Raw genomic sequence first — 56,033 nt, forward strand, 5'->3', positions numbered from 1 at the left:
ATCAGCCGCAAGGAGATCGGTCGGCCAGACGATGACACCCAGTGGCTGGTTACTGGCTTTAACCGCCAGCCTAAGCAACCCGTAAAGGAACCCGACGCGCCAGTTATCGTCGCGGAATCTGCTGACGAGTTGTTGGCGCTGTTAACATCAGTACGTCAGGGAATGACGGCAGGAGAAGTGGCTGCCCACTTTGGCTGGCCGCTGGAAAAAGCCAGAAATGCGCTCGAACAGCTCTTTTCTGCCGGGACGTTACGTAAACGCAGTAGTCGTTACCGTCTCAAGCCCCATTAACCTGTCGGAGGTGCCGGGTGTCCTACAACACCCGGCATTAACATCATGAAAAAGACCCGTACAGCCAATTTGCACCATCTTTATCATGAACCCTTACCCGAAAACCTGAAGCTCACGCCGAAGGTCGAAGTGGATAATGTTCATCAACGACAGACAACGGACGTCTATGAACATGCTTTGACAATTACCGCCTGGCAGCAGATTTACGATCAGCTGCATCCGGGCAAGTTTCATGGTGAATTTACGGAAATTCTACTCGATGATATTCAGGTTTTTCGTGAATACACTGGTCTGGCGCTGCGTCAGTCGTGCCTGGTCTGGCCGAACTCGTTCTGGTTTGGCATTCCGGCGACGCGCGGTGAGCTGGGATTTATCGGTTCGCAATGTCTGGGAAGCGCAGAAATTGCGACGCGCCCGGGTGGAACCGAGTTTGAATTAAGTACGCCGGACGATTACACGATCCTTGGCGTAGTGCTTTCTGAAGATGTCATCACTCGTCAGGCTAACTTTTTGCATAATCCGGATCGGGTATTACATATGCTGCGTAGCCAGTCGGCGCTGGAAGTGAAAGAGCAGCATAAAGCCGCTCTGTGGGGCTTTGTCCAACAGGCGCTGGCGACGTTTTGCGAGAACCCGGAAAATCTCCATCAGCCTGCAGTGCGAAAAGTGCTGGGGGATAATTTGCTCATGGCGATGGGGGCGATGCTGGAAGAAGCGCAGCCGATGATGACGGCGGAAAGCATCAGCCATCAGAGTTACCGCCGATTGCTTTCCCGCGCCCGTGAATATGTGCTGGAAAACATGTCCGAACCGGTGACGGTGCTGGACTTGTGTAATCAACTGCATGTCAGCCGCCGCACGCTACAAAACGCATTTCACGCCATTTTGGGCATTGGTCCGAACGCGTGGCTGAAACGTATTCGCCTGAACGCCGTGCGCCGCGAACTCATAAGTCCGTGGTCACAAAGCACAACGGTAAAAGACGCCGCCATGCAGTGGGGATTCTGGCATCTTGGGCAATTTGCCACGGATTATCAGCAACTGTTTGCCGAGAAGCCGTCACTGACGCTGCATCAGCGGATGCGAGAGTGGGGGTGAGGGAGTTACACCCAATCTCTGACCTTAATAAACTCACTTAAAGCCGCTTCCGGGCTGCCGTCTTTTGGCTGATAATCATACTCCCAGCGTACCAGTGGCGGCATTGACATCAGGATCGACTCGGTGCGCCCGCCAGTTTGCAGGCCAAACAGCGTGCCGCGATCCCAGACCAGATTGAACTCGACATAACGACCGCGACGGTAGAGCTGAAAATTGCGCTCGCGCTCGCCGTAGGCCATCGCTTTCCGTCGCTCTACAATTGGTAAATAAGCGTCGGTGTAGCCTTTGCCTACCGCCTGCATAAAGGCAAAACAGTGGTCGAAATCTGGCGTGTTCAGATCATCAAAGAACAGCCCGCCAATGCCGCGCTGTTCGTTGCGATGTTTGAGGTAGAAGTATTCGTCGCACCATTTTTTGTAACGCGGATAAACGTCTTCGCCAAATGGCAGGCACAGGTCACGGGCGGTGCGGTGCCAGTGAATGGCGTCTTCTTCAAAACCATAGAAAGGGGTTAAATCGAAGCCGCCGCCAAACCACCAGACGGGCTCTGCACCCGGTTTTTCGGCAATAAAAAAGCGCACATTCGCGTGGCTGGTGGGAACATACGGATTATGCGGATGCACTACCAGTGAAACGCCCATCGCCTCGAAACTGCGCCCGGCAAGTTCCGGACGATGAGCGGTGGCGGAAGCAGGCATCGCCTCACCGTGAACATGTGAAAAGTTGACGCCCGCTTGTTCGAAAACACCACCATTACGCAACACCCGACTACGCCCACCGCCGCCAGCTTCACGTTGCCAGCTATCTTCGACAAACTCTGCGCCATCGACGGCGGTCAGTTGTTGACAAATTGTATCCTGAAGGTTGAGCAAGAACTGTTTAACCAGGTGTGCGTCGGGTTTCATCACTTACCGCTTTCTCGAGTGTGCTTTCTGGTTGTCAAACCAGTGGAAATAACTGATCACGCCTTCGGCAATCGCTGTGGCGATTTTCTGGCGAAACGCCGCCGTGCCTAACAGCCGCTCTTCTTCCGGGTTGGTGATAAACGAGGTTTCCACCAGCACCGACGGAACCGACGGCGATTTCAACACCACAAACGCGGCTTGTTCGGTGTTGCGGCTGTGCAGTTTATGCACCGGCTTAATCTTTTTCAGAATATGCGAGCCGAGCGTCAGGCTGTTTTTAATAGTATCGGTTTGCACCAGATCAAACAGCACTTGCTGCAATAGGTGATCCTTGTCAGTCGCTTTTTTACCGGCAACTTCATCGGCGCGGTTTTCGCGTTCAGACAGGTATTTTGCCATTGCGCTACTTGCCCCGCGGTTAGAGAGGGCAAATACCGAAGCACCGGCAGCTTTCGGGTTGGTAAAGCCGTCGGCATGAATTGACATAAACAGATCTGCGCCATGTTTATGGGCGATTTCAACGCGATCGTACAGTGGGATAAACGTATCGCCAGAACGCGTTAAACGCGCATCAATGCCATGATTACGCAATATGGAACGGACATTCTTGGCAATTGCCAGCACCACATGTTTTTCTTTCGAACCGTTGCGTCCGATCGCTCCGGTATCAATCCCGCCGTGGCCTGGATCGAGAACAACGACACGTCTGCCGCCGCTTTTTTTTGCTTTCGGCTTGCTGTGTCCGTTACTGGTTTTTAACGGTTCTTCTTTGGCGATGGCTTGCGACATTCCTGACAACGTCAGGGCAGCCAAACCGGCTTTCAGCACCTGGCGGCGCGAAGTGAGTGTTTTTAGTGGTTTAAAAGTGCTCATACGGCCTGAGTTGTAATAATAAAGTTCCAGATGTTATATCGTATCGCGTAATCCGTTACGACGGTTTGCTGTTGAGAATTGTTTTACTTTTCATTTCAATAGTTGACAACTCCCCATTATGCCACTTTTTCAACCGATTTTCGTCAGATATTGGCTAATTCGACCGTTCACGCCATAATCAGCCTTTTAACCCGCAAAAAGGTAACGAATACCATGGAGATACGCGTATTTCGCCAGGAAGATTTCGAAGAGGTCATCACCCTTTGGGAGCGTTGCGACTTGCTGAGTCCGTGGAACGATCCGGAAATGGACATCGAGCGTAAGATGAACCATGACGTCAGTTTGTTTCTGGTCGCTGAGGTGAACGGTGAAGTGGTCGGAACGGTGATGGGCGGTTATGACGGGCATCGCGGGTCTGCTTATTATCTTGGCGTGCATCCCGAGTTTCGTGGGCGTGGGATTGCTAATGCGTTGCTTAATCGGCTGGAGAAAAAGCTGATTGCTCGCGGCTGTCCGAAAATTCAGATCAACGTGCCGGAAGATAACGACATGGTGCTCGGAATGTATGAACGCCTGGGATATGAACACGCCGACGTGCTGAGTCTGGGTAAGCGTTTGATTGAAGATGAAGAGTACTGAGTTTCATCCTGTCCATTATGATGCGCACGGTCGCCTGCGTTTACCCTTGCTCTTCTGGCTTGTGCTATTGCTTCAGGCGCGAACCTGGGTGCTGTTTGTCATTGCCGGAGCGTCGCGCGAGCAGGGTACTGCGCTGCTAAATCTGTTTTATCCCGATCACGATAATTTCTGGCTGGGGTTGATTCCCGGTATTCCGGCGGTGCTGGCATTTTTGCTGAGTGGTCGGCGGGCTTCATTTCCCCGTATCTGGCATGTGCTCTATTTTCTGTTGCTGTTGGCGCAAGTGGTTTTACTTTGTTGGCAACCGTGGCTGTGGCTGAACGGTGAATCCGTTAGCGGTATCGGTCTGGCGCTGGTAGTGGCGGATATCGTGGCGTTAATCTGGCTGCTGACCAATCGACGTTTACGCGCTTGTTTTAATGAAGAAAAAGAATAACGGCACTTTTTGGTGAATTTGCACTCCAAGCAACGTTATTGAATAACCAAAGGAAGTGACATGAAATCGCTGCGTTTAATGTTATGCGCTATGCCGTTGATGCTGACCGGCTGTTCCACGATGTCGTCAGTTAACTGGTCGGCCGCTAACCCGTGGAACTGGTTTGGATCATCCACCAAAGTGAGCGAGCAGGGCGTGGGTGAATTAACGGCGTCCACACCACTGCAAGAACAAGCCATTGCTGATGCGCTTGATGGCGATTATCGCCTGCGCAGCGGAATGAAAACCGCGAACGGCAACGTGGTGCGCTTTTTTGAAGTGATGAAAGGCAACAACGTGGCGATGGTGATTAACGGCGATCAAGGCACGATCAGCCGCATTGATGTGCTGGATAGCGATATTCCTGCTGACACCGGTGTTAAAATCGGTACACCGTTTAGTGACCTTTACAGCAAAGCATTTGGCAATTGCCAAAAGGCCGACAGTGATGATAATCGTGCCGTCGAATGTAAAGCCGAAGGCAGTCAACATATTAGCTACCAGTTCAGCGGGGAATGGAGTGGTCCTGAAGGGTTAATGCCTTCGGACGATACCCTGAAAAACTGGAAAGTCAGTAAAATTATCTGGCGGCGTTAATTTGCGTCTGAACAAACCGCCGCCGCGAAAAAACACGTAAAATAGCGCCCAACAATGCCACGGATTGCGTGGCATTATTATTTTCAGGAGGAACAATGTCTCAGGTTCAGAGTGGCATTTTGCCAGAACATTGCCGCGCGGCGATTTGGATCGAAGCCAACGTGAAAGGGGAAGTTGACGCCCTGCGTGCGGCCAGTAAAACATTTGCCGACAAACTGGCAACTTTTGAAGCGAAATTCCCGGACGCGCATCTTGGTGCGGTGGTTGCCTTTGGTAACAATACCTGGCGCGCTCTGAGCGGCGGCGTTGGGGCCGAAGAGCTGAAAGATTTTCCGGGCTACGGTAAAGGTCTTGCACCGACGACCCAGTTCGATGTGTTGATCCACATTCTTTCTCTGCGTCACGACGTGAACTTCTCTGTCGCTCAGGCGGCGATGGAAGCCTTTGGTGACTGCATTGAAGTGAAAGAAGAGATCCATGGCTTCCGTTGGGTTGAAGAGCGTGACCTGAGCGGCTTTGTTGACGGTACAGAAAACCCGGCGGGTGAAGAGACGCGCCGCGAAGTGGCTGTTATCAAAGACGGCGTGGATGCGGGCGGCAGCTATGTGTTTGTGCAGCGTTGGGAGCACAACCTGAAGCAGCTCAATCGGATGAGCGTTCACGATCAAGAGATGATGATTGGGCGCACCAAAGAGGCCAACGAAGAGATTGACGGCGACGAACGTCCGGAAACCTCTCACCTGACCCGCGTTGATCTGAAAGAAGATGGCAAAGGGCTGAAGATTGTTCGTCAGAGCCTGCCGTACGGCACCGCCAGTGGCACTCACGGTCTGTACTTCTGCGCCTACTGCGCGCGTCTGCATAACATTGAGCAGCAACTGCTGAGCATGTTTGGCGATACCGATGGTAAGCGTGATGCGATGTTGCGTTTCACCAAACCGGTCACTGGCGGCTATTACTTCGCACCGTCGCTGGACAAGCTGATGGCGCTGTAAGCGTTTCTGATTCATTGATTAAAGGCCAGCCAGTAACACAACTGACTGGCCTTTTTATTACTGCTTTGACGCCGCATACACTTGATCAACTACTTTCTGCCAAAACAGGGTATTTTGCGGCGCTGACGCTACAGCTAATAGCCAGCAGAGAAAGATAGAGCATTGTCCGTTTCATAATCAGTCCAGATTGACGTTACGGCAGCCAAAGAGTGTGGTGAAAATAAACCCACTAACCCATGCCACCAGAATACCGCCAGCGTAAACCGCCATTGCCGGAAGGATGCCTTGTGCGGAAGTCATCAGCGGCAGCGCCACCAGACCAGACGGCCCGAAGGCGCTGTTTAAGCCCATCGGCAGACCCCACCAGGCTATCAGGCCGATAAACAAACCGCCCGCCGCGCCGCCTAAACAGGCGGTAACAAACGGTTTCATGCGGGGCAGGGTGACACCGTAAATCAGCGGTTCGCCAACGCCAAGCAGACCGGGAATAATCGCCCCGCGGACCTGACTGCGTAATGCACTGTGCGGTTGCGCCCGCCAGTAGAGCGCCAGCGCCGCGCCCACCTGGCCTGCGCCTGCCATTGAAAGGATGGGAAATAAGCTGTTGAATCCCTGGCTGTCCATTAACGCCAGATAAACAGGAATAAAGCCCTGATGCACGCCAAATACCACGGCGATCAGGAACAGCCCGGCTAAAACCGCACAACCGAGCGGATTACTGTTCAGGTGCATAAACAGCCATGACATACCTTCAAACAGCCAGCCGCCCAGCGGCATAATGATCAGGTACGCAAGCGTAGCGGTGATCAGCAGGGTGATTAATGAGGTCAACAGCATGTCGAGGTCGTCCGGCATAAAGCGGCGCACCATGCATTCGATGCGGGCGCAGGCCCATGCGGCAATCAACACGCCGATAATATTGCCGCGCGGATCGATAGGCAGACCAAAGAAATCGTGAAATCCGGCGTAGTAACCCGTGGTTGCAGCGGGGTTATAACCGAGCAAAAAGAGCGCAGCGATAATTGCGCCATTTACGCCCGTGCCACCAAATGCCTGGGCCGCGTTATAGCCCACCAGAATTACCAGGAAGGTGAACAGGCCTTTGCTGAACACCTTCATAAAATTCAGCGCATCGGGTAGCGTGCCCTGAGCATCTGCCGGAACGTGCATCACCGTGGCAATTAACGTCGCTATCCCCAGCAGCAGACCGGCGGCAATAAAACCGGGGATCAGCGGCGTGAAGATGGTGGCGAATTTGGCGAGAAATTGTTGCACGCCGGAAGTTTGTCTGGCTTTTAACTGGCGTTTATTCTGGGCGGCGATTTCTGCGGCATCCTGTACCGGTGCCTCGCCCAGCAGCTCGCTCATGGCTTTTGCGGCACGATGCGCTTTGCCTGGCCCAAAAACCACCTGCACCTGATCGCTGGTCAAAATGACCCCCTTCACGCCTTCCAGCGTTTTGATATTGGGATCAACCAGTGAACTGTCATGTACACCCAGACGCAGGCGCGTCATACAGTTACCACAACTGGCGATATTTCCCGGTCCGCCGACCCGGGTAAGAATGGTGTTTAGAAGTTCACTGCTGATCTCTTTAGCCATGGGTTATTCCTTTTCCAGAGCCTTGCGAATAAAACCGCCGTGTTGATCCAGGCATTTTTTAGCTTCAGCGGCATCGAGATTTTTCAGTACCATCACTATGGCCGTTTTACAGTTGCGCTCGCAAGCAATTAACGCCGCTTCCGCTTGTTCGGCATTACATCCGGTAGCGTTTTTGACGATATTGACCTGGCGCACATGCAGTTTTTCGTTGGTGGCGACCACATCGACCATCAGGTTGCCGAACACTTTGCCGGATTTAATCATCAGCCCGGTAGAGAGCATGTTGAGCACCAGTTTCTGCGCCGTGCCTGCTTTCATTCGCGAAGAACCGGTAACAACTTCGGCACCAACTACCGGCGTAATAGCAAACTCTGCGGTGGATGAAACGGCACTCCCCGGATTACAGGAAATGCCCACTGTACGGCAGCCGAGTTGGCGCGCGTATTCCAGCCCGGCAATCACATACGGCGTGCGTCCGCTGGCCGCAATACCAACCACCACATCCTGCGCGGTTAAGCCGATATTTTTCAGATCATTAACACCACCTTCCCGGCTATCTTCTGCGCCTTCCACCGCGTGCTGAATGGCATATTCGCCGCCAGCAATCAAACCAACTACCAGGCCCGGTTTCACGCCGTAGGTCGGCGGACATTCGCTGGCATCCAGAATCCCCAGACGACCGGATGTTCCCGCACCGAGATAAATCAGACGGCCGCCGCCGCTTACCTGGGTGTGGATAACATCGATCGCCGCGGCGATATCCGGCAGTACGCGCTCAACGGCGAGTGGTACGGTTTTATCTTCATCGTTGATAATCCGGCACATTTCCAGCGTTGATACGCGGTCAATTTCAGCCGAGGCGGCGTTCGAGCCTTCGGTAATCATCTTTTCAAGTTGCATCGGTGGTGACCTTAATATTTGCGATCAAATAATTGCAGATAAATGGGATCATATATCCCGATTTGATAGACACAAAGGAATCATTAAGTCCGAATATTACTCATGTGATGTCACTGAAAATGATTGCGCGCTGACGTAACGCTTGAGGTGCTGCATAAAGCAGCGACTAAATTGAGATTTTCCTGAATTAGTGAGCTGATCCGCAGCAATATTTTGTTTATCCTGTATTTTCAGAGGGAATGGAGTGTAACGCTCTGTATTAACAAGGAGAGCATTAAAATGGGTAAACTCACGGGCAAGACAGCACTGATTACGGGCGCATTGCAGGGAATTGGCGAAGGAATTGCCAGAACTTTTGCACGTCATGGCGCAAACCTAATCTTGCTGGATATCTCCCCTGAGATCGAAAAGCTGGCGGACGAACTGTGTGGTCGTGGTCATCGCTGTACGGCGGTTGTCGCCGATGTGCGTGACCCGGCGTCGGTAGCCGCAGCTATTAAGCGCGCTAAGGAAAAAGAAGGACGCATTGATATTCTGGTGAATAACGCAGGCGTTTGTCGTCTGGGCAGCTTCCTCGATATGAGCGATGAAGATCGCGATTTCCATATTGATATCAATATAAAAGGCGTATGGAACGTCACGAAGGCGGTGCTGCCGGAGATGATTGCCCGCAAAGATGGCCGCATTGTGATGATGTCTTCAGTCACTGGCGATATGGTGGCAGACCCGGGCGAAACGGCGTACGCCTTAACGAAAGCGGCGATTGTTGGCCTGACTAAATCGCTGGCGGTGGAGTACGCGCAGTCTGGTATTCGCGTTAACGCCATCTGCCCTGGATACGTTCGCACGCCAATGGCGGAAAGCATTGCCCGCCAGTCGAACCCGGAAGATCCAGAATCGGTGCTGACTGAAATGGCGAAAGCAATCCCGATGCGTCGCCTCGCCGATCCGCTGGAAGTCGGCGAACTGGCGGCCTTCCTCGCATCGGATGAATCCAGCTATTTAACAGGTACACAGAATGTGATTGATGGCGGCAGCACACTGCCGGAGACGGTTAGCGTCGGCATCTGATTCACCTCTGTTTCCTCCCTGCATTTGTGGGGAGGATTTCGTCTTATTCCCTTTTCAACTTCCAAATCACCAAACGGTATATAAAACCGTTACTCCTTTCACGTCCGTTATAAATATGATGGCTATTAGAAAGTCATTAAATTTATAAGGGTGCGCAATGGCCGTTAACTTACTGAAAAAGAACTCACTCGTGCTGGTCGCTTCTCTGCTGCTGGCGGGCCATGTACAGGCAACGGAACTGCTGAACAGTTCTTATGACGTCTCGCGCGAGCTGTTTGCCGCCCTGAACCCGCCGTTTGAACAGCAATGGGCCAAAGATAACGGCGGCGACAAACTGACGATAAAACAATCTCATGCCGGGTCATCAAAACAGGCGCTGGCGATTTTGCAGGGCTTAAAAGCCGACGTTGTCACTTATAACCAGGTGACAGACGTGCAGATCCTGCACGACAAAGGCAAGCTTATTCCGGCTGACTGGCAGTCGCGTCTGCCAAACAACAGCTCGCCGTTCTACTCCACCATGGGCTTCCTGGTGCGTAAGGGTAACCCGAAGAATATCCACGACTGGAACGATCTGGTGCGCTCCGACGTGAAGCTGATTTTTCCGAACCCGAAAACCTCCGGTAACGCGCGTTACACCTATTTAGCCGCGTGGGGTGCAGCGGATAAAGCCGACGGTGGCGATAAAGCCAAAACCGAACAGTTTATGACCCAGTTCCTGAAAAACGTTGAAGTGTTCGATACTGGCGGTCGTGGCGCGACCACCACTTTTGCCGAGCGCGGCCTGGGCGATGTGCTGATCAGCTTCGAGTCGGAAGTGAACAACATCCGTAAACAGTATGAAGCGCAGGGCTTTGAAGTGGTGATTCCGAAAACCAACATTCTGGCGGAATTCCCGGTGGCGTGGGTGGATAAAAACGTACAGGCCAACGGCACGGAAAAAGCGGCAAAAGCCTACCTGAACTGGCTCTACAGCCCGCAGGCGCAAACCATCATCACCGACTATTACTACCGCGTAAATAACCCGGAAGTCATGGGCAAACTGAAAGATAAATTCCCGCAGACCGAGCTGTTCCGCGTGGAAGATAAATTTGGCTCCTGGCCGGAAGTGATGAAAACCCACTTCACCAGCGGCGGCGAGTTAGACAAGCTGTTAGCGGCGGGGCGTAAGTAATGTTTGCAGTTTCTTCAAGACGCGTGCTGCCGGGCTTTACCTTAAGCCTCGGCACCAGTCTGCTGTTTGTGTGCCTGATTTTGCTGCTGCCGCTCTCCGCGCTGGTGATGCAACTGGCCCAGATGAGCTGGGCGCAGTACTGGGAGGTGATCACCAACCCGCAGGTGGTCGCAGCCTATAAAGTGACGCTGCTGTCGGCGTTTGTGGCATCGATTTTTAACGGCGTTTTCGGTCTGCTGATGGCGTGGATCTTAACCCGCTATCGCTTTCCGGGTCGCACGCTGCTTGATGCGCTGATGGATTTACCCTTTGCGCTGCCAACGGCAGTCGCCGGTTTAACGCTGGCCTCGCTCTTTTCCGTGAACGGTTTTTACGGTGAATGGCTGGCGAAGTTTGATATCAAAGTCACCTATACCTGGCTGGGGATTGCGGTGGCGATGGCCTTTACCAGCATTCCGTTTGTGGTGCGCACCGTGCAGCCGGTGCTGGAAGAGTTAGGCCCGGAATATGAAGAGGCGGCAGAAACGCTCGGCGCAACACGCTGGCAGAGTTTTCGCAAAGTGGTGCTGCCGGAACTATCTCCGGCACTGGTGGCGGGTGTGGCGCTGTCGTTTACCCGCAGCCTCGGTGAGTTTGGCGCGGTGATTTTTATCGCCGGGAATATCGCCTGGAAAACAGAAGTGACGTCGCTGATGATCTTTGTTCGCTTACAGGAGTTTGATTACCCGGCGGCGAGCGCGATTGCCTCGGTGATCCTCGCGGCATCGCTGCTGTTGCTGTTCTCAATTAACACTCTGCAAAGTCGCTTTGGTCGGCGTGTGGTAGGTCATTAATGGCGGAAGTGACACAATTGAAGCGTTATGACGCGCGCCCGATTAACTGGGGCAAATGGTTTCTGATTGGCATCGGGATGCTGGTATCGGCGTTCATCCTGCTGGTGCCGATGATTTATATCTTCGTACAGGCGTTCAGCAAAGGACTGATGCCGGTGTTACAAAATCTGGCCGATCCGGACATGCTGCACGCCATCTGGCTGACGGTGATGATCGCGCTGATTGCCGTACCGGTAAACCTGGTGTTCGGCATTCTGCTGGCCTGGCTGGTGACGCGCTTTAACTTCCCCGGACGCCAGCTATTGCTGACGCTGCTGGACATTCCGTTTGCCGTGTCGCCGGTGGTTGCTGGTCTGGTGTATCTGCTGTTCTACGGCTCTAACGGCCCGCTGGGCGGCTGGCTGGATGAACATAATCTGCAAATTATGTTCTCCTGGCCGGGTATGGTGCTGGTCACCATCTTCGTGACGTGTCCGTTTGTGGTGCGCGAACTGGTACCGGTAATGTTAAGTCAGGGCAGCCAGGAAGACGAAGCGGCGATTTTACTTGGCGCGTCCGGCTGGCAGATGTTCCGTCGCGTCACGCTGCCGAACATCCGCTGGGCGCTGCTTTACGGCGTGGTGCTGACCAACGCCCGCGCGATTGGCGAGTTTGGCGCGGTATCGGTGGTTTCCGGCTCGATTCGTGGCGAAACCCTGTCGCTGCCGTTACAGATTGAATTGCTGGAGCAGGACTACAACACCGTCGGCTCCTTTACCGCCGCCGCGTTGTTGACGCTGATGGCGATTATCACCCTGTTTTTAAAGAGTATGTTGCAGTGGCGCCTGGAAAATCAGGAAAAACGCGCGCAGCAGGAGGAACATCATGAGCATTGAGATTGCCAATATTAAGAAGTCTTTTGGTCGCACCCAGGTGCTGAACGATATCTCACTGGATATTCCTTCTGGTCAGATGGTCGCGTTGCTTGGGCCGTCCGGTTCCGGAAAAACTACGCTGCTGCGCATTATCGCCGGGCTGGAGCATCAAACCAGTGGGCATATTCGCTTTCACGGTACCGACGTGAGCCGTCTGCACGCGCGGGACCGTAAAGTCGGTTTCGTGTTCCAGCATTACGCGCTGTTTCGCCATATGACGGTGTTTGACAATATCGCTTTTGGCCTGACGGTGTTGCCACGGCGTGAACGCCCGAATGCGGCGGCGATCAAAGCGAAAGTGACAAAATTGCTGGAGATGGTGCAGCTTGCTCATCTGGCGGATCGTTATCCGGCGCAGCTTTCCGGCGGTCAGAAACAGCGTGTGGCGCTTGCACGCGCGCTGGCTGTGGAACCGCAAATTTTGCTGCTTGATGAACCGTTTGGCGCGCTGGATGCGCAGGTGCGTAAAGAGCTGCGTCGCTGGCTGCGTCAACTGCATGAAGAACTGAAATTCACCAGCGTGTTCGTGACCCACGACCAGGAAGAGGCGACCGAAGTAGCTGATCGTGTAGTGGTGATGAGTCAGGGCAATATTGAACAAGCTGACGCACCGGATCAGGTATGGCGTGAACCGGCGACTCGTTTTGTGCTGGAGTTTATGGGCGAGGTAAACCGCCTGCAGGGAACCATTCGCGGCGGGCAGTTCCACGTTGGCGCACATCGCTGGCCGCTGGGATACACCCCCGCGTATCAGGGGCCGGTGGATCTCTTCCTGCGCCCGTGGGAAGTGGATATCAGCCGCCGTACCAGCCTCGATTCGCCGCTACCCGTACAGGTACTGGAAGCCAGCCCGAAAGGTCACTACACCCAATTAGTGGTGCAGCCGCTGGGGTGGTACAACGAACCGCTGACGGTCGTGATGCATGGCGACGATGCCCCGCAGCGTGGCGATCGTTTATACGTTGGTCTGCAACATGCGCGGCTGTATAACGGCGATGAGCGTATTGAAACCCGCGATGAGGAACTTGCTCTCGCACAAAGCGCCTGATAGGTTGAGTGAATGTTAAACGCCCGGAGGCGCTTCCCGCGATCCGGGTTTTTTAATGGCAAGGTTTTGTAACCTGTAGGTCTGATAAGACGCGTAAGCGTCGCATCAGGCAACACCACGTATGGACAGAGATCGTGAGTACATTAGAACAAACAATAGGCAATACGCCTCTGGTGAAGTTGCAGCGAATGGCGCCGGATAACGGCAGTGAAGTGTGGTTAAAACTGGAAGGCAATAACCCGGCGGGATCGGTAAAAGACCGTGCGGCGCTTTCGATGATTGTCGAGGCGGAAAAGCGCGGCGAGATTAAACCGGGTGATGTGCTGATCGAAGCCACCAGTGGTAACACCGGCATTGCGCTGGCAATGATTGCGGCGCTTAAAGGCTATCGCATGAAATTGCTGATGCCCGACAACATGAGCCAGGAACGCCGTGCGGCGATGCGTGCCTACGGTGCAGAACTGATTCTGGTCACCAAAGAACAGGGCATGGAAGGCGCACGCGATCTGGCGCTGGAGATGGCGAATCGCGGCGAAGGAAAGTTGCTCGATCAGTTCAATAATCCCGATAACCCTTACGCCCATTACACCACTACCGGGCCGGAAATCTGGCAGCAAACTGGCGGGCGTATTACCCATTTTGTCTCCAGCATGGGAACAACCGGCACTATCACCGGCGTGTCACGCTTTATGCGCGAACAATCCAAACCGGTGACCATTGTTGGCCTGCAGCCGGAAGAAGGCAGCAGTATTCCCGGCATTCGCCGCTGGCCTGCGGAATATCTGCCGGGGATTTTCAATGCTTCTCTGGTGGATGAGGTGCTGGATATTCATCAGCGCGATGCGGAAAACACCATGCGCGAACTGGCAGTGCGGGAAGGGATTTTCTGCGGCGTAAGCTCCGGCGGCGCGGTTGCCGGAGCACTGCGGGTGGCAAAAGCTAACCCTGGCGCGGTGGTGGTGGCGATCATCTGCGATCGTGGCGATCGCTACCTTTCTACCGGGGTGTTTGGGGAAGAGCATTTTAGCCAGGGGGCGGGGATTTAAGATTATTGCGCAGGCACCGTTTTATCCGTCTGCGCAATTAACGCATGTAAAAAAGGCTGTGCGTTCTCATCGCTCTTACCGGGCATCTTCACGATATACGGCTTCCCGGTAATCGATGACGACGAGGCCACCTTGTCAATAAACTGCTCGGCTGTATCAATGCGATTACGGGTATTGCCCAGCTTCAGGCGCAGATGAGAAACCGCTTCATCGCAGGTATGTTCATCACCGTTGCGCACAAATATCAAATCCTTTTTCTGTGCTAATCCCTCCAGCATGGCGTTGATACGGGCTTCTTCATGGGCCGTTAACTTCGCATAAGCGGGGAGTGTCATTAGCAGCGTAACGACCAGACAAATGATTTTCTTCACTGAATTACCTTATCCTTGTTTTGTAATAGCCGATTTGACTGCCAGAATCAGGTAAAGTTTCGGCTGGAATACGATGAGGATCATCGGCAAGGAGAAAAAATTAAATGAGTAGTTTGTTGTTGTTTAACGATAAGAGCAGGGCACTGCAGGCGGATATCGTCGCCGTGCAGTCGCAGGTAGTGTACGGCAGCGTAGGCAACAGCATTGCGGTGCCTGCTATAAAGCAGAACGGCCTGAATGTCTTTGCCGTGCCGACGGTATTGCTGAGCAATACGCCGCATTATGACACTTTCTACGGTGGTGCGATTCCGGATGAATGGTTTAGCGGTTATTTGCGTGCGCTTCAGGAGCGTGATGCGCTGCGCCAACTTCGTGCTGTAACCACGGGCTATATGGGAACGGCATCGCAAATCAAAATCCTTGCCGAGTGGCTGACTGCGCTACGCAAAGACCATCCTGACCTATTGATCATGGTCGATCCGGTGATTGGCGATATTGATAGCGGAATTTATGTCAAACCTGACCTTCCCGAGGCGTATCGACAATATTTACTGCCGCTGGCACAGGGAATTACCCCCAATATCTTTGAGCTGGAAATCCTGACCGGTAAAGATTGCCGCGATCTCGACAGTGCCATTGCTGCCGCAAAAAGTCTGCTTTCAGACACATTAAAGTGGGTGGTGATTACCAGCGCCTCCGGCAATGAAGAAAATCAGGAGATGCAGGTTGTGGTGGTCAGTGCCGACAGCGTGAATGTCATTTCCCATTCCCGGGTTAAAACTGACCTGAAAGGGACTGGCGACCTGTTTTGTGCTCAGCTTATCAGTGGTTTGCTGAAAGGGAAGGCGTTAACCGATGCGGTGCACCGCGCGGGGTTGCGCGTACTGGAAGTGATGCGCTATACCCAGCAGCATGAGAGCGATGAATTGATTTTGCCGCCTCTGGCTGAAGCATAAAAAAATGGCGCCGATGGGCGCCATTTTTCACTGCGGCAAGAATTACTTCTTGATGCGGATAACCGGGGTTTCACCTACGGTTACGCTACCGGACAGTTTGATCAGTTCTTTGATTTCGTCCATGTTGGAGATAACAACCGGAGTCAGGGTAGACTTGGCTTTCTCTTCCAGCAGCGGCAGATCAAATTCAATGACAGTATCACCAACTTTCACGCGCTGACCTTCTTCAGCAATACGCTTGAAGCCTTCGCCTTTCAGTTCAACGGTGTCGATACCGAAGTGGACGAACAGCTCAACGCCGCTATCAGATTCGATAGAGAACGCGTGGTTGGTTTCAAAGATTTTACCAATGGTGCCGTCTACAGGCGCGACCATTTTGTTACCCGTTGGTTTGATAGCAATGCCATCACCAACGATTTTTTCCGCAAAAACGACATCCGGCACGTCTTCGATATTGACGATCTCGCCAGAGAGCGGAGCAATGATCTCAATAGTTCCGGTATCCTTCTTGTCGTCGGAAACCAGAGATTTCAGTTTATCGAACAAACCCATGATCTTCTCCTAAGCAGTAAATTGGGCCGCATCTCGTGGATTAGCAGATTGTTTTTTCTTCAATGAACTTGTTAACCAGCGTCATTAACTCGTCCGTTGTCGGTTGAGCAAGAGCCTGCTCTGCTAACACCTTCGCATCTTCGAAGTTCGTGTTACGGATAATCTTCTTAATGCGCGGGATAGAAATGGCGCTCATAGAGAATTCGTCCAGACCCATCCCCAGCAACAGAAGTGTAGCACGTTCATCGCCAGCAAGCTCACCACACATGCCAGTCCATTTGCCTTCAGCATGAGAAGCATCAATAACTTGCTTGATCAAGTTCAGCACGGACGGTGACATTGGCTGGTAAAGGTGTGAAATCATATCATTACCACGGTCAACTGCCAGAGTGTACTGCGTTAAATCATTGGTGCCGATACTAAAGAAATCAACTTCTTTGGCTAAATGACGTGCAATTGTTGCGGCAGCCGGTGTTTCCACCATTACGCCGATTTCAATTGACTCGTCAAACGCTTTACCTTCGTCGCGCAGTTCCTGTTTGTAGATTTCGATCTCTTTGCGCAGTGCACGCACTTCTTCAACAGAGATGATCATCGGGAACATGATGCGCAATTTACCGAAAGCAGAGGCACGCAGGATAGCACGGAGCTGATCGCGCAGGATCTCTTTACGATCCATCGCGATACGGATAGCGCGCCAGCCGAGGAACGGGTTCTCTTCTTTCGGGAAGTTCATGTATGGCAGCTCTTTGTCGCCGCCGATGTCCATGGTACGAACGATAACCGCCTGCGAGCCACACGCTTCAGCCACTGCTTTGTAAGCAGCAAACTGTTCTTCTTCAGTGGGCAACGCGTCGCGGTCCATGAACAGGAACTCAGTACGATACAGACCAACGCCTTCAGCGCCGTTACGCTCTGCACCTTCAACGTCACGAACCGTACCAATGTTAGCGCACACTTCTACCTGGTGACCGTCCAGCGTAATAGCTGGCAGATCTTTCAGTTTAGCAAGCTCTGCTTTTTCAGAAGCCACTTGCTCCTGAACAGCGCGCATTTTATCAATAACTTCGTTGGTTGGATTGACGTAAACCTGATTATTTACGGCATCCAGAATCAGATAGTCGTCATTTTTCACCTGAGAGGTGACGCTACCGGTACCCACGATAGCAGGCAGTTCCAGAGAACGCGCCATGATAGAGGTGTGGGAAGTACGGCCACCCGCGTCGGTGATGAAACCCAGCACCTTCTTCAGGTTCAGCTGTGCGGTTTCGGACGGCGTCAGGTCAGCGGCAACCAGAATGACTTCATCCTGAATGGCGCTCAGGTCGATAATCTTCAGGCCCAGGATGTTGCGCAGCAGGCGCTTACCGATATCACGTACGTCAGCCGCACGTTCTTTCAGGTATTCATCATCCAGCTCTTCCAGGGCAGAAGCCTGACCTTCGATAACTTCATGAGCAGCTGCGTCAGCTGTCATGTGCTTATCTTTAATCAGGGCTATGATTTCCTGCTCCAGCTCCTCATCTTCGAGCAGCATAATATGCCCTTCAAAGATGGCTTCTTTTTCTTCACCGAACGTTTCACCAGCTTTCGTTTTGATCGTTTCCAGCTGGGCTGATGCCTTGGCACGACCGCTCAGAAAACGTTCAACTTCCTGATCAACCTGGTCGGCAGAAATTTTTTTCCGGTCAATGATAATTTCGTCTTCTTTCAGAAGCAGAGCTTTACCGAAAGCGATACCCGGGGATGCTAAAATGCCTGAAATCATAACCCTACCTTACTTGTGACTGATTTTTAAAAGAACCCGGGAAATTACTCGAGTTCCGCCATCAGTTTAACCAGATGTTCAACCGCTTTCTGCTCGTCTTCGCCTTCTGCGGAGATAGTCACAACGGTACCTTGAGTCAGGCCCAGAGTCTGCAGTTTAAACAGGCTTTTCGCGCTGGCGCTTTTGCCGTTGGAAGTCACAGTAATTTCAGAAGTGAAGCCCTTAGCTTCTTTTACAAACTGGGCAGCAGGGCGGGTGTGCAGACCGTTCGGAGCGGTAATGGTAACTTCTTGCTGGAACATTGTATTTCCCCAACTTATAGGTTTAGTGTTGTGGAACTAAAGTCTAGCCTGGCGGTTCGACTTTAGCCTGTATTGTTAGCGCCAGTTTTTAACAGACGCGACGCACGAAGAGCGTAATACAGTCCATTGCTGGCGGGTGTTGACCGCTGACGTTTCGTACGTCATTAAACATTATGCCGCTAAAGGAAGAATTGAACCAAATCATAAAATCGATTCAGCTTTGGCTTTTCCTGTAACGATTAATTTCGCGCATCAAAATAATTAGTCTGGTTAAATACCAGTTCCGACAGGCTGAATCAATGCCAGGAGGGGCGAAAGTTTGAAGCAGGCCACAAAAAAGCACCTAAAAAGGTGCTTTTTTACGCATTTTTTACAAGCTGGCATTACTGTTGCAATTCTTTCTCAGTGAAGAGATCGGCAAACAATGCAGTGCTTAAATAACGCTCACCCGATGACGGCAGAATAACCACAATATTCTTATTGGTAAAGCTTTCATCTTCTTGTAGTTTCAACGCCGCAGCAACAGCTGCTCCAGAAGAGATACCAGCAAGAATGCCTTCTTCTTCCATCAGACGACGTGCGGTAGAAATGGCTTCTTCATTGGTGATGCCAATGACTTTGTCGACCAGCTTGAGATCAAGGTTAGCCGGGATAAAACCAGCGCCAATACCCTGAATTTTATGCGGACCAGGTTTAATCTCTTCACCTGCCAGCGCCTGGGCGATAACTGGAGAATCGGTTGGCTCAACGGCGACAGAGATAAGATCGGTCTTGCCTTTGGTGCCTTTAATGTAGCGGCTGACGCCAGTCAGCGTACCGCCAGTCCCAACGCCAGCAATAAATACATCAACCTGACCGTCGGTATCTTCCCAGATCTCCGGACCGGTGGTTTTTTCATGAATTTCAGGGTTTGCCGGATTGCTGAATTGTTGCAGCAGCAGGTATTTCTCTGGATTGCTGGCGACAATTTCTTCTGCTTTTTGGATTGCGCCTTTCATGCCTTTAGCACCTTCGGTCAGCACCAGGTTTGCACCTAACGCTTTCAGCAGCTTGCGGCGTTCAATACTCATGGTTTCTGGCATGGTCAGGGTAAGTTTGTAACCGCGAGCGGCAGCTACATAGGCCAGTGCAATCCCGGTATTACCGCTGGTTGGTTCAACCAGTTCAACGCCTGGTTTCAGCACGCCGCGCTTTTCGGCATCCCAAATCATGTTGGCACCGATACGGCACTTAACGCTGAAGCTGGGGTTACGAGATTCCACCTTCGCCAGAATGCGTCCGTTACCGATGCGATTCAGGCGAACCAGCGGCGTGTGACCGATAGTCAGCGAGTTATCTTCAAAAATCTTACTCATGGCCTGTCCTTAACTGTATGAAATTGGGATACAACAGGTAGCATACCCGCTCAGAGAATATGCGGAAGTAAGGATTTAGCATATCTATATGCAGAAGGGAAATAATGACATGCAAGATGGAATAAGGGGCGGCATAAGCCACCCCTGTTTCACACAAACGGTTTACAAAATAACCGGTAGATTGTTACCGCCACATGGCGTGTTTATCGCGATAGCAATCAACCCACATCGCCGTCGCGCCACAAACGGCAACGGGCATAATGAACAGATTAAGCAGCGGGATCATCGTAAACAGGCTGGTTAAAGCACCAAACTGCATATTGGTGATTTTGCGTGTGCGCAGGGCGGTGCGCATCTCTTTAAACGGCACTTTGTGGTTATCGAAGGGGTAATCACAATACTGGATGGCTAACATCCAGGCGCTAAACAGGAACCACAGTACCGGCGCGACGGTTTGCCCAATGCCAGGGATGAAGTAAAGAATTAGCAATACAATTGCGCGCGGCAGATACCAGGCAAATTTTTGCCATTCGCGTTTCATGATTCGCGGCACATCTTTCATGATACCGAAAATTCCGGTATCTGGCGGTGTAGCGCCAGTCAGTCTTGCTTCCAGTTGTTCAGCCAATAAACCGTTGAACGGAGCAGCAATCCAGTTAGCAATCGTTGAGAAGAAATAGCCAAACACTAACAGCACAGAGATGACAGCCAGGGGCCACAACAGATAGCTCAGCCATTGTAACCAGTCCGGAACATAACTCATGAGAGTCGGGATCCAGACATCGAGTTGCGTAAAGAGCCACCAGAATGCGCCCCCCATCAACAAAATATTGACCAGCAGCGGTAAAATAACGAAACGCCGAATCCCAGGTTGCGAGACGAGCTTCCAGCCTTGCGCAAAATAGTAAAAACCGCTGCGTGGGGCAGATGTGAATGATGAAACCATAATCAGGATGAGCTCCTTTTGACCAATCCCAGGAAAATTCTGCGTATTTTACCGGGTAATTGCGCAATGGACAGTTAGGATATGTTCGAAAAAACAGCAAAAAGCACGATTTCATCTATCTTTGTGCTGTGAAAGTTAATAGTGCACTTGCACTTGAGGTAATCGGCAAATACTCTTAGTGAGTAAATGTTTGCCGTGGTGGCAAGGTGTTAGAACAACAGAGAATATAATGATGCAGGATTTGCGTCTGATATTAATCATTGTTGGCGCGATCGCCATAATCGCTTTACTGGTACATGGTTTCTGGACCAGCCGTAAAGAACGATCTTCTATGTTCCGCGATCGGCCATTAAAACGAATGAAGTCAAAACGTGACGACGATTCTTATGACGAGGATGTCGAAGATGATGAGGGCGTTGGTGAGGTTCGTGTTCACCGCGTGAATCATGCCCCGGCTAACGCCCAGGAGCATGAGGTTGCTCGTCCGTCGCCGCAACACCAGTACCAACCGCCTTATGCGTCTGCGCAGCCGCGTCAACCGGTCCAGCAGCCGCCTGAAGCGCAGGTACCGCCGCAACATGCTCCGCGTCCAACGCAGCCGGTGCAGCAACCCGTGCAGCAGCCTGCCTATCAGCCGCAGCCTGAACAGCCGTTGCAGCAGCCAGTTTCGCCACAGGTCGCGTCAGCGCCGCAGCCAGTGCATTCAGCACCGCAACCGGCACAACAGGCTTTCCAGCCTGCAGAACCCGTAGCGGCACCACAGCCTGAGCCTGTTGCGGAACCGGCTCCAGTTATGGATAAACCGAAGCGCAAAGAAGCGGTGATTATCATGAACGTCGCGGCGCATCACGGTAGCGAGTTAAACGGTGAACTGCTTCTTAACAGCATTCAACAAGCGGGCTTCATTTTTGGTGATATGAACATTTACCATCGTCATCTTAGCCCGGATGGCAGCGGCCCGGCGTTATTCAGCCTGGCGAATATGGTGAAACCGGGAACCTTTGATCCTGAAATGAAGGATTTCACTACTCCGGGTGTCACTATCTTTATGCAGGTACCGTCTTACGGTGACGAGCTGCAGAACTTCAAGCTGATGCTGCAATCTGCGCAGCATATTGCCGATGAAGTGGGTGGTGTAGTGCTTGACGATCAGCGCCGTATGATGACTCCGCAGAAATTGCGCGAGTACCAGGACATCATCCGCGAAGTCAAAGACGCCAACGCCTGATACACTTAAGGCAAATTAACTCCTTTTCGAACCCCCGCTTGTCGGGGGTTTTTAGCATTGATGGTGCGATATGGAATCAATCGAACAACAACTGACAGAACTGCGAACGACGCTTCGCCATCATGAATATCTTTATCATGTGATGGATGCGCCGGAAATTCCCGACGCTGAATACGACAGGCTGATGCGCGAACTGCGCGAGCTGGAAACCAAACATCCAGAACTGATTACGCCTGATTCGCCTACCCAACGTGTAGGTGCAGCGCCGCTGGCGGCTTTCAGCCAGATCCGCCATGAAGTGCCAATGCTGTCGCTGGATAACGTTTTTGATGAAGAAAGCTTTCTTGCTTTCAACAAACGTGTGCAGGACCGTCTGAAAAGCAACGAGAAAGTCACCTGGTGCTGTGAGCTGAAGCTGGATGGTCTTGCCGTCAGTATTCTGTATGAAAATGGCGTTTTAGTCAGTGCCGCGACTCGTGGCGATGGCACTACCGGGGAAGATATCACGTCTAATGTGCGTACTATTCGCGCCATTCCGCTGAAGCTACACGGTGAGAATATCCCGGCGCGTCTGGAAGTGCGTGGTGAAGTGTTCCTGCCGCAGGCGGGGTTCGAAAAGATTAACGAAGATGCGCGACGCACGGGCGGGAAAGTGTTTGCTAACCCACGTAATGCGGCAGCTGGTTCACTGCGTCAGCTTGATCCGCGTATTACAGCGAAGCGACCGCTCACTTTCTTCTGCTACGGCGTTGGTGTTCTGGAAGGCGGTGAATTGCCGGATACCCATTTGGGACGCTTAATGCAATTTAAAGCATGGGGATTACCTGTCAGTGATCGGGTAACACTTTGTGAATCGGCGGAAGAAGTGCTGGCGTTTTATCACAAAGTAGAAAAAGACCGTCCGACGCTGGGCTTTGATATCGACGGCGTGGTGATTAAGGTCAACTCACTGGCACAGCAGGAGCAGCTTGGCTTTGTCGCGCGTGCCCCGCGCTGGGCGGTAGCGTTTAAATTCCCGGCGCAGGAACAGATGACCTTTGTGCGTGACGTCGAGTTTCAGGTTGGGCGTACTGGCGCGATTACGCCTGTTGCGCGTCTGGAACCTGTCCATGTTGCTGGCGTGTTGGTGAGTAACGCTACACTGCATAATGCTGACGAAATCGAACGTCTTGGTTTACGCATTGGCGATAAAGTGGTTATTCGCCGCGCTGGCGACGTGATCCCGCAGGTGGTTAACGTCGTGCTTTCTGAACGCCCGGAAGATACCCGTGAGGTTGTATTCCCGACGCATTGTCCGGTATGTGGTTCTGACGTCGAGCGTGTGGAAGGTGAAGCGGTTGCCCGCTGTACCGGTGGCCTGATTTGCGGTGCGCAGCGTAAAGAGTCTCTGAAACACTTTGTTTCCCGCCGTGCGATGGATGTTGACGGAATGGGCGACAAAATCATCGATCAACTGGTTGAAAAAGAATATGTCCACACTCCGGCGGATCTGTTCAAACTCACCGCAGGCAAACTGACCGGACTGGAGCGTATGGGGCCGAAATCGGCACAAAACGTGGTTAACGCGCTGGAAAAAGCGAAAGAAACCACCTTTGCCCGCTTCCTCTATGCACTTGGCATCCGTGAAGTCGGCGAGGCTACCGCAGCAGGTCTGGCGGCATATTTCGGCACGCTGGAAGCGCTGGAAGCCGCGTCGATTGAAGAGCTGCAAAAGGTGCCTGATGTTGGAATTGTCGTTGCCTCCCACGTTCACAACTTCTTTGCCGAAGAAAGCAACCGCAATGTCATCAGCGAGCTGTTGGCGGAAGGTGTTCACTGGCCTGAGCCGATCGTTATCAATGCGGAAGAGATTGACAGTCCGTTTGCTGGTAAAACCGTGGTGCTTACGGGCAGCTTAAGCCAGATGTCGCGTGATGACGCTAAAGCTCGACTGGTCGAACTGGGGGCGAAAGTCGCGGGCAGCGTGTCGAAGAAAACCGATCTGGTGATAGCGGGTGAAGCTGCAGGATCTAAACTGGCGAAGGCGCAGGAACTGGGTATTGAAGTCATCGACGAAACGGAAATGCTGCGTTTGCTGGGTAGCTGAGATGGAAAAAGAGCAGCTGATTGAAATAGCCAATACGATAATGCCGTTTGGCAAGTACAAAGGGCGTCGCTTAATCGACCTGCCGGAGGAGTATCTGCTGTGGTTTGCCCGCAAAGATGAGTTCCCGGCAGGGAAGCTCGGTGAGCTAATGCAAATCACGCTGCTGATTAAAATCGAGGGGCTGACGCAACTGGTCCAGCCCCTGAAACGTCCGCTTTAAGCTTTATCGGCGCTGCTTTCCTGCTGCGCCTGTAACTGTTCGGTCTGGCGTTTGTATCGACGCGCCAGCACCGCACAGACCATCAATTGGATCTGATGGAAAATCATCAGGGGCAGCACCATCATACCGATCACCGATGTGGGGAACAGAATGTTTGCCATCGGGATGCCATTTGCCAGACTCTTTTTCGAACCACAAAAGACGATAGTAATTTCATCTGCCTTATTGAAGCCCAGTCGGCGTGCCATAAAGACGTTAACTACAATCACGATAGCCAGAAGAACGCAACTGACCACCACGATAAACAGCAATGATCCCCAGCCAACTTTGTGCCAGATACCGTTAACGACGGCTTCGCTGAATGCCGTATAAACTACCAACAGAATGGACGTCTGGTCAGTTTTCGCAATCCATTTTTTATTACGCGACACCCAGTCACCAATCCACGGCCGGGAAAGATGCCCCAACACAAATGGCAGCAACAGTTGCAGCATAATTTTACCGACCTGCTCAAGGCTGCCCCCTGCACCGTGAACATTCATCACCAGACCAACCAGCAATGGTGAAAGGAAAATCCCCAGCAGGCTGGATGCTGACGCAGAACAAACCGCCGCCGCGACGTTACCGCCCGCCATTGACGTGAAGGCGATTGCAGACTGCACGGTCGCGGGGAGAATGCACAAGTAGAGAAAACCGGAGTAGAGCATCGGGTCGACATTTACCGGTTTCCACCAGGCAAACAGCACGCCCAGAATCGGAAACAGCACGAAGGTGCTGCACATTACCCACAAATGCAGTCGCCAGTGGCCACCGCCAGCAATAATCGCCTCACGCGATAACTTCGCGCCGTGCATAAAAAACAGCAGGGCTATCGCTGCGGTGGTCAGATTTTCAAAGAAGGGGACGAAATCGCCTCTGGCCGGAAAGAAAGAGGCCAGCAACACCACCGTGATCAGGGTTAAGGTGAAAGGATCGAGGATACGAAAAAGTTTCATAAAGACTCCAGATGATCGATGGTTCTATTGTGCGTCTTCCAGTTTGAGAAATAAAATTGATTTATTGCATCCATTCATGAAAAAAACAGATGAATTATTCTTTAAAGCAATTAAAGGTTTTCGTCACAGTAGCGCAGGAGAAAAGTTTTAGTCGTGCAGGAGAGCGTATCGGCCTGAGCCAGTCGGCAGTGAGTCACAGTGTGAAGGAGCTGGAAAATCATACTGGTGTTCGCCTGCTGGACAGAACCACGCGTGAAGTGGTGCTTACAGATGCAGGGCAGCAGTTGGCTTTGCGTCTTGAGCGACTGCTGGATGAACTTAACAGCACGTTGCGCGATACCGGGCGTATGGGGCAACAACTGAGCGGAAAAGTTCGGGTCGCTGCCAGCCAGACCATTTCCGCGCATCTTATTCCGCAATGCATTGCTGAAAGCCATCGCCGCTATCCAGATATTCAGTTTGTCCTGCACGATCGTCCGCAGCAGTGGGTGATGGAAAGTATTCGCCAGGGAGATGTCGATTTTGGCATCGTCATCGATCCTGGCCCAGTGGGCGATCTGCAATGTGAAGCGATTCTTTCCGAGCCTTTCTTTCTGCTTTGCCATCGCGATAGCGCTTTGGCCGTGGAAGATTATGTCCCCTGGCAGGCATTACAGGGAGCGAAATTGGTGTTGCAGGATTACGCGTCAGGCAGCCGACCGCTGATTGACGCAGCGCTGGCGCGCAACGGTATTCAGGCGAATATTGTGCAGGAGATTGGACATCCGGCGACGCTGTTCCCGATGGTAGCCGCAGGCATCGGCATCAGTATTCTTCCCGCACTGGCGCTACCATTGCCTGAAGGTAGCCCACTGGTGGTAAAGCGCATTACGCCAGTGGTTGAACGCCAGTTGATGCTGGTGCGCAGGAAGAACCGTTCACTTTCCACCGCCGCTGAAGCGTTATGGGACGTAGTACGAGACCAGGGCAATGCGCTAATGGCTGGGCGGGAAGGGGATCCGTTGTATCAGATATAGAGTGAATTCATACTGCCGGGAGCTCCGGCAGTAATCAATCAGAAATTAAATTTGATGGAGTAGATTATCGCATCCTGGTAAAAATCTTCGCCCAGTTTGTCATCCGCATAACGATACTGAATCCCTGTGGTGATGTGTGAAGTTGCATTCCACCAAAGTGCGACGGCACCGTTCAGACCTTCTTTGCCGCCATTACCTGCCGCGTAGGTGGCATCACGATCAAACTCGTACTCGTTCCAGTTGGTGAGGGTGAATTTCTCACTGCCCAGCATAAAGCTGTAACCTGCAACCCAACCGGCGACATAACCGTTATCGCCGGTATAATAGGTTTGGTCTGTATAGCGTTTTGCAAAGAACGGTTTGAACCACCAACCGCTGCCGGTGAAATTGTAGCCGATCCCGTAAAGGAACATATCGTCATGGAAATTCACACGATTCGCAGAACCGTAGGTGCCATACGCATGCAAGTAGAGATTAAATCCGGTGTCACCCAGGTAAATACGGTTGGTATTTTTAAATGTATAACGCTGCTCGCTACCCGGTTTATCATGACGATCATTATAAAAGTTTTCCCAGTCGAAGAACCCGTACATTTCTCCCCAACTAAAGTTAGCGCCGCCTTCCAGTTCCAGATATCCAAAATCATCTTTGTGTGATTTGGTCGACGATTTCTCAGTGGTTCTGCTAGTCCAGTCAAGATAATGAATACCTATATCAGCAAAACCGCCTTTAAATTCTGCATGGGATACTGCTGGTATCGCCAATACAGAAGAGAGTGTCAGAGTAAAAAGATGTTTTTTCATAGCATAATTCCCTATGCCGATCGTTATTAGTTGATTGCTTAATAAAAAGGTTGATTAAAAGCGGCATATTGTTAATGCAAGGGAAAGGAGAGTACCAATACAGTTTTTTCAGCCTATTAATAGTGAAAAAATATAAATATATCGATATCGAATAACTATCGGATACATGAAAAAAGTGTATTGGTATGAGGTAGGGCAATCTCGTTATAAAAAGGCGTTAGATTCCCCCCTACAAAAAAAGGATATATATGTATCAGGCTCAGTTTTCTCATAACCCACTGTATTGCGTAGATATTATCAAGACTTATAAACCTGATTTCACGCCACGAGTGGCCTTTATTTTAGGTTCCGGGCTGGGCGCGCTGGCCGATCAGATTGAGAACGCGGTCGCAATTTCCTACGAAAAGCTGCCTGGGTTCCCGGTAAGTACCGTACACGGTCATGCGGGTGAGCTGGTGCTGGGGTATCTCCAGGGGGTGCCAGTGGTGTGCATGAAAGGTCGCGGACATTTCTACGAAGGTCGTGGGATGACCATCATGACGGATGCAATCCGTACCTTTAAGTTGCTGGGCTGCGAGTTGCTGTTCTGCACCAATGCGGCTGGCTCACTGCGCCCTGAAGTGGGGGCCGGCAGTCTGGTCGCATTGAAAGATCACATCAACACCATGCCGGGAACGCCGATGGTGGGTCTTAATGATGAACGTTTTGGTGAGCGCTTCTTCTCGCTGGCGAATGCCTACGATGCGGAATACCGCGCACTGTTACAAAAAGTGGCGAAAGAAGAGGGGGTCCCTCTGACGGAGGGCGTGTTCGTCTCGTATCCGGGGCCGAATTTCGAGACTGCGGCGGAAATTCGCATGATGCAAATTATTGGTGGGGATGTTGTTGGTATGTCTGTGGTGCCTGAGGTTATTTCAGCTCGCCATTGCGAACTTAAAGTCGTTGCGGTCTCTGCGATTACCAACATGGCGGAAGGTCTGAGTGACGTGAAGCTTTCTCATGCCCAAACGCTGGCAGCAGCGGAACTCTCAAAGCAAAACTTTATTAATCTTATTTGCGGCTTTCTGCGCAAAATTGCCTGAGTAAAACAACAATAAACGGCCTTACTGAGTGAGGCCATATGATGCGACAAGGAAACGATTATGAGCATCGCTTTGCGCTTAAAGGTAATGTCCTTTTTGCAATATTTTATCTGGGGGAGCTGGCTGGTTACCCTCGGTTCTTACATGATTAATACCCTTCATTTCACCGGCGCTAATGTTGGCATGGTTTACAGTTCCAAAGGGATCGCCGCGATTATTATGCCTGGTATAATGGGGATCATCGCAGACAAATGGCTGCGTGCAGAACGTGCATACATGCTGTGTCACCTGGTGTGTGCGGGCGTACTTTTTTATGCGGCATCCGTAACTGATCCGGATATGATGTTTTGGGTGATGTTAGTCAATGCGATGGCGTTTATGCCGACTATTGCGTTATCGAACAGCGTCTCTTATTCCTGTCTTGCCCAGGCAGGGCTTGACCCGGTGACCGCTTTCCCGCCCATTCGCGTTTTTGGTACGGTGGGGTTCATTGTCGCCATGTGGGCAGTAAGCTTGCTGCATCTGGAATTGAGTAGTCTGCAACTGTATATCGCGTCCGGTGCGTCATTGCTGCTGTCGGCTTATGCGCTGACTTTGCCGAAGATTCCGGTTGCGGAGAAAAAAGCGACTACATCGCTTGCCAGCAAGCTGGGTCTGGATGCCTTCGTGCTGTTTAAAAATCCACGCATGGCTATCTTTTTCCTCTTCGCCATGATGCTGGGTGCGGTGCTGCAAATTACCAACGTTTTTGGCAACCCGTTCCTGCATGATTTCGCCCGTAATCCTGAGTTTGCTGATAGCTTCGTGGTGAAATACCCGTCCATTTTACTGTCAGTTTCACAGATGGCTGAAGTCGGTTTCATTCTGACGATACCGTTCTTTTTGAAGCGTTTCGGTATTAAAACCGTCATGCTGATGAGTATGGTGGCGTGGACGCTGCGCTTTGGCTTCTTTGCCTATGGCGATCCATCACCAACCGGGTTTATTTTGCTGTTGCTGTCGATGATTGTTTACGGTTGTGCATTCGATTTCTTCAATATTTCTGGTTCGGTCTTTGTCGAACAGGAAGTTGATTCCAGCATTCGTGCCAGCGCCCAGGGCCTTTTTATGACGATGGTAAATGGCGTCGGCGCATGGGTTGGCTCGATTCTGAGCGGTATGGCAGTGGATTACTTCTCGGTGGATGGCGTAAAAGATTGGCATACCATTTGGCTGATGTTTGCAGGGTATGCTCTTTTCCTCGCAGTGATATTTTTCTTTGGGTTTAAATATAACCATGACCCTGAAAAGATAACGCATCGTTCAGTTACACATTAAAAGGATTCGCAGCTCTGTTCCTTGGGGCTGCTTTTATGATAAAGGTTAATTAGTGAAAGATATTTTATTTTCTTCTGGCGTTGGTTTTGGCATTGGTGCTTTGTTTACAATCGTGCGATTACCTATTCCTGTTCCAAATGTATTGCCGGGTATATTATCCATCGTGTTTATGTATGTCGGATATCTGGTGGTGAAATACTTTATGCCATGATAATTTAATACGATGTATTTATTATATGGAGCACTTAATTATGGAACGCGTATATAGAACAGATCTTAAGTTGCTCCGTTATTTTCTTGCCGTAGCGGAAGAGTTGCATTTTGGTCGCGCAGCAGCGCGTTTAAATATGTCTCAGCCTCCGCTCAGTATTCATATTAAAGAGCTGGAAAATCAACTCGGCACGCAGCTTTTTATTCGCCATTCGCGCAGCGTCGTACTGACACACGCGGGCAAAATCTTGATGGAAGAATCGCGTCGATTGCTGGTGAATGCAAATAATGTATTGGCTCGGGTTGAACAAATAGGTCGGGGAGAAGCAGGGCGGATTGAACTCGGGGTTGTGGGAACGGCAATGTGGGGACGGATGCGCCCGGTTATGCGGCGATTCCTTAGAGAAAATCCTAACGTTGAAGTTCTGTTTCGCGAAAAGATGCCCGCGATGCAAATGGCCTTGCTGGAACGCCGCGAACTTGATGCCGGGATCTGGCGAATGGCGACAGAACCACCGACTGGTTTTACCAGCTTACGGTTGCATGAATCGGCGTTTCTGGTGGCGATGCCTGAAGAGCATCATCTCTCATCATTTTCCACCGTCCCGCTGGAAGCGCTACGTGACGAGTATTTCGTTACAATGCCGCCCGTGTACACTGACTGGGATTTTTTGCAGCGAGTTTGCCAGCAGGTGGGATTTTCACCGGTTGTTATTCGCGAAGTTAATGAACCGCAAACGGTACTCGCCATGGTCAGTATGGGTATTGGTATCACATTGATAGCGGACAGCTACGCGCAGATGAACTGGCCCGGTGTCATATTCCGTCCGCTCAAAGAACGCATCCCGGCAGACTTATATATTGTTTATGAAACGCAGCAGGTGACGCCCGCGCTGGTTAAACTGCTGGCGGCGTTGGCGCAGTAGATGAGAGGCACGGGAACTGCCGGACATAGTTGGTCTGATAAGCGAAGCGCATCAGGCAATTTCGCAAATTGCAGATAGCAAAAAAACGCCTTTAGGGCGCTTTTTTACATTGGTGGGTCGTGCAGGATTCGAACCTGCGACCAATTGATTAAAAGTCAACTGCTCTACCAACTGAGCTAACGACCCGAAGTGGTGGGTGATGACGGGATCGAACCGCCGACCCCCTCCTTGTAAGGGAGGTGCTCTCCCAGCTGAGCTAATCACCCACTTCGGTACTTCACATTGTTACAAGAAATCTAGCTGGCGAGAAAGTGGTGGGTGATGACGGGATCGAACCGCCGACCCCCTCCTTGTAAGGGAGGTGCTCTCCCAGCTGAGCTAATCACCCACTTCTCAATTTCTTGCTACACGGCGGAGACTACATAAAGTAGTTGGTGGGTGATGACGGGATCGAACCGCCGACCCCCTCCTTGTAAGGGAGGTGCTCTCCCAGCTGAGCTAATCACCCCCGCTGTGTGGAGTCGCATTATAGGGAGAGTTCAAAATGAGTCAACGCATTTTCTAAAGAAATTGTTCGTTCGTCGTAAATTTAAGCAAGATGATCGCAAAACAGACCGTGTTGCGCAATTTGTCAACGAAAACAATAATGCGTAAGGTTGCAACCCGAACTACATTGAGGAATCAGGCGGGAGTGATAGAATATCGCCCACTCAATTTTTCCAGGATTTGCCGGTTGTCGGCATCTTTCTAAACGTAAGGCCATTTCATGAAAATCAAAACTCGCTTCGCGCCAAGCCCAACAGGCTATCTGCACGTTGGCGGCGCGCGTACTGCTCTTTACTCCTGGCTTTTTGCACGTAACCACGGCGGTGAGTTCGTGCTGCGTATTGAAGACACCGATCTTGAGCGTTCCACGCCGGAAGCTATCGAAGCCATTATGGATGGCATGAACTGGCTGAGCCTGGAGTGGGATGAAGGTCCGTACTACCAGACCAAACGTTTTGATCGCTACAACGCGGTGATCGATCAGATGCTGGAAGAGGGCACAGCTTATAAATGCTATTGCTCTAAAGAGCGCCTGGAAGCGCTGCGCGAAGAGCAAATGGCGAAAGGTGAGAAGCCGCGTTATGACGGTCGCTGCCGCCACAGTCATGAGCATCACGCTGATGATGAGCCGTGTGTCGTACGTTTTGCTAACCCGCAGGAAGGTTCTGTTGTTTTTGACGATCAGATCCGTGGTCCGATCGAGTTCAGCAACCAGGAGCTGGATGATCTGATTATCCGCCGTACCGATGGTTCCCCAACCTATAACTTCTGTGTGGTTGTCGATGACTGGGATATGGAAATCACCCACGTTATCCGTGGCGAAGACCATATCAACAACACACCGCGCCAGATTAACATTCTTAAGGCTCTGAAAGCGCCGGTACCGGTTTATGCGCACGTTTCTATGATCAACGGCGATGACGGTAAAAAACTGTCCAAACGTCACGGGGCGGTCAGCGTAATGCAGTATCGTGATGATGGTTATCTGCCAGAAGCACTGCTGAACTATCTGGTGCGTCTGGGCTGGTCCCACGGCGATCAGGAAATCTTCACTCGTGAAGAGATGATTAAATACTTCACTCTGAATGCCGTCAGCAAATCTGCCAGTGCGTTCAACACCGACAAGCTGCTGTGGCTGAACCATCACTACATTAACGCGTTGCCGCCGGAGTATGTTGCTACTCACTTACAGTGGCACATTGAGCAGGAAAATATCGATACCCGTAACGGTCCGCAGCTGGCTGATCTGGTGAAACTGTTGGGCGAACGCTGCAAGACGCTGAAAGAGATGGCACAGAGCTGCCGTTATTTCTACGAAGATTTTGCTGAGTTCGATGCCGACGCCGCGAAAAAACATCTGCGTCCGGTAGCGCGCCAGCCGCTGGAAGTGGTTCGTGACAAACTGACTGCGATTACTGACTGGACCGCTGAAAACGTTCATCACGCTATTCAGGCGACGGCGGATGAGCTGGAAGTGGGTATGGGTAAAGTTGGTATGCCGCTGCGTGTCGCCGTAACCGGTGCGGGGCAGTCTCCGGCGCTGGATGTTACCGTTCACGCAATCGGTAAGACCCGCAGTATCGAGCGTATCAACAAAGCGCTGGCTTTTATTGCTGAACGCGAAAATCAGCAGTAATTAGCGCATAAAAGATAAACGGCAGGAGAGATACCCCTGCCGTTTTTTATTTATGCTGATTCATCTATGTCGAGACGAGCAAGAAAATTACGAATTCCTTCGCGTGACAAAAATTGCGCAACTTTTTCTTGCTCACTGTGAGTCATGTTGTCTATTGCGCTGATGATTTGCCGATAAGCAGGAGTGCGAATACCCGGTGCGTATTCGGCAAGGGGTTCTTCGGCTTCCAGAAGCATCGGTGTGTTATGGAAGGCTGGCGTGTTCTGAATAAACTCGCAAACTTGCGTATCGACCAGAATAAGTCTGGCACGACCGCCTTTCACGCCGGGAAATTTTTCCGTTTTCCAGCCTTTTTCTCTGATCCAACGGTTAACAGTTTGTTTAGCCACACCGAGGCATTCAGCCAGTTCTTCGGTGGTCATTTTATTGCGTAATCTTTTCATATTATTTGCTATCGCGAATCCCTAAGCGTTGTAACAATCCGATAATCCCTTCCCGCAGAAGCAAGGATGTAAACTGTTTTTGTTCAACTGGCGTCATCTCTTTCGCCAGTGTCACCAGCAACACTTCAAGCGGCGCATCACCAGAAAGGGCTGGCGCTTCTCCCTGACCTTCTGGACGTTCAGCATTGCGAATATATTCACGAACCTGTTCATTGACGTGAACCAGTCGAGCCTTGCCACCCTGGACGCCTGGTTTTGGTGACGTTGTCCAGCCTTCCTTGCGTACCCATTTATTAATGGTCTGGCGGCTATAGCCGGTCAGTCTGGCAAGTTCATCTGGCGTCATCCTCTCCTTGAACATAACAATTCCCTGAATGTATGTGGGTCTATTAGTAGTTCATTTTATAACACCACTTTACAGGAAACCGTGACATGAATAACTACTGAATGCGAGCGGTTTTCCAAAATTGTTCATTTGCCTGATTTTTCAGCGATTGAAACTACACGTGGCAATTTGCCGTTGACACATTCGGGCGGAATTCATATGATGCCGCCCGTCAACTCGACAAGCTTTACGTGATGGGGCTATAGCTCAGCTGGGAGAGCGCTTGCATGGCATGCAAGAGGTCAGCGGTTCGATCCCGCTTAGCTCCACCAAATTTTGCACCCAGCAAATTTGGTACGTAAACGACTCGTGGGGCTATAGCTCAGCTGGGAGAGCGCTTGCATGGCATGCAAGAGGTCAGCGGTTCGATCCCGCTTAGCTCCACCAAATTTCAAACCCTCGCTGCAAAGCGGGGGTTTTTTGTCTCTGCCTTTTGCCGCTTTTGTAATACAGTCTACATCCTGGCAGTGCCGTGTGGTGAATGCATCACTGACTGCAAAAACAGCAACAGGCTGGCCCCTGTTTGCTTCGCGATGCGAATAAACTTATTATTTGTGTGCCTGAAAACCCCGATCAGTGAGAGTAGTGTACTCATGTTTGTGGAGCATAACCTGATAAAAAATATCAAGATATTCACACTAGCGTTTACGCTCACCGTGGTACTTATTCAGCTATCCCGTTTAATTTCGCCACTTGCTGTTATCCATTCCAATTATATCTTTCTGGCGTGGATGCCACTGTGCGTAATGCTGTCAATCTTGTTTATCTTTGGCTGGCGTGGTGTCGTTCCCATTTTATGTGGGATGTTTTGCACCAATCTGTGGAACCTTCATCTCACTTTTTTACAGACCGCCGTCATGATCGGCAGCCAGGCGTTTGCAGTCCTGTGTGCCTGTGCAATATTACGCTGGCAATTGGGGACGCGTTGGCGTTATGGATTGACCAGCCGATACGTCTGGCAACGTCTGTTCTGGCTTGGTTTGGTGGCGCCGATTGGCATCAAATGCAGCATGTATCTTGTGGGAAATTTCTTTGATTTTCCGCTAAAGATATCTACCTTTTTCGGCGATGCGGATGCCATTTTCACGGTCGTTGATTTGCTAAGCCTTTTCACCGCAGTGCTGATTTACAACATGCTTTTTTACTATCTCACCCGCATGATTGTAAGTCCCCACTTTGCACAGATATTGTGGCGTAGGGATATCGCTCCGTCGTTGAGCAAAGAGAAACGCGCATTTACCTTAAGCTGGCTGGCAGCTCTTAGCGTGCTGCTACTTCTGATGTGCACACCGTATGAAAATGACTTTATTGCCGGTTACTTGGTACCTGTTTTCTTTATCATCTTTACCCTCGGTGTCGGTAAGCTTCGCTATCCGTTTTTAAATCTCACCTGGGCTGTTTCAACGCTTTGCCTGCTGAATTACAACCAGAACTTTTTGCAAGGGGTACTAACCGAATATTCGCTGGCATTTATTCTCGCAGTACTGATTTCCTTTAGTGTTTGTCTGCTCTATATGGTGCGTATTTATCATCGTAGTGAATGGCTTAACCGCCGCTGGCATTTGCAGGCGCTGACCGATCCGTTAACGCTCCTACCCAACTTTCGTGCGTTGGAACAAGCACCGGAGCAAGAGGCGGGCAAGAGTTTTTGCTGCCTGCGCATTGATAATCTTGAGTTTATGAGTCGTCATTACGGCTTAATGATGCGCGTTCACTGTATCCGCTCAATTTACCGTACGTTGCTGCCGTTGATGCAGGAAAACGAAAAGTTGTATCAATTGCCGGGTAGTGAACTGCTGTTAGTGCTGAGCGGGCCGGAAACGGAAGGGCGACTCCAGCATATGGTTAACATCCTGAATAGTCGGCAAATTCACTGGAACAATACCGGGCTGGATATGGGCTATGGTGCTGCCTGGGGGCATTTTGATGGAAATCAGGAAACCCTGCAACCCTTGTTGGGGCAGTTAAGCTGGCTGGCGGAGCAATCCTGCGCACATCATCATGTGCTGGCGCTGGATAGCAGAGAGGAGATGGTTTCCGGGCAAACCACTAAACAGGTGCTATTGCTGAATACCATTCGCACGGCGTTAGATCAGGGTGATTTGCTGCTCTACGCCCAGCCAATTCGCAACAAAGAGGGTGAAGGTTATGATGAGATCCTCGCGCGACTGAAGTATGACGGCGGCATTATGACCCCGGATAAGTTTCTGCCCCTTATTGCTCAGTTTAACCTTAGCGCGCGTTTTGATTTGCAAGTGCTGGAATCCTTGTTGAAGTGGCTGGCAACACACCCTTGCGACAAAAAAGGTCCACGATTTTCAGTCAATTTAATGCCGCTCACGCTGCTGCAAAAGAATATTGCCGGGCGGATTATTCGTCTGTTTAAGCGTTATTACATCTCCCCGCAGGCGGTCATTCTTGAGATCACCGAGGAGCAGGCGTTTTCTAACGCAGAAAGCAGCATGTACAACATCGAGCAGCTGCATAAGTTTGGTTTCCGGATTGCGATTGATGACTTTGGCACCGGATATGCCAACTACGAACGGTTAAAGCGTTTGCAGGCTGATATCATCAAAATTGATGGCGTCTTTGTGAAAGATATCGTCACGAACACGCTGGATGCGATGATTGTGAGATCAATTACCGATCTGGCGAAAGCGAAGTCATTGAGTGTGGTCGCGGAGTTTGTCGAGACGCAACAGCAGCAGGCGCTATTGCATAAGCTCGGGGTGCAATATCTGCAAGGGTATTTGATTGGTCGCCCGCAGCCATTAGCCGATTAACAGGCGTAAAAAAGCCGGGGAATTATCCCCGGCTTTTTTATGTATGGTCTTACAGCACCAGTGCTGCGATTGACGCAGACAGCACACTCACCAGGGTAGAGCCGTAAACCAGTTTCAGACCGAAGCGAGAAACCACGTTACCTTGCTCTTCATTCAGGCCTTTAACCGCACCCGCGATAATCCCGATTGAAGAGAAGTTAGCGAAGGAAACCAGGAACACAGAGATGATGCCTTCCGCACGCGGAGAGAGCGTGGAAGCAATTTTCTGCAGATCCATCATCGCAACGAACTCGTTGGAAACCAGTTTGGTCGCCATGATACTGCCCACTTGCAGTGCTTCACTGGAAGGAACACCCATCACCCATGCAATCGGATAGAAGATGTAACCCAGGATGCCCTGGAAGGAGATGCTGTAGCCAAACCAGCCAGTCACGGTGGCAAACAGTGCGTTCAGCGCGGCGATCAGGGCGATAAAGCCGATCAGCATCGCCGCAACGATAATGGCAACCTTGAAACCTGCCAGAATGTATTCACCCAGCATTTCGAAGAAGCTCTGACCTTCGTGCAGGTTGGACATCTGAATATTTTCTTCACTGGCATCAACACGGTAAGGGTTGATCAGCGACAGCACGATAAAGGTGCTGAACATGTTCAGTACCAGCGCCGCAACGACGTATTTCGGCTCCAGCATGGTCATGTATGCACCAACGATGGACATCGACACGGTGGACATCGCCGTTGCTGCCATGGTGTACATACGATTGCGGGAGATTTTGCCGAGGATATCTTTATAGGCAATAAAGTTTTCAGACTGACCCAGAATCAGGGAGCTGACGGCGTTAAAGGATTCCAGTTTGCCCATGCCGTTGACTTTGGAGAGCAGGAAACCAATTGCGCGGATAATCACCGGCAACACGCGAATGTGCTGGAGAATACCGATCAGTGCAGAGATAAAGACGATTGGGCACAGCACTTTCAGGAAGAAGAATGCCAGGCCTTGATCATTCATGCTACCAAAGACGAAGTTAGTCCCTTCGTTGGCAAAACCGAGCAGTTTTTCGAACATTTCGGAGAAGCCTTTCACGAAGCCCAGACCAACGTCGGAGTTCAGGAAGAACCACGCCAGTAACACTTCGATAACAAGCAGTTGAATAACATAACGGATACGAATTTTTTTGCGGTCGCTGCTTACCAGCAGTGCGAGAATCGCAACAACGGCAAGTGCCAGTACAAAATGAAGGACGCGGTCCATATTTGCTCCAAATATGAGGCAGGTTAAATTTCCGTGCACATTCTATGTAACATGGTTAAGGAAAACGAGATCTGACACACACTATAATGACGTCCTGTGACAAGCTTCAAAAATAGTGATCTGTCATACATTTCTGCTATGTTGTGTATGGAAGCGGAAGGTTATGTAAATGTGCTAATATTAAACATAACCATAACATTCGAGTCATCTATCTTTTCGTAGTCATAATCCTGGTCTATCAGAGAAATCATCACAACCCATTTAAATGAATTTGATAATCATTCTCATTTAACGTAGCATGAAACATAGCAAAGGCTATGTTTTAGAGGCACAAGATGACGAACTATCGCGTTGAGAGTAGCAGCGGACGGGCGGCGCGCAAGATGAGGCTCGCATTAATGGGACCTGCGTTCATTGCGGCGATTGGTTATATCGATCCCGGTAACTTTGCGACCAATATTCAGGCGGGTGCCAGCTTCGGCTATCAGCTACTGTGGGTTGTCGTTTGGGCTAACCTGATGGCGATGCTGATTCAAATCCTCTCTGCCAAACTAGGGATTGCCACCGGTAAAAATCTGGCGGAGCAGATTCGCGATCACTATCCGCGTCCCGTAGTGTGGTTCTATTGGGTTCAGGCAGAAATTATTGCGATGGCAACCGACCTGGCGGAATTTATTGGTGCGGCGATCGGTTTTAAACTCATTCTTGGTGTTTCGTTGTTGCAGGGCGCGGTGCTGACGGGGATCGCGACTTTCCTTATTTTAATGCTGCAACGTCGCGGGCAAAAACCGCTGGAGAAAGTGATTGGCGGGTTACTGTTGTTTGTTGCCGCTGCTTACATTGTCGAGTTGATTTTCTCCCAGCCTAACCTGGCGCAGCTGGGTAAAGGAATGGTGATCCCGAGTTTACCTACTTCGGAGGCGGTCTTCCTGGCCGCGGGCGTGTTAGGGGCGACGATTATGCCGCATGTGATTTATTTGCACTCTTCGCTCACTCAGCATTTACATGGCGGTTCGCGTCAACAACGTTATTCCGCCACCAAATGGGATGTGGCTATCGCCATGACGATTGCCGGTTTTGTTAATCTGGCGATGATGGCTACAGCTGCGGCGGCGTTCCACTTTTCTGGTCATACTGGTGTTGCCGATCTTGATGAGGCTTATCTGACGCTGCAACCGCTGTTAAGCCATGCTGCGGCAACGGTCTTTGGATTAAGCCTGGTTGCTGCCGGGTTGTCCTCAACGGTGGTGGGGACGCTGGCGGGGCAGGTAGTGATGCAGGGCTTCATTCGCTTTCATATCCCGCTGTGGGTGCGTCGTACTGTCACCATGCTGCCGTCATTTATTGTCATTCTGATGGGATTAGATCCGACACGGATTCTGGTTATGAGTCAGGTGCTGTTAAGTTTTGGTATCGCCCTGGCGCTGGTTCCACTGTTGATTTTCACCAGTGACAGCAAGTTGATGGGCGATCTGGTGAACAGCAAACGCGTAAAACAGACAGGCTGGGTGATTGTGGTGCTGGTAGTGGCGCTGAATATCTGGTTACTGGTAGGAACGGCACTGGGATTGTAGTTGAATGAGCGTCGCATTTGGCACCATTGGCGGATGCGGCGTAAATGCTTTATCCGCCCTACGCGTTAAAGAGCTGGTTTGTAGGCCTGATAAGACGCGCTAGCGTCGCATCAGGCATTGTGCTCCATTGGCGAATGTGTTTAATGGCGGTGTCCATGTCCGCGGCCTTTTCCACGATGATCGTCACGATCGCGCCAGCCTTCACGATAGCCACGCTCATACGCTTTACGCTTATCCCAGCCACGATGGTAGCCATTATCATGACGCCACCAGCGGTTTTTACGCCATTCATAATTGCGGTGCCAGTAGTCACGGTCGCGCCAGTGACCACCGTCCCAGTAATTACCGTAATGATCGCGATCGCCAATTTGTAATTTGATTGATGGCAGTAGGGTGATTTCACCTGCGTTTGCCGCAAGCGGGGTAAATGCCATCAGGGCGGCCGCCAGAAACAGTGACCTGAACATTGTTATTCTCCTTCACGATCGAAGCCGTCAGCGGCCTGTTAACGCAATATTACGGGGAGGTAAAGCGCCGTATCATCGCCATAACTCTTAAATCATAAAGGAGAGCATTTTTTGCTAAACGTTATCGTGGGGTGGCTGTTGCTTCGGACGATTGACCATCATCATCGGCTTACCTGCTAATAACAGCCATGCCGGGAGCATGACGATACAGAGCAGCGGTAGCAATGTGGTATTGGGTACAACGACTGCCGCCATAAAAAGACTTAACCAGCCATCACGTGTTACCACCAGCACGATGCCGAGAATAGCGCAGGAAACGGTTATTGCCGCTGGAACGGCGGGTACGTGCTCATGCAGCATCAACCCTAATGCCACGCCGACAAACACTGCCGGGAAGATTCGCCCACCGCGAAAGCCACTGGCGGCAGCAACGACCAGGGCGGCAAGTTTTATCACCGCCAGCAAAAAGTAATCGCTGGTGCTGAAAGCCTGATTTGCCACCATCTGCTGCATCTCATCCAGCCCTTTAAACAGCGAAACCGGTCCACCAATAACCCCCAGAATACCGAGAATAAATCCGCCAATACCCAGCACGAACACCGGATTTTTCATTTGATGCATCATCGCGTGCAACCGTGGTAAGCACCATACGGCGACCATCCCTGCTGCGATGGCAATCGCCGCGACAATTGCACCGCTGAGAATATCGGTCATTTCCATCTGTCCGTAATGCGCAATGGGCAGTGAAAAATGAGGATGGAAAAATAATCCGGTAGTAAGTGCACCAGCTGCTGCCGCCATTAACGGCGCAAAGAGACGATCCCATAGCGGAACTTCATTACTGCCATTTAAGGTTTGCGAAAATATCAATGCCGCCGCAACAGGTGTGCCAAACAGCGCGCCGATGGTTCCGGCAGAGGCTAAAATAGTCCACTCCATTCGGTTGACGCGCGGTAACAGACGAGCGCCAATGGCGACGGCAAGGGCGATATTGACGGTCATGATCGGATGTTCCGGCCCCAGGCTGACGCCGCCAGCAAGACCGAGAATTAATGCTACGATAAGTCCTGGTAGCGCAGAGGGCGGAACCGGTGCGCCGATCAGCGGTTCACAGGCGGGGTCTGGTCCGGCATGACCCTGGCTGAAACGGATAACCAACCCCACCGCAATACCCGTTAGCGTTAATACACCGATGATCCAGAGAGGTGAATCCTGGGCTATCCCCAGAGTTCCCGGCAGTCGTTGCCAGAGCAAATTCTGTAATACCGAGGCGATTTTCATCACCACAATCAGAATAAGACTGGACGCAATCCCAATTGCCACGGCGGGGAGCGATAATAACAACATGGTTCTGGCTCGCGGATGGAGCATGTTCTATTCCTTATGCGGGGTCAGATACTTAGTTTGCCCAGCTTGCAAAAAGGCATCGCTGCAATTGGTGCTGAAACGATAAAGTAATTGTGTGACCCAGATCGATATTTACAGGGAGCCTGCCTTTCCGGCGTTGTTGTTATGCCCCCAGGTATTTACAGTGTGAGAAAGAATTATTTTGACTTTAGCGGAGCAGTTGAAGAATGACAAAGTATGCATTAGTCGGTGATGTGGGCGGCACCAACGCACGTCTTGCTCTGTGTGATATTGCCAGTGGTGAAATCTCGCAGGCTAAGACCTATTCAGGGCTTGATTACCCCAGCCTCGAAGCGGTCATTCGCGTTTATCTTGAAGAACATAAGGTCGAGGTGAAAGACGGCTGTATTGCCATCGCTTGCCCAATTACCGGTGACTGGGTGGCAATGACCAACCATACCTGGGCGTTCTCAATTGCCGAAATGAAAAAGAATCTCGGTTTTAGCCATCTGGAAATTATTAACGATTTTACTGCTGTGTCGATGGCGATCCCGATGCTGAAAAAAGAGCATCTGATTCAGTTTGGTGGCGCAGAACCGGTAGAAGGTAAGCCTATTGCGGTTTACGGTGCCGGAACAGGGCTTGGGGTTGCGCATCTGGTCCATGTCGATAAGCGTTGGGTAAGCTTGCCAGGAGAAGGCGGTCACGTTGATTTTGCGCCGAATAGTGAAGAAGAGGGCATTATCCTCGAAATATTGCGTGCGGAAATTGGTCATGTTTCGGCGGAACGCGTGCTTTCTGGCCCTGGGCTGGTGAATTTGTATCGCGCAATTGTTAAAGCCGACAACCGCCTGCCAGAAAATCTCAAGCCAAAAGATATTACCGAACGCGCGCTGGCTGACAGCTGCACCGATTGCCGCCGCGCGTTGTCGCTGTTTTGCGTCATTATGGGCCGTTTTGGCGGCAATCTGGCGCTCAATCTCGGGACATTTGGCGGCGTGTTTATTGCGGGTGGTATCGTGCCGCGCTTTCTTGAGTTCTTCAAAGCCTCTGGTTTCCGCGCCGCATTTGAAGATAAAGGGCGCTTTAAGGAATATGTCCATGATATTCCGGTATATCTCATCGTCCATGACAATCCGGGTCTTCTCGGTTCCGGTGCACATTTACGCCAGACCTTAGGTCACATTCTCTAAATCCTTCCTGTTATATCGGGAGGTAACTCTCCCGATAATCTTTTAAATCATACAGTTAATTAAATTTTTCTTTGTGTCCCCTCACAAGGCCGACCTGCGTCACACTTCCGTACAGCGGGATTAATTCTCCAGTAAATGCATTATTTGTCTGGTAACGGCGATTTGTTTTGCACGTTCATAATTTCACTCGTCAACTATCACTGAACGAGGAATTAACGATGAGTAAGAAACTGATTGCCTTATGTGCCTGCCCAATGGGCCTGGCTCACACTTTTATGGCCGCTCAGGCGCTGGAAGAAGCGGCGGTAGAAGCCGGTTATGAAGTGAAAATTGAAACCCAGGGCGCGGACGGTATCCAGAATCGCCTGACGGCGCAGGATATCGCCGAAGCGACCATCATCATCCACTCCGTGGCAGTTACCCCGGAAGATAACGAGCGTTTCGAATCACGCGACGTTTATGAAATCACTTTGCAGGACGCAATTAAAAACGCTGCGGGAATCATCAAAGAAATCGAAGAGATGATTGCCTCTGAACAACAGTAATATTCGACAGGGATAATTGTTATGGCCATTAAAAAACGCAGTGCAACCGTTGTGCATGGCGCATCCGGTGCGGCAGCGGCAGTTAAGAATCCGCAGGCCTCTAAATCCAGCTTCTGGGGTGAACTCCCGCAGCATGTGATGTCAGGGATTTCACGCATGGTGCCGACCTTAATTATGGGCGGTGTGATCCTCGCTTTCAGTCAGCTGATTGCTTATAGCTGGCTTAAAATTCCTGCTGATATCGGCATCATGGATGCTCTTAATAGCGGGGAATTCTCCGGTTTCGACCTCTCCTTACTTAAATTTGCCTGGCTGTCGCAGTCCTTCGGCGGCGTGTTGTTTGGTTTTGCAATTCCGATGTTTGCTGCTTTTGTGGCGAACTCTATCGGTGGCAAACTGGCGTTCCCGGCTGGTTTTATCGGCGGCTTGATGTCTACCCAGCCGACGCAACTGCTGAACTTCGATCCCAGCACTATGCAATGGGCGACCTCTTCGCCGGTGCCGTCCACCTTCATTGGTGCGCTGATTATTTCTATCGTTGCCGGTTACCTTGTGAAATGGATGAACCAGAAAATCCAGTTACCGGATTTCCTGTTAGCGTTCAAAACCACATTTTTGCTACCGATTCTTTCCGCCATTTTTGTCATGCTGGCGATGTACTACGTCATCACCCCCTTTGGTGGCTGGATCAACGACGGTATCCGTACCGTGCTGACCGCTGCAGGTGAGAAGGGCGCACTGATGTACGCAATGGGGATCGCCGCGGCGACAGCAATCGACCTTGGTGGCCCGATCAACAAAGCGGCAGGTTTCGTTGCCTTCAGCTTTACCACTGACCACGTATTACCGGTCACTGCACGTTCTATCGCTATCGTTATTCCGCCGATTGGTCTGGGTCTGGCGACCATTATTGACCGTCGTTTAACCGGCAAACGCTTGTTCAACGCCCAGCTTTATCCGCAGGGTAAAACCGCCATGTTCCTGGCGTTTATGGGGATCAGTGAGGGTGCGATTCCGTTTGCACTGGAAAGCCCTATCACCGCCATTCCGTCGTATATGGTCGGCGCGATTGTCGGCTCAACCGCCGCTGTCTGGCTGGGCGCAGTGCAATGGTTCCCGGAGTCCGCTATCTGGGCATGGCCGCTGGTCACTAACCTCGGCGTCTACATGGCGGGGATCGCGCTGGGGGCAGTCATAACTGCGCTGATGGTGGTGTTCCTGCGTCTGATGATGTTCCGTAAAGGCAAATTGTTAATCGATAGCCTGTAAGAAGGACAATCCTGATGACATTACTCGCTTCGCTGCGCGACTGGCTTAAGGCGCAACAACTGGATGCGGTGCTTCTCTCCTCACGGCAGAACAAACAGCCGCATCTGGGGATCTCCACCGGATCAGGTTATGTGGTGATTAGCCGTGAAAGTGCGCACATTCTGGTGGATTCGCGCTATTACGCGGATGTAGAAGCCCGCACGCAAGGTTACCAGCTGCATTTGCTCGACGCGATGCACACGCTTGCCACCATCGTCAGACAAATCATTGCCGATGAGCAGTTGCAAACGCTCGGTTTTGAAGGCCAGCAGGTGAGTTGGGAAACCGCGCACCGCTGGCAGTCCGAACTCAATGCGAAACTGGTGAGCGCCACGCCGGATGTGCTGCGGCAAATCAAAACGCCAGAAGAGGTGGAGAAAATCCGCCTTGCCTGCGGGATTGCCGATCGTGGCGCAGAGCATATTCGCCGCTTTATTCAGGCGGGAATGAGCGAATGCGAGATAGCCGCTGAACTGGAGTGGTTTATGCGCCAGCAGGGCGCAGAAAAAGCCTCTTTTGACACCATTGTCGCCAGCGGCTGGCGTGGGGCGCTGCCGCACGGCAAAGCCAGCGACAAGATTGTTGCAGCGGGCGAGTTTGTCACTCTCGATTTCGGTGCGCTGTATCAGGGCTACTGCTCTGATATGACGCGCACCTTACTGGTGAATGGCGAAGGGGTGAGCGCCGAATCTCATCCGCTGTTTAACGTCTATCAGATTGTCCTGCAGGCACAGCTCGCGGCAATCTCTGTAATTCGCCCCGGCGTGCGCTGCCAGCAGGTTGACGATGCCGCGCGCCGCGTGATTACCGAGGCCGGTTATGGCAAGTTTTTCGGCCATAACACCGGTCATGCTATCGGTATTGAAGTCCATGAAGAACCGCGTTTTTCACCGCGGGACACCACGACGCTACAGCCAGGTATGTTACTGACCGTGGAGCCAGGGATTTATTTGCCAGGGCAAGGGGGCGTGCGCATCGAAGATGTCGTGCTGGTCACCCCGCAAGGCGCAGAAGTGCTCTACGCCGTGCCGAAAACAGTGTTGCTCACGGGAGAGGCATAATGGATTTATCGCTCTTAAAAGCGTTGAGCGAGGCAGATGCGATCGCCTCCTCAGAACAGGAAGTACGGCAGATCCTGCGGGAAGAAGCGGATCGCCTGCAAAAAGAAGTGCGATTTGACGGCCTGGGATCGGTGCTGATCCGACTCAATGAGTCGACAGGTCCGAAGGTGATGATCTGTGCGCATATGGACGAAGTGGGATTTATGGTGCGCAGCATCTCCCGCGAAGGGGCGATCGATGTGTTGCCGGTTGGCAATGTACGCATGGCTGCCCGCCAGCTTCAGTCGGTGCGTATCACTACCCGTGAAGAGTGCAAAATTCCAGGCCTGCTTGACAGCGACCGGCAGGGGAATGACGTCAGCGCCATGCGCGTGGACATTGGCGCGCGCTCCTGTGACGAAGTGATGCAGGCAGGAATTCGTCCAGGCGATCGCGTCACCTTCGATACCACTTTTCAGGTTCTCCCTCACCAGCGGGTGATGGGGAAAGCCTTTGATGACCGCCTCGGTTGCTATCTGCTGGTGACGTTACTGCGTGAGCTGCACGACGCCGAACTGCCTGCGGAAGTGTGGCTGGTGGCAAGTTCCAGCGAAGAGGTGGGATTACGCGGCGGGCAAACTGCCACCCGCGCGGTGTCGCCGGATGTCGCCATTGTGCTTGATACTGCCTGCTGGGCGAAAAACTTTGATTATGGCGCAGCTAACCATCGCCAGATTGGTAACGGGCCGATGCTGGTGTTAAGCGACAAGTCACTGATTGCGCCGCCAAAACTTACCGCCTGGATCGAAACCGTGGCGGCAGAAATTGGCGTACCGTTGCAGTCAGATATGTTCAGCAATGGCGGCACGGACGGTGGGGCGGTGCACTTAACCGGCACTGGCGTACCCACAGTGGTGATGGGGCCTGCAACCCGCCACGGACATTGCGCCGCATCGATTGCTGACTGCCGTGACATTTTGCAGATGGAGCAACTTTTATCTGCCCTTATTCAACGTCTTACGCGTGAGACGGTTGTTCAACTGACGGATTTCAGATGATCTCCTGATTAACCCGGAGCGGTTATGTTAACGATTCAATTTCTCTGTCCTTTGCCTAACGGTCTACATGCTCGTCCGGCGTGGGAACTTAAAGAGCAGTGCAGCCAGTGGCAAAGCGAAATCACTTTTATTAACCATCGCCAGAACGCAAAGGCCGATGCGAAAAGCTCGCTGGCGCTGATTGGCACTGGCACTTTATTTAATGACAGTTGCAGCCTGAACATTAGCGGTAGCGATGAAGAGCAGGCGCGGCGAGTGCTGGAAGAGTATATCCAGGTGCGCTTTATCGACAGCGATAGCGTCCAGCCGACGCTGGCAGAACTGACGGCGCATCCGCTGCCGCGTTCATTAAGCCGCCTGAACCCGGATTTACTGTACGGCAACGTGCTGGCAAGCGGCGTTGGCGTGGGTACACTGACCCTGTTACAGAGCGACAGCCTCGACAGTTATCGGGTGATCCCTGCGAGTGCGCAAGATTCCACCCTACTGGAGCACAGTCTGGCAACGCTTGCCGAGCAACTGAACCAGCAATTGCGTGAGCGTGACGGCGAAAGCAAAACTATCCTCAGCGCCCATTTGTCGCTGATTCAGGATGATGAATTTGCAGGCAATATCCGTCACCTGATGGCAGAACAGCATCAGGGGCTGGGGGCGGCGATCATCAGCAATATGGAGCAGGTTTGTGCCAAACTTTCTGCTTCTGCCAGCGATTATCTGCGCGAGCGGGTCAGCGACATTCGCGATATCAGCGAACAGTTGCTGCATATCACCTGGCCGGAACTAAAACCGCGCAATAATCTGGTGCTTGAAAAACTGACCATTCTGGTGGCTGAAGATTTAACCCCAAGCCAGTTTTTGAGCCTCGATTTAAAAAATCTTGCGGGCATGATTCTGGAGAAAACCGGGCGCACCTCGCATACCCTGATCCTGGCCCGCGCTTCGGCGATCCCGGTACTGAGCGGACTGCCGCTGGATGCGATTGCCCGTTATGCCGGGCAACCTGCAGTGCTTGACGCCCAGTGCGGCGTGCTGGCGATTAACCCGAATGACGCGGTGAGCGGTTATTATCAGGTCGCGCAGACGCTGGCGGATAAACGCCAAAAACAACAGGCGCAAGCTGCCGCGCAGCTGGCCTATTCCCGTGATAACAAACGTATTGATATTGCGGCGAATATTGGCACCGCTCTGGAAGCCCCAGGCGCGTTTGCTAACGGCGCGGAAGGCGTTGGGCTGTTTCGTACCGAAATGCTCTATATGGATCGCGACAGCGCGCCGGACGAGCAGGAACAGTTTGAAGCGTACCAGCAGGTGCTATTGGCGGCGGGCGACAAGCCGATTATCTTCCGCACGATGGACATCGGTGGCGATAAAAGCATTCCTTACCTCAACATTCCCCAGGAAGAGAACCCGTTCCTCGGCTATCGCGCGGTACGTATTTACCCGGAATTTGCTGGCCTGTTCCGCACTCAATTGCGGGCGATTTTGCGCGCTGCCAGTTTCGGCAACGCCCAGTTGATGATCCCAATGGTCCACAGTCTCGATCAGATCTTATGGGTGAAGGGTGAGATCCAAAAAGCGATCGTTGAGCTTAAGCGCGATGGCCTGCGTCATGCAGAGACGATTACGCTGGGTATCATGGTGGAAGTGCCGTCGGTGTGCTACATCATCGACCACTTCTGCGATGAGGTCGATTTCTTCAGTATCGGTTCTAACGATATGACCCAGTATCTGTATGCAGTCGATCGTAATAACCCGCGCGTATCGCCGCTGTATAACCCGATTACGCCATCGTTCCTGCGCATGTTGCAGCAGATTGTTACCGCTGCGCATCAGCGCGGCAAATGGGTAGGTATTTGCGGTGAACTGGGCGGTGAAAGTCGTTATCTGCCGCTACTGCTAGGGCTGGGGCTGGATGAGCTAAGCATGAGTAGCCCGCGTATTCCGGCAGTGAAAAGCCAGCTTCGTCAACTGGATAGCGAGGCGTGTCGGGAACTGGCGCGTCAGGCGTGCGAGTGCCGCAGCGCGCAGGAAATTGAAGCGTTACTTACCGCGTTTGCGCCGGAAGAAGACGTTCGCCCACTGCTGGCACTAGAGAATATCTTTGTTGATCAGTCCTTTAGTAATAAAGAGCAGGCGATCCAGTTCCTGTGCGGTAACCTCGGTGTTAACGGGCGTACTGAACATCCGTTCGAGCTGGAAGAAGATGTCTGGCAGCGGGAAGAGATTGTTACTACTGGCGTTGGTTTTGGCGTGGCGATCCCGCACACCAAATCACAGTGGATCCGTCATTCCAGTATCAGCATTGCCCGGTTGGTGAAACCGGTTGACTGGCAGTCAGAAATGGGCGAAGTCGAACTGGTGATCATGCTGACGCTGGGCGCTAACGAAGGGATGAATCATGTGAAAGTCTTCTCGCAGCTGGCGCGTAAACTGGTGAATAAAAACTTCCGCCAGTCGCTGTTTGCCGCGCAAGATGCACAAAGTATTCTGACGCTGCTGGAAACGGAATTAACCTTCTGACGTTAGCCCTGAAAACGTGCGCTATACTCTCCCGGCGTCAGACCAAACTGACGCCGGAAAACGCGACAAAAATAGTCGCTATCCGGAAACCCGCAACGCTGCGCCACTTCATGAATCGACAGATGATATTTTTGCAAAATCATCCTCGCTTTTGCCATTCGTACCCAGCGAACATACTCGATAAAACGCATTGTTCCATGCTGAGCAAACAGTTTTGACAGATGATTTGGCGTGATATTAAAAAACTGCGCCACGCTCTCGCGGGTGAGCAGCTGGGCATAATTATCCTGAATCCAGTTACAAATGCTGTGATAGAGAAAATCGCCGCGCGGTTGCGAATTGCCCGGCGGCATATTCACCACGTTGCGGCAAAGATGCAGCAAACTTAACACCAGTGGCTGAATGATATTCTGCTCCAGCGGCGAACGGCTAAGATGGGTGAGGGCGGTAAGCATCGCTTCACCTTCACCGCGTTGCAGGCTGGGAAGCTGGATCTGGCGAGCAGGATGTAACAACGACGTGGTGCGGCTATCGTAAAACGATAACCCAAGCCAGGTCGGTGCGAACACCAGGCTTAACAGCAGCACCGGTTTGTTGTTGACCGGTAAATTAGCCGCGCGTGCTGGAATAAACAGCATTTCTCCTTCCACCATACGTTGCTGCTTTGCTTCCAGCAGATTGCCGTATTCGCCGCGTAGCACGATATCCAGACGGGGAAAATCAATACATAAACTGCCCACTGGCAATGAGGTAGGCTGGCTGGCAAACCAGACGCGCCCCAGTAGTTGCGGGTTAAGCACCAGGCCGCTGAACAGATCGGCGAAAAATTGTTGATCGGCGGGCAAGCCTGGTGCTTTCATGAAAGTTCCCGATTAAAGATGCATTAACTGGCGGAATTCTTTAACTTTGCTGCGGCTGACCGGCACTTCAAAATCCAGATCTTTCAGCCGCAGAATATAGGTGTTATTAAACCACGGTTCGATCTCGCGGATTTTGTTCAGATTGACACAAAATGAGCGATGGCAGCGGAAAAAATGCGACGGCGGCAGCTTGCTGCAAAACTCGGTAATGTTCATCGGCATTACGTAGGATTCACGCCGCGTATAGACAAAGGTCATTTTCTCATGCGCTTCGGCGTAATAGATATCGTTAATGGGCGTGACGATGATTCGCTCATCTTTCACCAGATTAATGGTGTCATTCTCACGCGTTACCGTCGCGGCAGGCGTACTGCTGGTCTGCTGTTGTTGCCAGGCTGCTTCCAGTTTTTGCAGCATCCCGGTAATGCGTGACTCCTGATACGGTTTGAGAATGTAGTCAAACGCCTCCAGTTCAAACGCTTCTACCGCATGTTCTTTCCACGCGGTGATAAACACAATAAACGGTTTATGGGCGAACTGGCTGATGTTTTGTGCCAGCAACACACCATCCAGCGACGGAATATTGATATCCAGAAAAATGGCGTCGACGCGGTTATGCTGCAAAAACTTCAACACGTCCAGACCGTCGTCAAAGGTGCCGACAATCTCCATCTGGCTGTGCTCTTTAATTAGCCAGCTCAGTTCCTGTTGTGCCAGGAATTCGTCTTCAACAATGATGACTTTCACAATATCACTCCGGCTCAAAGCAATAAGGTAGCCTGTGAGGCGACTGGGGTGCGTTGGTTAGGAATGTAAAACGCAATTTCCGTTCCTGGTTCCAGGCGGCGGATATGCAGCCCCTCGCCATACAATAACTTCACGCGATGATGGACATTCAGCAGGCCAATTTTATTGCCCGGCATTTCGTTCGCTTCGACCCGCTCAATCACCTTTGGATCGATGCCGTGCCCGGTATCTCGCACCGCAATGCGTACCCGATTACCGCACTCAGCAACGCTGATGGTGACAACGCCTTTACCTTTGCAAGGCTGGATACCGTGGACAATGGCGTTTTCCACCAACGGCTGGATCAGCAGGCTGGGAATGCAGCAATTCACCTCTTCATCAATATCATAGATAACCGTCAGCTTGTCGCCAAAGCGGGCCTGCTCAATGGCAATATAGTCTTTAATTTGATACAGCTCTTTTTTGATATCGATTTGCTCATCGTCTTTTAATTCAATGTTATAGCGCAGATAGCGCGACAAATTAAAGATCAGCTGGCGAGCAGTATCCGGATTCAGACGGATTGACGATGAAATAGCGTTCAAAGCGTTAAACAGGAAATGGGGATTAATTTTGCTTTGCAGGGCGCGAAGCTCTGCCTTATTTGCCATTTCACGTAGCTGCTCGGCGCGTGACACCTCAAGTTGCGTGGAGATGATTTGTGACAGACCGACCGCCATTTCCTGTAATGACGAGGTTATCTGATGCGCGTGGCAGTAGTAAATTTTCAGCGTTCCGGTCACAACGCCTTTCTCCCACAATGGGATCACCAGCATGGAATGAATCTCTGGTGTGCGGTGGGCTTCATCATTGTTTTTAATGATGATTTTCCCGTAATTCATCGCCTGACGGGTAGTCGGGCTAATGAAGTCATCGCCATTCTGATAGTTATGTTCACCCACGCCAACGTAGGCCAGCACATGATCGGTATTAGTCATCGCCACCGCATCGGCGTGAATGTCATCGCGGATAATTTCGCAGACCTTGCGTAATGACTCGCTATTGACATGGCGAAACAGCGGCAGCGTTTTGTTGGCGATATCCAGCGCCAGCTTGGCCTGCCGCGCGGCGCTGGCCTCTTTTTCTCCCTCAACACTTTGTACCAGCAACACAATAAAGCCGATACAGACGCTGCCGAGGATCATTGGAATCCCGATTTTAGAGACGATATCGATCCCCAATGCGGTAGTTGGTGCCCAGACAATCACCAGAATCATGGTCAACGTTTCACACAACATGCCGCCGAGAATACCGACGCGCCAGCGCTGTGCTTTGGGGATTTTCAGGTTGATCCAGCCCGATATACAACCCGCCAGAATGCTGGTGATAAAGCAGGGGATCGCCGTCACGCCGCCGATGTCAATTAAATAACGGTGAATACCCGCAATCACGCCGGTAATGATGCCCACCCACGGGCCAAACAGAATCCCGCCTGACATCACCGCGATAATACGTACGTTCACCAGCGAGCCTTCTACGGGAACGCCGGACCAGGTGCTGAACAGGGCGAACAGCGAGAAAATGGCGGTAACGGCGAGCAACTCTTTTGGGGAGTGCGCCGACTTGTGCAACAGTTCGCGAAACAGGCGGATACGGATGAGAAAGAACAGGCAGATAAGCATTAACGCTGCCCGATCGAAGACCGCCAGCAGCATGTTGAATATTTCGTGCACGGGTGACTCTGAATAAGGATTAAACCTCTATGATAGGTAACCTGAAGGCTGATGACCAGCAGGCCTTTTTTGAGGAAAAACCACAATTTTAAAAGGGGATTGAAAGATAAATGGTGTATTAGCAATGCATCTCTTGATAATGCACATCTTGTTGGTAAATTTATTGAAATTATAATGTTAATAAAATGAGTGGTAATTTTCTTGTTAGCGTAGATAAATTTCCTGTTTTTGAAGTGGAGTTCCTCATTTAAAGCCATTGATAAAAATGTTCTAAAACGCTGGACAGACAGAAATTAATCAGGCTATTTTCAAAACAGCCACCATCGTGGCAGCGTCGCTCGGACGGTCCGGGCGCTAACGTTAATCTGAGGAAATTATGGCTGACACTCGCCCTGAACGTCGCTTTACGCGCATTGATCGTCTCCCGCCCTACGTTTTTAACATTACCGCTGAACTGAAAATGGCTGCGCGTCGGCGCGGCGAAGATATTATCGATTTCAGTATGGGTAACCCGGACGGTGCGACTCCGCCGCATATCGTCGAAAAATTATGTACGGTGGCCCAGCGCCCGGACACGCATGGTTACTCCACTTCACGCGGCATTCCGCGGTTACGTCGCGCCATTTCCCGCTGGTATCAGGATCGCTACGACGTTGAAATCGACCCGGAATCAGAAGCCATCGTCACTATTGGTTCGAAAGAGGGGCTGGCGCACCTGATGCTGGCGACGCTGGATCATGGTGACACAGTGCTGGTGCCGAATCCAAGCTACCCCATTCATATTTACGGCGCGGTGATTGCCGGGGCGCAGGTACGCTCAGTGCCGCTGGTGGAAGGTGTCGACTTCTTCAATGAACTGGAGCGCGCCATTCGTGAAAGTTATCCGAAACCGAAGATGATGATCCTCGGCTTCCCGTCAAACCCAACCGCGCAATGCGTGGAACTGGAATTCTTTGAGAAGGTTGTGGCGCTGGCTAAACGCTACGATGTGCTGGTGGTCCACGACCTGGCCTATGCCGATATCGTCTACGATGGCTGGAAAGCGCCGTCAATCATGCAGGTGCCGGGCGCACGCGACGTGGCGGTCGAGTTCTTTACGCTGTCGAAAAGCTACAACATGGCGGGCTGGCGTATCGGCTTTATGGTCGGTAACAAAACGCTGGTCAGCGCGTTGGCACGTATTAAAAGCTATCACGATTACGGCACCTTTACGCCGTTGCAGGTGGCGGCTATTGCGGCGCTGGAGGGCGATCAACAGTGCGTGCGCGATATTGCCGAACAGTACAAACGCCGCCGCGATGTGCTGGTGAAAGGGCTGCATGAAGCGGGCTGGATGGTCGAAATGCCTAAGGCTTCGATGTATGTCTGGGCGAAAATCCCGGAACCGTATGCTGCCATGGGCTCGCTGGAATTTGCCAAGAAATTGCTTAACGAAGCGAAGGTCTGTGTCTCTCCAGGGATTGGCTTTGGCGACTACGGCGACACGCATGTGCGCTTTGCACTGATTGAAAACCGCGACCGTATTCGTCAGGCGATTCGTGGGATTAAAGCGATGTTCCGTGCCGACGGTTTACTACCCGCCAGCAGCAAACATATTCACGAAAACGCGGAATAAACGCCTTCGCCAGAAATGCAAACAGGAGCCTAATGGCTCCTGTTTTTCATTGCACAGTTTGCTTTTAGATCATCAGGGCAAAAGTACCGGCCCAAACGATGACCATAAAAGAAATGCCCATAAAGAAATATTTCACTTTACATCTCTCCGCGTAATTACTGTTACGCCTGAATGACTTCATTACACCTGATACAGTGAGTTGACACCGGGCAAAACGACCTTAAACGTCCTGTATTTTACCGTGGGCATCATCCCAGAATTCTGAGCTAAACTGCTCGAGACGGCGCTAATGTACGCCTAAAACTGAAACGAGACAAGAGGCATTTTCTTATTTACTTTTAGTAACTTACAGGTGTCTCATATCGGCGACAGTTTAATTTCTGACGGTAATAATTAGATATTCAGCGAAGGAAAAAACCTTAAGAAAAAAAGCCATAAAAACCATGAGGTTATTATGGCTGATTTGAGGAGGGAAAGAGTGAGAGCCGTTTGTTAAATGTATAACGACGATTCACCCACCGGGCGCGTTTTAAAGCGACGGTGTATCCAGAGGTACTGCTCCGGTGCGCGCATGATCTCTTTCTCGATAATCTTGTTCATATAGGCAGCGGCTTGATTTTCATCTGTCGGGTAGCCTTCCATCTCTGGGGTGATGTACAAACGATATCCGCTGTAATCCGCTTTTCTTACCATCGTTACGGTCAACATGGCTGCGCCAGAGAGACGAGAGAGGACATAGGTGCCATTGGTTGTGGCGACATTTTCCACCGCAAAGAACGGCGCGAAGGAGCTGCCTTTACGACCATAATCCTGATCGGGAGCAAACCATACCGCTTCACCTTTCTTCAGTGCACTGACAATGCCGCGCAGATTATTTCTGCCGATCATCGCTTTGTTAGAGCGCATGCGACCACGGGTCTGGACCCATTCCATCAGCTGATTATTATGCGGGCGATAGGTGGCCATCATTGGTTGGCAAAGTCCCATCACCCGACCGCCCAGTTCCAGCGACATAAAATGGACGCCGACAACCATTACGCCGCGATTTTGCATTTGTGCGCGTTTAAGGTTATCCAGCCCTTCCACATCAAACCATTTACGTACGCGACTGTCGGGCCAGAACCACGCCATGCCGGTTTCTACCAGCGCCATGCCGAGTGAACGAAAGTTTTCGGCAATCATCTTCTCGCGCTCTTCCGCAGAATGCTGCGGGAAACAAAGTTCCAGGTTTTTACGGGCGATAGATTCACGACGTTTCAGGAATGGTCGCGCCATTGTGCCGATACGCGTGCCGAGAAAGCAGAGAACAGGATAAGGAAGCTGTACCCAAAGCCAGAGTACACCAAGCCCAAACCACGTGAGCCAGTAGCGAGGATGCAGAAACTCGCGGGAAAATTTGCATTTTGGAAACATAGTTACCTTCTGTAGATACGAATTGTTGTATCGCAGAAGATTCCATGTCGACAGCGGTACACTCAATTGATTAGGCCATCATGTACGACAATGGTTCCTGTAAAGAGTGTAAAGACTAGTCAGGACATAACCACGAGGAGCATGAATGCGGTATCTGTACTTTATCACTCGCTGACTGCTTTCAGCTACTGATTATTAATCGTGCAAAGTAAATATTTTTCCGTACGTAACAGTCTTGCATTTAACATGCTGTTTTGATTGATGCTTAGCAAAAATTGCCAGAGGTTAAGGATTGTCTTACTATTAAAGTGACTGAAGTTACAGGTTTTTTAGCGCGGCAGGAGGTTGAGCTATGATTTATTTATGGATGTTTCTCGCCCTGTGTATTGTCTGCGTAAGCGGATACATCGGTCAGGTACTGAACATGGTATCGGCGATCTCTTCTTTCTTCGGCATGGTGATCCTCGCTGCACTCATTTATTACTTCACCATGTGGTTAACTGGCGGTAATGAACTGGTGACGGGGATATTTATGTTTCTTGCCCCGGCTTGTGGCTTGATGATTCGCTTTATGGTGGGGTATGGCAGGCGATAGTGGGTCAGGATGGCTCATTTGGGCAGGTGTTCACATCAGCATCAGACATGATTGTTCACCTGCCAGGTGACAGACGCTATCGCAAAGGATGAATGAGATAATTCGCCTTTGTCGGATAAGTAGGCGTGATGTCTTCTGTGAGGTTTAATGGTGGTGCATCTTCTCTCATCTTAAACAAAATCGCCTGTGATGGCTGAAGTTTTGTAGAATGCGTTGTCGTCATCACTGACGTTTTTTCTGTCTCTTTATAGCTCGCCTCACTACCACCACCAGAAATAGAAAATGCAAAAACATTGCATGCCATAATAGAGACAAATAAAAATAAGCTAAAAAGCATTAAGTTTACTTTCATAGAAAATATCCTGAAAATGGTTCACTGAAAACCTACGATGTTATGGCT

The 56,033-nt window shown here is 51.3% G+C and carries 55 protein-coding genes, 6 tRNA genes and 1 pseudogene (1 of these 62 only partly in view); 34 read left to right on the plus strand and 28 right to left on the minus strand.

Going from position 1 to position 56,033, the window contains the following annotated elements; translation table 11 throughout:
* Together eutK and eutR are read left to right on the plus strand one after the other, a co-directional pair.
* Positions 1-291, plus strand: partial view of an ethanolamine utilization microcompartment protein EutK gene (gene eutK, locus ACJHX4_RS17930; protein WP_001295463.1) — the 3' portion only. Its footprint begins 210 nt before the window's first position; only the last 291 of its 501 coding nucleotides appear in the window; the start codon falls outside the window, past its left edge; it ends in the stop codon at positions 289-291.
* A 45-nt stretch (positions 292-336) separates the two neighbouring features.
* Complete coding sequence (eutR, locus tag ACJHX4_RS17935) at positions 337-1,389, plus strand: HTH-type transcriptional regulator EutR (protein WP_000753680.1); 1,053 nt, start codon at positions 337-339, stop codon at positions 1,387-1,389.
* Between the two features lie 5 nt (positions 1,390-1,394).
* Here the strand turns inward: eutR and hemF are convergent, their stop codons facing one another.
* Both hemF and amiA read right to left on the minus strand, forming a co-directional pair.
* Positions 1,395-2,294, minus strand: coding sequence for an oxygen-dependent coproporphyrinogen oxidase (gene hemF, locus ACJHX4_RS17940; protein WP_001296282.1), 900 nt, complete (start codon positions 2,292-2,294; stop codon positions 1,395-1,397).
* A gap of 3 nt (positions 2,295-2,297) precedes the next feature.
* Positions 2,298-3,167 (minus strand): N-acetylmuramoyl-L-alanine amidase AmiA, encoded by an 870-nt coding sequence (gene amiA / locus ACJHX4_RS17945; RefSeq protein ID WP_000102910.1) that lies wholly within the window; start codon positions 3,165-3,167, stop codon positions 2,298-2,300.
* A gap of 213 nt (positions 3,168-3,380) precedes the next feature.
* Between amiA and ACJHX4_RS17950 the strand changes: the two genes are divergently transcribed.
* The 4 genes from ACJHX4_RS17950 (at position 3,381) to yfeX (ending at position 5,873) form a co-directional block, all read left to right on the plus strand.
* Positions 3,381-3,806, plus strand: coding sequence for a GNAT family acetyltransferase (locus ACJHX4_RS17950; protein ID WP_000406012.1), 426 nt, complete (start codon positions 3,381-3,383; stop codon positions 3,804-3,806).
* Positions 3,793-4,242, plus strand: coding sequence for a DUF2919 domain-containing protein (locus ACJHX4_RS17955; protein WP_001296281.1), 450 nt, complete (start codon positions 3,793-3,795; stop codon positions 4,240-4,242). The genes ACJHX4_RS17950 and ACJHX4_RS17955 overlap by 14 nt, the downstream gene beginning before the upstream one ends.
* A 60-nt stretch (positions 4,243-4,302) precedes the next feature.
* Positions 4,303-4,878 carry an RpoE-regulated lipoprotein gene (locus ACJHX4_RS17960; protein ID WP_000838953.1) on the plus strand — a complete coding sequence of 192 codons (576 nt, stop codon included), beginning with the start codon at positions 4,303-4,305 and terminating at the stop codon, positions 4,876-4,878.
* Positions 4,879-4,973: 95 nt separating this feature from the next.
* Entirely contained in the window at positions 4,974-5,873 is a 900-nt protein-coding gene (gene yfeX, locus ACJHX4_RS17965; protein ID WP_000084590.1) for a porphyrinogen peroxidase, read from the plus strand.
* Positions 5,874-5,961: 88 nt separating this feature from the next.
* Here yfeX and ACJHX4_RS17970 read toward each other — a convergent pair.
* From ACJHX4_RS17970 to murQ, 3 genes and pseudogenes are all read right to left on the minus strand, one after another.
* Positions 5,962-6,048, minus strand: a pseudogene (locus tag ACJHX4_RS17970) (hypothetical protein); the annotation flags it as partial.
* A 2-nt stretch (positions 6,049-6,050) separates the two neighbouring features.
* Entirely contained in the window at positions 6,051-7,475 is a 1,425-nt protein-coding gene (murP, locus tag ACJHX4_RS17975; protein WP_001040496.1) for a PTS N-acetylmuramic acid transporter subunit IIBC, read from the minus strand.
* 3 nt (positions 7,476-7,478) lie between these two features.
* Complete coding sequence (gene murQ / locus ACJHX4_RS17980) at positions 7,479-8,375, minus strand: N-acetylmuramic acid 6-phosphate etherase (protein WP_001175628.1); 897 nt, start codon at positions 8,373-8,375, stop codon at positions 7,479-7,481.
* Positions 8,376-8,654: 279 nt separating this feature from the next.
* Here murQ and ucpA point away from each other — a divergent pair, with 279 nt between their 5' ends.
* The 6 genes from ucpA (at position 8,655) to cysM (ending at position 14,461) form a co-directional block, all read left to right on the plus strand.
* Entirely contained in the window at positions 8,655-9,446 is a 792-nt protein-coding gene (gene ucpA / locus ACJHX4_RS17985; RefSeq protein WP_000517443.1) for an SDR family oxidoreductase UcpA, read from the plus strand.
* 157 nt (positions 9,447-9,603) lie between these two features.
* Entirely contained in the window at positions 9,604-10,620 is a 1,017-nt protein-coding gene (gene cysP / locus ACJHX4_RS17990) for a thiosulfate/sulfate ABC transporter substrate-binding protein CysP (protein ID WP_000290263.1), read from the plus strand.
* Complete coding sequence (gene cysT / locus ACJHX4_RS17995; protein WP_000458408.1) at positions 10,620-11,453, plus strand: sulfate/thiosulfate ABC transporter permease CysT; 834 nt, start codon at positions 10,620-10,622, stop codon at positions 11,451-11,453. The genes cysP and cysT overlap by 1 nt, the downstream gene beginning before the upstream one ends.
* The gene (gene cysW / locus ACJHX4_RS18000; RefSeq protein ID WP_000852686.1) at positions 11,453-12,328 is read left to right on the plus strand and encodes a sulfate/thiosulfate ABC transporter permease CysW; all 876 of its coding nucleotides are present in this window, start codon (positions 11,453-11,455) and stop codon (positions 12,326-12,328) included. Before cysT ends, cysW begins: the two co-directional genes overlap by 1 nt.
* Positions 12,318-13,415: a sulfate/thiosulfate ABC transporter ATP-binding protein CysA gene (gene cysA, locus ACJHX4_RS18005; RefSeq protein WP_000021034.1), complete on the plus strand. Its 1,098-nt coding sequence runs from the start codon at positions 12,318-12,320 to the stop codon at positions 13,413-13,415. Before cysW ends, cysA begins: the two co-directional genes overlap by 11 nt.
* A gap of 134 nt (positions 13,416-13,549) precedes the next feature.
* Positions 13,550-14,461, plus strand: coding sequence for a cysteine synthase B (gene cysM / locus ACJHX4_RS18010; RefSeq protein ID WP_000105467.1), 912 nt, complete (start codon positions 13,550-13,552; stop codon positions 14,459-14,461).
* A gap of 2 nt (positions 14,462-14,463) precedes the next feature.
* Here the strand turns inward: cysM and ACJHX4_RS18015 are convergent, their stop codons facing one another.
* Positions 14,464-14,832: a YfeK family protein gene (locus ACJHX4_RS18015; RefSeq protein WP_000719965.1), complete on the minus strand. Its 369-nt coding sequence runs from the start codon at positions 14,830-14,832 to the stop codon at positions 14,464-14,466.
* A gap of 104 nt (positions 14,833-14,936) precedes the next feature.
* Between ACJHX4_RS18015 and pdxK the strand changes: the two genes are divergently transcribed.
* Positions 14,937-15,788 (plus strand): pyridoxine/pyridoxal/pyridoxamine kinase, encoded by an 852-nt coding sequence (gene pdxK, locus ACJHX4_RS18020; RefSeq protein ID WP_000096640.1) that lies wholly within the window; start codon positions 14,937-14,939, stop codon positions 15,786-15,788.
* A gap of 42 nt (positions 15,789-15,830) precedes the next feature.
* Here pdxK and crr read toward each other — a convergent pair whose 3' ends face one another.
* The 5 genes from crr to cysZ form a co-directional block, all read right to left on the minus strand.
* Entirely contained in the window at positions 15,831-16,340 is a 510-nt protein-coding gene (gene crr / locus ACJHX4_RS18025; protein ID WP_000522247.1) for a PTS glucose transporter subunit IIA, read from the minus strand.
* Positions 16,341-16,380: 40 nt separating this feature from the next.
* Positions 16,381-18,108 carry a phosphoenolpyruvate-protein phosphotransferase PtsI gene (gene ptsI / locus ACJHX4_RS18030; protein ID WP_000623108.1) on the minus strand — a complete coding sequence of 576 codons (1,728 nt, stop codon included), beginning with the start codon at positions 18,106-18,108 and terminating at the stop codon, positions 16,381-16,383.
* Between the two features lie 44 nt (positions 18,109-18,152).
* Positions 18,153-18,410: a phosphocarrier protein Hpr gene (gene ptsH, locus ACJHX4_RS18035; protein WP_000487600.1), complete on the minus strand. Its 258-nt coding sequence runs from the start codon at positions 18,408-18,410 to the stop codon at positions 18,153-18,155.
* A gap of 383 nt (positions 18,411-18,793) precedes the next feature.
* A complete protein-coding gene (cysK, locus tag ACJHX4_RS18040) occupies positions 18,794-19,765 on the minus strand; it encodes a cysteine synthase A (protein WP_000034402.1) in 972 nt (323 codons plus the stop codon).
* 184 nt (positions 19,766-19,949) lie between these two features.
* Positions 19,950-20,711, minus strand: coding sequence for a sulfate transporter CysZ (cysZ, locus tag ACJHX4_RS18045; RefSeq protein WP_000254839.1), 762 nt, complete (start codon positions 20,709-20,711; stop codon positions 19,950-19,952).
* A gap of 229 nt (positions 20,712-20,940) precedes the next feature.
* Between cysZ and zipA the strand changes: the two genes are divergently transcribed.
* From zipA to ACJHX4_RS18060, 3 genes are all read left to right on the plus strand, one after another.
* Entirely contained in the window at positions 20,941-21,939 is a 999-nt protein-coding gene (zipA, locus tag ACJHX4_RS18050; protein WP_001296279.1) for a cell division protein ZipA, read from the plus strand.
* A gap of 70 nt (positions 21,940-22,009) precedes the next feature.
* A complete protein-coding gene (gene ligA, locus ACJHX4_RS18055; protein ID WP_000443709.1) occupies positions 22,010-24,025 on the plus strand; it encodes an NAD-dependent DNA ligase LigA in 2,016 nt (671 codons plus the stop codon).
* Between the two features lies 1 nt (position 24,026).
* Positions 24,027-24,245 (plus strand): DUF3820 family protein, encoded by a 219-nt coding sequence (locus ACJHX4_RS18060; RefSeq protein ID WP_000410197.1) that lies wholly within the window; start codon positions 24,027-24,029, stop codon positions 24,243-24,245.
* On the opposite strand, the gene ACJHX4_RS18065 is transcribed toward ACJHX4_RS18060, so the two are convergent.
* The gene (locus ACJHX4_RS18065; protein ID WP_000765604.1) at positions 24,242-25,240 is read right to left on the minus strand and encodes a bile acid:sodium symporter family protein; all 999 of its coding nucleotides are present in this window, start codon (positions 25,238-25,240) and stop codon (positions 24,242-24,244) included. The two genes, ACJHX4_RS18060 and ACJHX4_RS18065, sit on opposite strands and share 4 nt — an antisense overlap.
* Positions 25,241-25,329: 89 nt before the next feature.
* On the opposite strand from ACJHX4_RS18065, the gene ACJHX4_RS18070 reads away from it, so the two are divergent.
* The gene (locus ACJHX4_RS18070; RefSeq protein WP_001109794.1) at positions 25,330-26,256 is read left to right on the plus strand and encodes a LysR family transcriptional regulator; all 927 of its coding nucleotides are present in this window, start codon (positions 25,330-25,332) and stop codon (positions 26,254-26,256) included.
* 38 nt (positions 26,257-26,294) lie between these two features.
* Here the strand turns inward: ACJHX4_RS18070 and ACJHX4_RS18075 are convergent, their stop codons facing one another.
* Positions 26,295-27,059, minus strand: coding sequence for an outer membrane protein OmpK (locus ACJHX4_RS18075; protein WP_000716367.1), 765 nt, complete (start codon positions 27,057-27,059; stop codon positions 26,295-26,297).
* A 248-nt stretch (positions 27,060-27,307) separates the two neighbouring features.
* On the opposite strand from ACJHX4_RS18075, the gene xapA reads away from it, so the two are divergent.
* Genes xapA through xapR form a run of 4 tightly spaced genes read left to right on the plus strand, consistent with a single transcriptional unit; the run spans position 27,308 to position 30,594 of the window.
* A complete protein-coding gene (gene xapA / locus ACJHX4_RS18080) occupies positions 27,308-28,141 on the plus strand; it encodes a xanthosine phosphorylase (protein WP_000283881.1) in 834 nt (277 codons plus the stop codon).
* 60 nt (positions 28,142-28,201) lie between these two features.
* On the plus strand, positions 28,202-29,458 hold the full coding sequence (xapB, locus tag ACJHX4_RS18085; protein ID WP_000020390.1) for a xanthosine/proton symporter XapB: 1,257 nt from the start codon (positions 28,202-28,204) through the stop codon (positions 29,456-29,458).
* A gap of 52 nt (positions 29,459-29,510) precedes the next feature.
* Positions 29,511-29,669, plus strand: a complete 159-nt coding sequence (locus ACJHX4_RS18090) for a DUF1427 family protein (protein WP_000651752.1) — start codon at positions 29,511-29,513, stop codon at positions 29,667-29,669.
* A 40-nt stretch (positions 29,670-29,709) separates the two neighbouring features.
* Positions 29,710-30,594: a DNA-binding transcriptional regulator XapR gene (xapR, locus tag ACJHX4_RS18095; RefSeq protein ID WP_000442954.1), complete on the plus strand. Its 885-nt coding sequence runs from the start codon at positions 29,710-29,712 to the stop codon at positions 30,592-30,594.
* Positions 30,595-30,704: 110 nt separating this feature from the next.
* On the opposite strand, the gene ACJHX4_RS18100 is transcribed toward xapR, so the two are convergent.
* From ACJHX4_RS18100 to ACJHX4_RS18115, 4 genes are all read right to left on the minus strand, one after another.
* Positions 30,705-30,780: transfer RNA gene (locus tag ACJHX4_RS18100), tRNA-Lys, on the minus strand.
* Between the two features lie 4 nt (positions 30,781-30,784).
* Positions 30,785-30,860: transfer RNA gene (locus tag ACJHX4_RS18105), tRNA-Val, on the minus strand.
* A 46-nt stretch (positions 30,861-30,906) separates the two neighbouring features.
* A tRNA-Val gene (locus tag ACJHX4_RS18110) sits at positions 30,907-30,982 on the minus strand.
* 44 nt (positions 30,983-31,026) lie between these two features.
* Positions 31,027-31,102, minus strand: a tRNA-Val gene (locus tag ACJHX4_RS18115).
* Between the two features lie 258 nt (positions 31,103-31,360).
* On the opposite strand from ACJHX4_RS18115, the gene gltX reads away from it, so the two are divergent.
* Positions 31,361-32,776, plus strand: a complete 1,416-nt coding sequence (gene gltX, locus ACJHX4_RS18120; protein WP_000695662.1) for a glutamate--tRNA ligase — start codon at positions 31,361-31,363, stop codon at positions 32,774-32,776.
* A 50-nt stretch (positions 32,777-32,826) separates the two neighbouring features.
* Here the strand turns inward: gltX and ACJHX4_RS18125 are convergent, their stop codons facing one another.
* Together ACJHX4_RS18125 and ACJHX4_RS18130 are read right to left on the minus strand one after the other, a co-directional pair.
* Positions 32,827-33,219 carry a MerR family transcriptional regulator gene (locus tag ACJHX4_RS18125; RefSeq protein ID WP_000826499.1) on the minus strand — a complete coding sequence of 131 codons (393 nt, stop codon included), beginning with the start codon at positions 33,217-33,219 and terminating at the stop codon, positions 32,827-32,829.
* A 1-nt stretch (position 33,220) separates the two neighbouring features.
* Entirely contained in the window at positions 33,221-33,580 is a 360-nt protein-coding gene (locus ACJHX4_RS18130; RefSeq protein WP_000472021.1) for a YfeC-like transcriptional regulator, read from the minus strand.
* A 220-nt stretch (positions 33,581-33,800) separates the two neighbouring features.
* Here ACJHX4_RS18130 and ACJHX4_RS18135 point away from each other — a divergent pair.
* The 3 genes from ACJHX4_RS18135 (at position 33,801) to ACJHX4_RS18145 (ending at position 36,387) form a co-directional block, all read left to right on the plus strand.
* Positions 33,801-33,876 (plus strand) — tRNA-Ala (locus ACJHX4_RS18135).
* Positions 33,877-33,915: 39 nt separating this feature from the next.
* Positions 33,916-33,991 (plus strand) — tRNA-Ala (locus tag ACJHX4_RS18140).
* Positions 33,992-34,197: 206 nt separating this feature from the next.
* Positions 34,198-36,387 carry a sensor domain-containing phosphodiesterase gene (locus tag ACJHX4_RS18145; RefSeq protein WP_001296277.1) on the plus strand — a complete coding sequence of 730 codons (2,190 nt, stop codon included), beginning with the start codon at positions 34,198-34,200 and terminating at the stop codon, positions 36,385-36,387.
* 49 nt (positions 36,388-36,436) lie between these two features.
* Here ACJHX4_RS18145 and nupC read toward each other — a convergent pair whose 3' ends face one another.
* On the minus strand, positions 36,437-37,639 hold the full coding sequence (gene nupC, locus ACJHX4_RS18150) for a nucleoside permease NupC (protein WP_000376337.1): 1,203 nt from the start codon (positions 37,637-37,639) through the stop codon (positions 36,437-36,439).
* Between the two features lie 335 nt (positions 37,640-37,974).
* Between nupC and ACJHX4_RS18155 the strand changes: the two genes are divergently transcribed.
* Positions 37,975-39,213: an Nramp family divalent metal transporter gene (locus tag ACJHX4_RS18155; RefSeq protein WP_000186369.1), complete on the plus strand. Its 1,239-nt coding sequence runs from the start codon at positions 37,975-37,977 to the stop codon at positions 39,211-39,213.
* Between the two features lie 140 nt (positions 39,214-39,353).
* Here ACJHX4_RS18155 and ypeC read toward each other — a convergent pair whose 3' ends face one another.
* Positions 39,354-39,680 carry a DUF2502 domain-containing protein YpeC gene (gene ypeC, locus ACJHX4_RS18160; protein ID WP_000490072.1) on the minus strand — a complete coding sequence of 109 codons (327 nt, stop codon included), beginning with the start codon at positions 39,678-39,680 and terminating at the stop codon, positions 39,354-39,356.
* 114 nt (positions 39,681-39,794) lie between these two features.
* Positions 39,795-41,051: an ion channel protein gene (locus tag ACJHX4_RS18165; RefSeq protein WP_000903138.1), complete on the minus strand. Its 1,257-nt coding sequence runs from the start codon at positions 41,049-41,051 to the stop codon at positions 39,795-39,797.
* Positions 41,052-41,254: 203 nt separating this feature from the next.
* Between ACJHX4_RS18165 and glk the strand changes: the two genes are divergently transcribed.
* From glk to ptsP, 6 genes are all read left to right on the plus strand, one after another.
* Positions 41,255-42,220, plus strand: coding sequence for a glucokinase (gene glk, locus ACJHX4_RS18170; protein ID WP_000170355.1), 966 nt, complete (start codon positions 41,255-41,257; stop codon positions 42,218-42,220).
* Between the two features lie 218 nt (positions 42,221-42,438).
* Positions 42,439-42,765, plus strand: a complete 327-nt coding sequence (locus tag ACJHX4_RS18175; protein ID WP_000038456.1) for a PTS fructose transporter subunit IIB — start codon at positions 42,439-42,441, stop codon at positions 42,763-42,765.
* Positions 42,766-42,786: 21 nt separating this feature from the next.
* Complete coding sequence (locus ACJHX4_RS18180) at positions 42,787-44,034, plus strand: PTS fructose transporter subunit IIC (RefSeq protein ID WP_247773279.1); 1,248 nt, start codon at positions 42,787-42,789, stop codon at positions 44,032-44,034.
* Between the two features lie 14 nt (positions 44,035-44,048).
* Positions 44,049-45,134 carry an aminopeptidase gene (gene ypdF, locus ACJHX4_RS18185; RefSeq protein WP_000173255.1) on the plus strand — a complete coding sequence of 362 codons (1,086 nt, stop codon included), beginning with the start codon at positions 44,049-44,051 and terminating at the stop codon, positions 45,132-45,134.
* Entirely contained in the window at positions 45,134-46,171 is a 1,038-nt protein-coding gene (gene ypdE, locus ACJHX4_RS18190; protein ID WP_000366073.1) for an aminopeptidase, read from the plus strand. The genes ypdF and ypdE overlap by 1 nt, the downstream gene beginning before the upstream one ends.
* A 24-nt stretch (positions 46,172-46,195) precedes the next feature.
* Complete coding sequence (gene ptsP, locus ACJHX4_RS18195) at positions 46,196-48,691, plus strand: phosphoenolpyruvate--protein phosphotransferase (RefSeq protein ID WP_000955882.1); 2,496 nt, start codon at positions 46,196-46,198, stop codon at positions 48,689-48,691.
* Between the two features lie 2 nt (positions 48,692-48,693).
* On the opposite strand, the gene ACJHX4_RS18200 is transcribed toward ptsP, so the two are convergent.
* From ACJHX4_RS18200 to ypdA, 3 genes are read right to left on the minus strand one after another with little or no spacing between them, the layout of a single operon-like run.
* Positions 48,694-49,551, minus strand: coding sequence for an AraC family transcriptional regulator (locus ACJHX4_RS18200; protein ID WP_000646870.1), 858 nt, complete (start codon positions 49,549-49,551; stop codon positions 48,694-48,696).
* Positions 49,552-49,563: 12 nt separating this feature from the next.
* On the minus strand, positions 49,564-50,298 hold the full coding sequence (gene ypdB / locus ACJHX4_RS18205) for a two-component system response regulator YpdB (protein ID WP_001295458.1): 735 nt from the start codon (positions 50,296-50,298) through the stop codon (positions 49,564-49,566).
* A gap of 14 nt (positions 50,299-50,312) precedes the next feature.
* Positions 50,313-52,010, minus strand: a complete 1,698-nt coding sequence (gene ypdA / locus ACJHX4_RS18210) for a two-component system sensor histidine kinase YpdA (protein ID WP_000544377.1) — start codon at positions 52,008-52,010, stop codon at positions 50,313-50,315.
* A 376-nt stretch (positions 52,011-52,386) separates the two neighbouring features.
* Here ypdA and alaC point away from each other — a divergent pair, with 376 nt between their 5' ends.
* Positions 52,387-53,625, plus strand: coding sequence for an alanine transaminase (alaC, locus tag ACJHX4_RS18215; RefSeq protein ID WP_000785931.1), 1,239 nt, complete (start codon positions 52,387-52,389; stop codon positions 53,623-53,625).
* A gap of 64 nt (positions 53,626-53,689) precedes the next feature.
* Here the strand turns inward: alaC and ypdK are convergent, their stop codons facing one another.
* Together ypdK and lpxP are read right to left on the minus strand one after the other, a co-directional pair.
* Positions 53,690-53,761, minus strand: a complete 72-nt coding sequence (ypdK, locus tag ACJHX4_RS18220; protein WP_010723117.1) for a membrane protein YpdK — start codon at positions 53,759-53,761, stop codon at positions 53,690-53,692.
* 356 nt (positions 53,762-54,117) lie between these two features.
* Positions 54,118-55,038: a kdo(2)-lipid IV(A) palmitoleoyltransferase gene (gene lpxP, locus ACJHX4_RS18225; protein ID WP_000484018.1), complete on the minus strand. Its 921-nt coding sequence runs from the start codon at positions 55,036-55,038 to the stop codon at positions 54,118-54,120.
* Positions 55,039-55,390: 352 nt separating this feature from the next.
* Here lpxP and ACJHX4_RS18230 point away from each other — a divergent pair, with 352 nt between their 5' ends.
* The gene (locus ACJHX4_RS18230) at positions 55,391-55,633 is read left to right on the plus strand and encodes a YfdY family protein (RefSeq protein ID WP_000639875.1); all 243 of its coding nucleotides are present in this window, start codon (positions 55,391-55,393) and stop codon (positions 55,631-55,633) included.
* A gap of 76 nt (positions 55,634-55,709) precedes the next feature.
* Here the strand turns inward: ACJHX4_RS18230 and ypdI are convergent, their stop codons facing one another.
* Positions 55,710-55,985, minus strand: a complete 276-nt coding sequence (gene ypdI / locus ACJHX4_RS18235; RefSeq protein ID WP_000867654.1) for a colanic acid biosynthesis lipoprotein YpdI — start codon at positions 55,983-55,985, stop codon at positions 55,710-55,712.
* Between the last annotated feature and the right edge of the window lie 48 nt (positions 55,986-56,033).

This window comes from Escherichia sp. WS2035 (assembly GCF_046487065.1).
GTDB lineage: Bacteria > Pseudomonadota > Gammaproteobacteria > Enterobacterales > Enterobacteriaceae > Escherichia > Escherichia coli.

Bases quoted from the DNA above. Each gene is read 5' to 3' on its own strand.
- pdxK (WP_000096640.1), top strand. From the start codon at position 14,937: ATGAGTAGTTTGTTGTTGTTTAACGATAAGAGCAGGGCACTGCAGGCG.
- gltX (WP_000695662.1), top strand. From the start codon at position 31,361: ATGAAAATCAAAACTCGCTTCGCGCCAAGCCCAACAGGCTATCTGCAC.
- xapB (WP_000020390.1), top strand. From the start codon at position 28,202: ATGAGCATCGCTTTGCGCTTAAAGGTAATGTCCTTTTTGCAATATTTT.
- ptsH (WP_000487600.1), bottom strand. From the start codon at position 18,410: ATGTTCCAGCAAGAAGTTACCATTACCGCTCCGAACGGTCTGCACACC.
- murP (WP_001040496.1), bottom strand. From the start codon at position 7,475: ATGGCTAAAGAGATCAGCAGTGAACTTCTAAACACCATTCTTACCCGG.
- ACJHX4_RS17950 (WP_000406012.1), top strand. From the start codon at position 3,381: ATGGAGATACGCGTATTTCGCCAGGAAGATTTCGAAGAGGTCATCACC.
- ligA (WP_000443709.1), top strand. From the start codon at position 22,010: ATGGAATCAATCGAACAACAACTGACAGAACTGCGAACGACGCTTCGC.
- ptsI (WP_000623108.1), bottom strand. From the start codon at position 18,108: ATGATTTCAGGCATTTTAGCATCCCCGGGTATCGCTTTCGGTAAAGCT.
- cysA (WP_000021034.1), top strand. From the start codon at position 12,318: ATGAGCATTGAGATTGCCAATATTAAGAAGTCTTTTGGTCGCACCCAG.
- ptsP (WP_000955882.1), top strand. From the start codon at position 46,196: ATGTTAACGATTCAATTTCTCTGTCCTTTGCCTAACGGTCTACATGCT.
- ACJHX4_RS18060 (WP_000410197.1), top strand. From the start codon at position 24,027: ATGGAAAAAGAGCAGCTGATTGAAATAGCCAATACGATAATGCCGTTT.
- amiA (WP_000102910.1), bottom strand. From the start codon at position 3,167: ATGAGCACTTTTAAACCACTAAAAACACTCACTTCGCGCCGCCAGGTG.
- ACJHX4_RS18125 (WP_000826499.1), bottom strand. From the start codon at position 33,219: ATGAAAAGATTACGCAATAAAATGACCACCGAAGAACTGGCTGAATGC.
- eutR (WP_000753680.1), top strand. From the start codon at position 337: ATGAAAAAGACCCGTACAGCCAATTTGCACCATCTTTATCATGAACCC.
- ypdF (WP_000173255.1), top strand. From the start codon at position 44,049: ATGACATTACTCGCTTCGCTGCGCGACTGGCTTAAGGCGCAACAACTG.
- ACJHX4_RS17955 (WP_001296281.1), top strand. From the start codon at position 3,793: ATGAAGAGTACTGAGTTTCATCCTGTCCATTATGATGCGCACGGTCGC.
- ypdI (WP_000867654.1), bottom strand. From the start codon at position 55,985: ATGAAAGTAAACTTAATGCTTTTTAGCTTATTTTTATTTGTCTCTATT.
- zipA (WP_001296279.1), top strand. From the start codon at position 20,941: ATGATGCAGGATTTGCGTCTGATATTAATCATTGTTGGCGCGATCGCC.
- cysK (WP_000034402.1), bottom strand. From the start codon at position 19,765: ATGAGTAAGATTTTTGAAGATAACTCGCTGACTATCGGTCACACGCCG.
- ypeC (WP_000490072.1), bottom strand. From the start codon at position 39,680: ATGTTCAGGTCACTGTTTCTGGCGGCCGCCCTGATGGCATTTACCCCG.
- hemF (WP_001296282.1), bottom strand. From the start codon at position 2,294: ATGAAACCCGACGCACACCTGGTTAAACAGTTCTTGCTCAACCTTCAG.
- ACJHX4_RS18065 (WP_000765604.1), bottom strand. From the start codon at position 25,240: ATGAAACTTTTTCGTATCCTCGATCCTTTCACCTTAACCCTGATCACG.
- cysW (WP_000852686.1), top strand. From the start codon at position 11,453: ATGGCGGAAGTGACACAATTGAAGCGTTATGACGCGCGCCCGATTAAC.
- glk (WP_000170355.1), top strand. From the start codon at position 41,255: ATGACAAAGTATGCATTAGTCGGTGATGTGGGCGGCACCAACGCACGT.
- ACJHX4_RS18070 (WP_001109794.1), top strand. From the start codon at position 25,330: ATGAATTATTCTTTAAAGCAATTAAAGGTTTTCGTCACAGTAGCGCAG.
- ACJHX4_RS18165 (WP_000903138.1), bottom strand. From the start codon at position 41,051: ATGCTCCATCCGCGAGCCAGAACCATGTTGTTATTATCGCTCCCCGCC.
- ACJHX4_RS17960 (WP_000838953.1), top strand. From the start codon at position 4,303: ATGAAATCGCTGCGTTTAATGTTATGCGCTATGCCGTTGATGCTGACC.
- cysT (WP_000458408.1), top strand. From the start codon at position 10,620: ATGTTTGCAGTTTCTTCAAGACGCGTGCTGCCGGGCTTTACCTTAAGC.
- ACJHX4_RS18200 (WP_000646870.1), bottom strand. From the start codon at position 49,551: ATGAAAGCACCAGGCTTGCCCGCCGATCAACAATTTTTCGCCGATCTG.
- ACJHX4_RS18075 (WP_000716367.1), bottom strand. From the start codon at position 27,059: ATGAAAAAACATCTTTTTACTCTGACACTCTCTTCTGTATTGGCGATA.
- murQ (WP_001175628.1), bottom strand. From the start codon at position 8,375: ATGCAACTTGAAAAGATGATTACCGAAGGCTCGAACGCCGCCTCGGCT.
- cysZ (WP_000254839.1), bottom strand. From the start codon at position 20,711: ATGGTTTCATCATTCACATCTGCCCCACGCAGCGGTTTTTACTATTTT.
- crr (WP_000522247.1), bottom strand. From the start codon at position 16,340: ATGGGTTTGTTCGATAAACTGAAATCTCTGGTTTCCGACGACAAGAAG.
- ACJHX4_RS18145 (WP_001296277.1), top strand. From the start codon at position 34,198: ATGTTTGTGGAGCATAACCTGATAAAAAATATCAAGATATTCACACTA.
- ACJHX4_RS18130 (WP_000472021.1), bottom strand. From the start codon at position 33,580: ATGTTCAAGGAGAGGATGACGCCAGATGAACTTGCCAGACTGACCGGC.
- lpxP (WP_000484018.1), bottom strand. From the start codon at position 55,038: ATGTTTCCAAAATGCAAATTTTCCCGCGAGTTTCTGCATCCTCGCTAC.
- ACJHX4_RS18230 (WP_000639875.1), top strand. From the start codon at position 55,391: ATGATTTATTTATGGATGTTTCTCGCCCTGTGTATTGTCTGCGTAAGC.
- ypdE (WP_000366073.1), top strand. From the start codon at position 45,134: ATGGATTTATCGCTCTTAAAAGCGTTGAGCGAGGCAGATGCGATCGCC.
- ACJHX4_RS18180 (WP_247773279.1), top strand. From the start codon at position 42,787: ATGGCCATTAAAAAACGCAGTGCAACCGTTGTGCATGGCGCATCCGGT.
- nupC (WP_000376337.1), bottom strand. From the start codon at position 37,639: ATGGACCGCGTCCTTCATTTTGTACTGGCACTTGCCGTTGTTGCGATT.
- xapR (WP_000442954.1), top strand. From the start codon at position 29,710: ATGGAACGCGTATATAGAACAGATCTTAAGTTGCTCCGTTATTTTCTT.
- cysP (WP_000290263.1), top strand. From the start codon at position 9,604: ATGGCCGTTAACTTACTGAAAAAGAACTCACTCGTGCTGGTCGCTTCT.
- ACJHX4_RS18175 (WP_000038456.1), top strand. From the start codon at position 42,439: ATGAGTAAGAAACTGATTGCCTTATGTGCCTGCCCAATGGGCCTGGCT.
- ACJHX4_RS18155 (WP_000186369.1), top strand. From the start codon at position 37,975: ATGACGAACTATCGCGTTGAGAGTAGCAGCGGACGGGCGGCGCGCAAG.
- yfeX (WP_000084590.1), top strand. From the start codon at position 4,974: ATGTCTCAGGTTCAGAGTGGCATTTTGCCAGAACATTGCCGCGCGGCG.
- alaC (WP_000785931.1), top strand. From the start codon at position 52,387: ATGGCTGACACTCGCCCTGAACGTCGCTTTACGCGCATTGATCGTCTC.
- xapA (WP_000283881.1), top strand. From the start codon at position 27,308: ATGTATCAGGCTCAGTTTTCTCATAACCCACTGTATTGCGTAGATATT.
- ucpA (WP_000517443.1), top strand. From the start codon at position 8,655: ATGGGTAAACTCACGGGCAAGACAGCACTGATTACGGGCGCATTGCAG.